This window comes from Verticiella alkaliphila (assembly GCF_018904615.1).
In the GTDB taxonomy this organism is placed as follows: domain Bacteria; phylum Pseudomonadota; class Gammaproteobacteria; order Burkholderiales; family Burkholderiaceae_B; genus Verticiella; species Verticiella alkaliphila.
In genome coordinates, this window is the sequence record NZ_JADCNH010000025.1 from 1 (window position 1) to 56,236 (window position 56,236).

The window sequence follows — 56,236 nt, forward strand, 5'->3', positions numbered from 1 at the left end:
GCACGTGAAGCGGATCAAGCCGGCGCTCTTCGCGCCCTATGATCTGTCGCGCGAGAACCATACCCGGCTGCTGTGGGACCTCGCACCTGCAGCGAATCAAGGCAGCGGGTCAGGCACAGGTCAAGCCAGCGGCCAGGGCGGCCTGCTCGCCCCCGTCACAGGCCTGGTGGGCGGCCTTCTTGGCCGTCGCTAACAGGAGCACACACATGCTGGAGCTGGAATTCCACCCCCCTGTTGCCGAGGCGCGCGAGAGCGCCTCACCGGCCTGGGAAGCTGCCACGCCTCTGGTCAGCCGGCTTCGGCTGGCCGAGGTCGTGGAGACGCTGGCGCGCTGCGCCGCGCTCTATGGGACGCTGCATGCGGAGGAAATGGGGCGGTTGCTCCATGTAAGCAGCACGGACGTCCGGCTGCTCACGCTCCTGGCCCATAGCGGCCCTCTGGGGGTGTCGAGACTGGCCGAGCTTGCGCCCGGCAGCCCGGGCGGCACAGACGCCGCCATCGAACGTCTGGTCGAATGCGGCTTCGTCACCCGTCAACGCGGGCACACGGACAGGCGCACCGTTCGTCTGCAGGCCGACGCGAGCCGCAGCGCGATGGTGACACGGCCCCCCACCGCCACGTTGCTCGCGCTGACGGCTGCCATGGAGGGCTTGCCGGCCGGCGTGCTGGAACAGGCATGCGATGTGTTGAGCCGGCTCGATGCGGCGCTCACCGCCCGGGTGCGCGACACGAACCGCTGAACGCGCACGTCGCTCAGACGGCGGGCGCGCCCGGCAACGCCGGAGGCGCGTCGGGCGAACGCGCCAGCGAGAGATACAGGCTCTCGAACCGGCGGGCCGTGGCCGGCCAGGTGAACTGGCCGGCCAGCCGGTAGCCCTCGCGGCTCAGTTGGGCACGCAGCGGCGCATCGTCCAGCAGCCGCTGCACCGCCCGGGCAAGCCGCCCGGCATCCGTCGGGTCGTCCAGCAGCAGCGCATGATGTCCGGCCGTGACGTGCGCGGCAAAGCCGCAGTGGCGAGGCCCGCTCATCACGACCGGCAGACGGTGTGCCATCGCCTCAAGCGGCACCATGCCGAAGGCGTCGCCGCGCGTCGGGAACAGGCACAGATCTGCGGCGCGATAAAAGATTTCCACATCGCGGCGTCCAGGCCAGACGTGCACGCGTGCCCCCTGCCCTGCCGCACTCGCCAATGTGCGCACCCGCGCGGCAGTCGCTTCGTCGCCCCCGGCCACCAGCACGTGCACGCGCTCCGGCAGCTGGGCCAGCGCCTCCAGCACGGCCTGCAATCCCTTGCGGATGGGGTCATTGGCGATCAGCACGGCATACACGCGGCCAGCCTCCAGGCCCAGCTCCACGCGAGCCTGTCCGCGATCGGGTGACGCCGGGGGCAGTGTGACCGCTGGGGGAATCACCACACTCGGCGAGATCCGTGGGTAGGCCGCAGCCACCTGTTGCGCAATGAGACTGGACGCCGACACCACGGCATGGCCCGGCCGGTCATGTACGCGCAAGGATTCGAGCGCCAGATACGCGAGCCAGCGCGGGCTCAGCCGGTCCAGGATGCCCCGGATCCAGCCGCGCCCCGTGTGGAACCGTGAATAGCGCACGGGCATCACGTGCACCACCTGCACATCGCCCACCCACAGGTTCTCGTGCGAATGCACCACGTCAAAGCCGCGCACCCGATGCGCGCATTGAAGTCCGAAGGCGATCAGGTTCACCCAGCGCGGCAGGCCGCGCCGCCGGGGCAGCACCGTGTGCGGCACTGCCAGCGGGCTGTCCCATTCCTGGCAGAACACATGGATGTCGTGACGCTGGGCCAACTCCGCGAATACGCGCTCGCCGTAGGCTTCCGCGCCGCCAAAGCGTGCGCCGAAGCGACGTGCGATGAAGGCAATCTTCAGACGCGGCGTGGGCACGCCTGCCGCGGGCGTGCGCAGGGCAGACGGCTCGCCGCCTGCGGCGGCCAGCGGCCGCACCACGGTCCGGTTCATCCCCGCGCTCCGCGACGATCCTCATAGGCCGTCATGAGCTTTTGCATCAGCGCAGGAAAGTGGGTGGTGCGCAGCACGGGCACGCGCGGCAAGGCCCACAGGTCGTCACCGGCATGCACGCGACCACGACGTGTGGTGGTGGCCGTGCGATAGCCGGCCGCCCGCGCCATGTCCACGTGCTCCGGGCCGTAATGCCCATACGGATAGCAGAAGGCTTCCACCGGTTGCTGCGCCACAGCCTCGAGCACGCCGCGGGCTTGCGTGATCTGGCGTTGCGCTTCCAGCGCCGCCGTGGCCGTGAGATCGGCATGATCCAGCGTGTGTGCGCCAACCTCCTGGCCGGCAGCCACCCAGGTCTGGATCTCGTCGGGCCGCATCAGCGGCGATGCGGGCACGCCTTTGGGAACATCCCAGAAATTCTCGCCGCCCGGATGCGCCGCCACCAAGTAGTTGGTGGCCGTGAACCCGGTCTCGCGCAGCACGGGCAAGGCGTGCTCGAGCACGTTGCGATAGCCGTCGTCGAAGGTGAGCCCGAACACCTTGCCTTCGCGTTCGCCGCGCAGATACGGATCGAGATCGCGCATGGAGAGCCCTTGCCAGCCGAGCCGACGCAGCCAGCGCATGTGCCGGGCGAAGCGCGCCGGATCGACCGACAGGCCGCGAAACGGCGTGCCGCGGGGCGCCGCCGGCGCGATCTGATGGTAGGTGAGGATGGACAGTGGGCGCACGGGGCGAGCCGCCATTGGGCAAAAGGTATCCAGACAAGACACGATTAGACGCCATGTCACGCCTGGGCACCAGCCCCCCTGTGGCGTGAGTGCAATACACTCGGACGTCGCTCACTTTTCCCGGATGCTGCGTGCCCACGATCGATGCCGCCCCCCGTCGCCACCGCCATGACGCCTGGCTGGCCGAGACGGTCCGACTCTCCGAGGCACGCTGGGGTCCATACGACGATGCCGAGGCCGTGCGCGCCTTGCGTCACGCCGGCCTGTCGCCCGACGCGGCGGTGCTTGAACGCCAGCGGATGATGGCGCAACGGGAAGGCCTGGACACGCTGGCCGCGCGTTGGCGCGACTACGCCGTGCTGCTCGTGCTGGGCGCGGGCGTGTTGGCGGTGCTCGCCGGCTGCGGCGCTGCCCTCGGCGCCCTGGGCGATGGCACCCGCCCGGTGAACCTCTTCTGGGCTCTGGGTGGGCTGCTCGGCGTGCACACCGTGACATTCGTCCTGTGGCTGGCGAGCCTCATGTGGCGGCGCCCGCTGGGCTCCTGGCTCAGCCGTGTCGTGGTTGGCCTGGCGAGTCGCCTGACGCGCCTGCCGCCGCTGGCGGCCGCGAGCGAACGGCTGGCGCAGCGGCCCTCGGCCGCCGCCTTGTTGCCGCACGCGCTGGTGGGCCTGCTTGCGCGTGCCGGCATCGCCCGGTGGCTGGCCGGCGTGGTCGGCAATCTCTGGTGGCTGCTGGCGCTGGTCTCCGCGCTGGTCACGCTGCTTGCCCTGCTTTCGACACGCCGATACGGGTTCGTCTGGGAGACCACCCTCCTCGCGCCGGACACGTTCGTCGCCCTGACCGAAGCGCTCGGCCGTCTGCCCGCGGCGCTGGGGTTCGCCGTGCCCGACGCCGCCGCAGTCCGCGCGAGTGGCGGCGCGGCCCCCCTCGATGCGCCCGTGCAGGTCCTGTGGTCGAACTGGCTGCTGGGCTGCGTCGTGGTCTACGGCATCCTGCCCCGACTGGCCGCCAGTGTGCTCAGCATGGGCATCGTCGTGTGGCGCCGGCGCCGACTGGGGCTGGACATGCGGCTGCCTGCCTACGCGGCGCTGCGCGAGCGGCTGAGTGCCACCAGCGCGCCCGTGGGCGTGTCCGACGCCGCACCCGATTCGCTCGAACACACAGGGGGCCGTGCCAGCGCCTATGCAGCGCCAGGCCAACACCATGCGCTCGCTCCTGGCTATGCCGCCCGCACGCAAGAGCCGCTCGCACGCGTGCTGGTGGGCGTGGAGTTGCCCGCAGACGCGCCCTGGCCGCCTGGGGTGGTACCCACCCGTGTGATCGACGCGGGCAACCTCGATGGCCGCGCCGCCCGGCATGCCGTACTCGAGCAGTTCGCTCGCCAGCCGCCAGCACGCGTCGTGGTGATGTGCGATGCGAGCCAGACGCCGGACCGCGGCACGGTCGGCCTCGTGGCCGAACTCGCCCGCGGCGCACGCGAATCGCGCGTCTGCCTCCTGCCCGGCACCAGCGCCGATCGGTTGAACGCCTGGCGTGAGCGACTCGTGTCTGCGGGGCTGGCATCCTCCACGCTGACGAGCGCGCCAGTCGACGCGCTGGCTTGGCTGGATGCTCCAGGTGAGGAGACGGCCACGTGAATGCTTTGCACCCCTCCGGCGGCGACGCCCCCTTGCGCGTGGCGGTGGTCGGCCACACCAACACCGGCAAGACCTCGCTCTTGCGCACGCTGGCACGGGATGCCGCGTTCGGCGAGGTGGCCGACAGCCCCAGCACGACACAGCATGTGGAAGCGGCCGCGCTCCTCGTCGATGGGCGTGCCGTGCTGGAGCTCTACGACACGCCCGGCCTGGAGGACGCCGTGGCGCTGCGCGACTACCTGGAGCGCCTGGGTGAGGACGGCCCGCGCACGGACGGGTTCGCGCGCATCGAACGGTTCCTGGGCACGCGCGAAGCGAGCCTGCGTTTCGAGCAGGAAGCCAAGGTGCTGCGCCAGGTGATCGCGAGCCATGCCGCGCTATATGTGATTGACGTGCGCGATCCGGTCCTCGAGAAGCATCGGGACGAACTTGCGCTACTCGCCGATTGCGCGCGGCCGGTGTTGCCCGTGCTCAATTTCGTGGCCGCGCCGCAGACGCGCATCCCCGCCTGGCGCGAGGCGCTGTCGCGACTGGGCCTGCACGCCGTGGTGAGCTTCGATACCGTGGCGCCGCCGGCGGACGGCGACGCTCAGCTTTTCGGCAAGCTCGCCACCCTGCTCGACGCGGAGGCGCCGCGCCTGCGGCGGCTCGTCGAGGATCGCGAGCGCCATCAGGCGCAGCGCCGCGAGGCCTCGATGCGCATCGTGGCCGAGATGTTGATCGACGTCGCGGCGCTACGCGTGACGAGCCCGCCGGACGACGCAGCCAGCCAGACGCATGAACGCCGGCTGCGTGATGCGGTACGCGCGCGGGAGGCACGCTGCGTGACGGAATTGCTGGCCCTCTATGGATTTCGTGCCAGCGACGTAAGCGAGCTCGCCTTGCCGGATTGGCAGGCCCGGCTCGAGCACGACCTCTTCAGTGCGGCAGCGCTGACCGAGATGGGCGTGGAAATGGGCAAAGGCGTGGCGGCGGGCGCTGCAGCCGGCGCGGCCGTCGATCTGGCCACCGGCGGATTGAGTCTGGGTGCGGGCACGCTGGTGGGCGCGGCGGTGGGGGGTCTCTGGCAGACGGCCGAGCGCTTCGGGGGCCGTTTGTTGGGCCAATTCCGCGGGATGCGCGAGCTCACGGTGGACGACGCCATCCTGCGGCTCCTGGCATTGCGCCAGCAATGGCTGATGACAGCGCTGGCGCGGCGCGGTCATGCCGCCCAGCAACCCCTGCAACGCGAAGCCGTGGCCGACGACCCGCTGCGCAAGGGCGCCCTGCCCGCGCCACTGCGCGAAGCGCGCAGTCATCCGGAATGGAGCGCCATCGGTGCGAACCATCAGGACACGGCGCGGCGGCAAGCCGTGATCACGGCGCTGGCCGGCCGGCTGGGCGAAAACGCACCGTCACCGAACTGAGCCGGCGAACGCACGCGGCGAGAGCCGTGCACGCAACGACAAAGGGCTGCGCACAGCGCAGCCCTTCGCCAATGCCAGCAAGCCGCGGGGCTCGCGCCCCGCCTCACCGGGCTCAGATCTCTTCGTAGAGCGGCAGCGTGAGGAATTCCTCGAACCCTTCCTGCGTGCTCATGCGTTCGAAGATTTCGGCCGCGCGGTCATAGGCCGCGCTGCCACCCACCGATTGCTTCACCTTGGCGAGCTCCTCGGGGATCAGCCCGCGCACGAGCTCGGCCGTCACCTTGCGCCCGTCCTCCAGCACGCCCTTGGGCGAGCGGATCCACTGCCACACCTGCGAGCGCGAGATCTCGGCGGTGGCGGCGTCTTCCATGAGATTGTGGATCGGCACGCAGCCATTGCCATCGAGCCACGAACCCAGGTAATGGATGCCCACATTGATGTTCATGCGCAAGCCGTTCTCAGTGATCGGCGCCTGCGGTTTGAAGTCCAGGAGATCGGCGGCCTTCGTATTGACGTCGGGGCGCTGCTTGTCGATCTGGTTCGGGCGATCGCCCAGCACCTTCACGAACTCCTTCATGGCGGTGTCGACCAGGCCCGGGTGAGCCACCCAGCCGCCGTCGTAGCCGTCGGTGGCATCGCGCTCCTTGTCCGAGCGGATCCCTTCCATCGCCACGGCGTTCTTCTCCGGATCGTTCTTGATCGGAATCAGCGCGCTCATGCCGCCGATGGCCGGCGCGTGGCGGTGGTGGCAGGTCTTCAGCAACAGCAGCGCATAGGCGCGCATGAAGGGCGAGGTCATCGTCACCTTGGCGCGGTCCGCGAGGCAGAAGTCCCGATCGGCCTTGAACTTCTTGATGCAGCTGAAGATGTAGTCCCATCGCCCGGCGTTCAGGCCCGCGCTGTGTTCGCGCAGCTCATAGAGGATTTCGTCCATCTCGAAGGCGGCGTTGATGGTCTCGACCAGCACGGTGGCCTTGATCGTGCCCTGCGGGATGCCCAGGGCGTCCTGGGTGTCCTTGAAGATCTCGTTCCACAGGCGTGCCTCGAGATGGCTTTCCATCTTGGGCAGGTAGAAGTACGGGCCCGAGCCGCGCGAGAGCAGCTCCTTGGCGTTGTGGAACATGTAGAGCGCGAAGTCGAAGATGCCGCCCGACACCCGCTTGCCATCGATGGTGACGTTCTTCTCGTCCAGGTGCCAGCCGCGCGGACGCACCAGCAGCGTCGCAACCTTGTCGTTGAGCTGGTAGGTCTTGCCGTTCTGCTCAAGCGAGATCGTGCGGCGGATGGCGTCCTGCAGATTGATCTGGCCCTGAATCTGGTTCTCCCAGTTCGGGCTGTTGGAATCCTCGAAGTCGGTCATGTAGCTATCCGCGCCGGAGTTCAGCGCGTTGATGACCATCTTGCGTTCGACCGGGCCGGTGATCTCCACGCGGCGGCATTGCAGATCGGCTGGCAGCGGCGCGATCTTCCAGTCACCTGCGCGCACCTCGGCCGTCTCGGCCAGGAAATTCGGACGCTCACCTGCGTCCAGACGCTTGGCGCGCGCCGCACGGGCGGCAAGCAACTCCTGGCGGCGGCCTTCGTACTTGCGATGCAGCTGGGCCACCAGCGCCAGCGCATCGGGCGTGAGCACCCGGCTCGCGAAGGCGTCCGTGACCGGTGCGGAGATCTGGATGCCGTCAGGCAGACGTTGGGACATGGTGTTCCTCCTGTGCTCGGGGCGGCGTGGCGCCCGCGGGTCGATGATGGATCCAGTGTATTTCATACGGATTCGTAGAAAAATACCCTGCACGTGTCATCATCTTTGCTCCAAAGTAAAAGATCAGCATCATGGACCGCTTCAAGCAGCTGGAGACCGTCGTGGCCGTTGCGACCCTGGGCAGCCTGTCTGCCGCTGCGCGCGCAGAAGGGGTCGCGCCGGCGCTGATTGGCCGGCGCATCGACGCCCTGGAGGCAAGGCTGGGAGTGAAGCTGCTGATGCGCACCACACGGCGCATCACGCTGACCCCGGAGGGCGAAAACTTCATCGACGAAGCCCGCAACATCCTGCGCGAACTCGAGGATGCCGAGGCCATGGTGGCCCAGGGCGGTGCCACCCCGACGGGGCATCTGCGCCTGACGGCCCCGGCAGGGTTTGGCAGGCGCCACGTGGCGCCCCTGTTGCCCGGCTTCCTCGCCGCCTATCCGGGGGTGTCGGCGTCGCTCGACCTGACGGATCGCCTGACCGATCTCGTGCGCGAACGATATGACTGCGCCGTACGGGTGGGCGATGTCGTGGACGCCAATCTCGTCGCCATTCATCTTGCGGAGAATCGACGCGTGGTCGTGGCTTCGCCCACGTACCTTGCGACACACGGTACGCCTCGCGCACCGGCCGACCTGCTGCAGCACAACTGCCTCACGCTGGGCGCGGGCAGCAGCCAGCATCGCGGCTGGCTGTTCCGTCAGGCTGGCGAGAACGTGGTCCAGCGGGTCAATGGCAATCTATCGTGCAGCGACGGTGCCGCGCTGCTCGATTGGGCACTTGCCGGGCTCGGACTGGCATGGCGGTCACTATGGGAGGTGCGCCAGGCGCTGGCCGACGGCGAGCTCGTCACGGTGCTGGACGATGTGGCGGCTCCGCCCAACGCCATCCATGCCCTCTTGCCGCAGCGAAAGCACCTGCCGCTGCGCGTGCGCGTGTTCGTGGATTACCTGCGTCAACACTACACCGATCCGCGCTACTGGGCGCAGGCGCAGGCTGCGGACTGATCCACAGGCCTGCACGGATCCGCCTGAGGTGCTCAACCCTTGCCCACCGCCGCAGCGGCAAACGCCGCCTGCAGTTCCTGCTGGCCCTGTGCGCGGCCTGCTTCGGGCACGGTGTCGGCCGAGCGATCGCTGATCGCGTCCCAGGACGCGATGACGCCTTCGGCGGCTTGCGGGCCCGCGCCCACGAACGCACCGGGCGTGAGCGTCACGTAAGCACGTTCGAAGTGCCCCGCCCCCGCGCACAGGATGGCGCGAGTCGGTGCATCATCCCGCACCAGCGCGAGCAGACCTTCGCTCACGGCCTCGGTCTTCAAGGCGGCCAGCGCCTGCTCGGGCATCAGGCCCTCGGTCATCTGCGTGGCCGCCGTGGGCGCGAGGCAGTTGACCTTGATGTCGTGCTTGGCGCCTTCGAGAGACAGCGTCTGCATGAAGCCGACCAGCGCCATCTTGGCCGCGCCGTAGTTGGCCTGGCCGAAGTTGCCGAAGAGTCCGCTCGAGGATGTGGTCATCACGATGCGGCCATGGTTCTGCTCGCGCATGATGTCCCACACCGCCTTGGTGCAGATCACCGAGCCCATCAGGTGCACGTCCATCACCAGACGGAAATCCGCGAGATCCATCTTGGCGAAGGTCTTGTCGCGCAGGATGCCGGCATTGTTGATCAGGATGTCGATGCGCCCCCACTGGGCCATGACATCCTTGACCATCGTGGCCACCTGCGCCTCGTCGGTGACGGAGGCACGCACAGCCATCGCCTGCCCGCCTGCGGCCTCCACTTCCCGGGCCACGGCGTCCGCGCCCTCGCCCAGATCCATCACCACGACACGCGCGCCATGCCGTGCCAGAAAGAGCGCGTGGCTGCGCCCCAGCCCGCCACCCGCGCCCGTCACGATCGCAACCTTGTCCTGCAGCGTCATCTCCGCCTGTCCTCTCTTGTTGTTTGTGCGCCGGCGCTTGAGCCGGACCGACACAAGCATACCCCCGACGGCGGTAGGCTCGCACGGCCCGCCGCATTCGCGAGGCGAGATCCCCAGCGCAGACGCTGATGGCCTCTGGCACCTGCCTCAAACCGCTGACTTGCCCACCACCCCAGCGCCTTGCCAAGCCTGCACCTGATCGGCGCCATACCCCAGCTCGCCCAGCACCGCGGCCACGTGCTCGCCCATGTGTGGCGCGGCCCGCGGCGGCGCCGTCGGCGTCCCGGTGAACCGCGCCGCCGAGCGCGGCAAGCGCACCCGGCCCAGCGTGCCCTGCGTCACCTCGGCCAGCGTGCCGTTGTGCAGCACCTGCGGATCGTTCACCACGTCGGCTCGGTCGTTGACCCGACCCGCCGGCGCGCCTGTGCCGCGCATGCGGGCAAGGCAGTCGATGGTGTTCATCGCGGCGGCGAGCGGCTCCAGGCGCTCGCGGATGAGCCCCGCATGCGCAAACCGCCCGCTCACGGAAGACACGCGCGGATCCTGGGCGAGCCCGGGGTCGCCAAAGCCCGTGCAGATGGCGGTGAATTCCGAGGCCTGCGGCCCGGACGCCACGACGTAGCCATCCGTGGTGCGCCAGGGCTTCTGGCTGATGCCGAACTCAGGCACGGCGGGCGGCGGTGCATCCACGAACACGTGGTTGTACATGGCATCCGGCCACTGGAACGACACGGCCGCGTCGAGCATGGACAACTCCACCCACTGTCCCTTGCCCGTGCGCTCACGCGCGAAGAGCGCGGCACAGATCGCCTGGCTCGCGGTGAGCGCCGTGAGCTTGTCGCAGACGGCGGCCGCCAGCACCTGGGGCTCGCCCGAGAGCGGGTTGGGATGCGACGCGCTGATGCCGGAGACGGCCTGGATCACCGCATCGTAGGCACGGTCTGCCGCATACGGACCGTCCTGCCCGAAGCCGGTGATCGACAGATAGACCAGCCGCGGATTGGCCGCGAGCAAGGTCTCATGGCCCAGGCCCAGGCGGTCCATCACGCCGGGCCGGAAGTTCTCCACGAGCACGTCCGCGCGCTCGGCGAGCTCGCGCACGATGCGCTGCGCATCGGGCTGCTTCAAGTCCAGCACCAGCGAACGCTTGCCCCGATTGGCCGCGATGAACATGGCCGAGACATCCGCCTTGCGCGGGCCGATGAGCCGCGAGGTGTCGCCCCCGGGGGATTCGATCTTGATGACGTCCGCGCCCTGATCCGCCAGCATGGCTGCAGCCAGCGGGCCGGACAGCACCGCCGACAGATCCAGCACCCGAACGCCTTCCAAAGGTCCTGCCATTACCTGCCTCCCGGATTCACCAGCCGCCCCGGCGCAGCCAGTCTTCGACGAGGTACAGACGATCCGCACCCCAGAACACCTCGCCATCGACGATGAACGTCGGCGTACCCCAGACACCGGCCTCGGCCGCCGCGTCCGTCTCGTCGCGCAACCGGACCTTGGCCGCGGGCTGCTGCACAGCGAGCGCGAGATCGCCGTGCGCCACGTCCCAGCCCACGTTGGCCGCCGCCTGCGCGACCTGTTCCGGCGTGTTGGGTGGCGTGGCCCGCGCGTGATGCCACTCGAAGATCTCCCACGCGAACCGCTTGGCGAGTGCGGGATCGTGGTCGTGAATCACCCAGAAGGCGCGGCACGCGTGCGCACTGATGAAGTTCGCGAGCCCGCCGGATTTCAAAGGCAGCCCGAACCAGCGCGCCATGCGCGGCACGTCGTGTCGATAGTAGTCGCCCTTGATCGGCACCTCCAGGAACGGCCGGGTCTGGCCCAGCCGTTCCTGCATGATGCCGCGCATGTAGAACGCGCGCCAGCGCACCTCACGCCCGTAGCGGGCGGCCAGCGCATCGACGCGCGAGGCCGCGAAGTAGCCAAAGGGCGAGAGAAAATCGAAGTAGAAATCCAGCGGCGCCGGCGCAGCGGCGGTCATTGGATCTTCGCCCCCGAGGCTTCGACGAGCTTCTTCCAGATCGGCACGTCGGCGTCATAACGTGCGCGGGTCTTCTGGGGCGAGCTGTCCAGCACCGGTTCGAAGCCGAGCGCGCGAATCCGCTGCTGCACGTCCGGATCGGCCAGCACCTTACGGGTCTCAGAAGCAAGACGATCCAGGATGGGCCGGGGCGTGCCGGCCGGCGCGATGAGCCCCGCCCAGCCAAAGACCTTGAAAGGTTCGTCCGTCAGGCCCTGCTCCACGAGGGTGGGCACGTCCGGCAACACGCTCATGCGACGCGGCCCTGTCACGCCGAGGAACTTCAGCTTGCCGCTCTGCACGTGCGGCGTCATGTTGACCGCGCTGCCGAACGCCACGTCCACGCGCCCGCCCAGCATGTCCTGCAGCATGGGCGCCTCGCCCTTGTAGCCCACGTGCGTCATCTGGCTCTTGAGCCGGTCATCCAGATAGGCCATGGCCACATGGCCGTATGAGCCCGGGCTGTAGGAGCCATAGGTGAGCTTGCCCGGATTGGCCTGCGCGTAGGCGGCGAACTGCGGGGCCGTCTGGAAGGGCTGCTCGGCCGTGGCGGCCAGCACGACGGCCGCGTCCACCAGCTGGTAGATGTACGCGATGTCCTTGCCGGGGTCATACGGGAGCTGGCTGTAGAGGAACTGGTTGGCGATCACCGCGTTGCTCAGGATGAGCGAGATGGTATAGCCATCGGGGGCAGCCTTCGCGACGGCATCCGTACCGATGATGGCCCCGGCACCGGGACGATTCTCCACCAGCATCGTCTGGCCCAGGGCCGGCGCCATCTTCTCGGCCAGCAGCCGGGCAAGGATGTCCGTGGCGCCGCCGGGCGGCAGGCCCACGATCACCCGGATGGGCTTGTTGGGGTAGGACTCGGCAGCGTGGACGGTGGGCAGGCCGATGGCGCAGAGCGCACCGGCAAGCAGACTGAGCGCCAGGCGACGTGTCTCGCGGGGGCGGGATGTCATGCTGAACATAGGTTGTCTCCGATCGTTTTTGAGCGCGCGAGTCTTGTTGCCCGCACTGCCTTCGATCGCCTCCCGTGGCGCCTGCGCCCTGGCCAACGTCAGCAGGGGTCGGGCAGCGGTGCCACGGGCACGTGTCGAATGCCCATGGTCGCGCCTGCCGCAGTGATGCACAAGCCACCTACAATGCATCACGCTGGTGTGGTGAATACAACAATGGAGACGTGCATGCAGGCCTCTGCCCTGGTTTTCTTCGCAGACGTGGTCGATGCCGGCAGCTTCTCGGGCGCCGCGCGCAAACTCGGACTGGACCGCTCCAACGTAAGCCGGCGCATCCAGGAGATGGAGCAGTCGCTCGCCTGTCAGCTTCTGCGGCGCAGCACGCGCTCGATGGAGCTCACCGAGGCAGGCGCCTTCTTCTACGAGCGTTGCTGCCTGGTACGCGCCGAGGTCAGCTTCGCCAAGGATTCGCTACTCGACATGACGGGCGCCGTGCGCGGTCGGCTAACCGTGAGCTGTCCGCCCATGCTGGGCCGCGAGGTGCTGGCGCCGCTGCTGGCCGAGTTCTGCCGACGCTATCCGCTGGTCGATCTGCGCCTGAAACTGCGCAACTACGTGGCCGATCTGATTCCGGCCAAGGTCGATGTGTGCCTCACCATCACGCACGCGCCGGCCCCGGACACCGTGGCAAGACGGCTGGCCAACGTGGCGTGGAAGCTCTGCGCGAGTCCGGACTATCTGGCCGTGCACGCGCTGGCCGACGACCCTGGCGCCATGAGCGCATTGGACTGGATCGATCAGCTCGAACACGACAGCGTGGAATTCGAGGGCCCGGCAGGCACCCAGCGCGTCAAGGTGCGCACGCGGCTCGCGTGTGCGGATCTGTCGCTGGTGCGGACCTCGCTGCTGCAAGGCCTGGGCGTGGGTGTGCTGCCCGACTACATCGCGGGCGCGGCGCTGCGGGATGGCAGCCTGGTCGAGGTGTGGCCGGACTACCGGCTGCTTGGCACGCCGGGCGGCGGCCTCTACGCCATCACCCTGCCCACGCGCTACATGCCCACCAAGGTCAAGGCCCTGGTGGACTTTCTTGTGCGGGCCTTCGCCGAAGGCCCGCCGCAACCCTGAATCAGACGGGCGCGAACACAGGCACGGGCGCGCCCTCGTTCTCGGTGGGCTGAAAGCGCACTTTCACGCGCTGCCCGATGCGCACGGTATCGAGGTCGCAGTCGACGATGTGAGTGAGCATCGTCACGCCTTCGTCCAGCGTCACATACGCCATGCAGAAGGGGTTCGGGCCCATCTTGCGCGTGATGCTGAAGGAATAGACGGTGCCCTCGCCCTTGGCATCGCGCCACTCGGTGTCGCCCAGGCAGAACGGGCACAGGGCGCGCGGGTACCAATGATGCTTGCCGCAGCTCTTGCAGGCCTTGACCAGCAGGCGGCCTTCGCGGGCGGCAGCCCAGAACGGCGTGCCGTCCGGCAGCTCGACGGGTGCGCGCAACGGCGTGGAAACGTAGGGAGTCGTCATGTCGTCACTCGCGTTCGAGAATCAGGGTGGCGCTGCCGTGGCGCGAGCCGAGCAGCCCGCCCGTGCCGTGGGCCAGGGCAATGTCGCAATTGGGCACTTGCACCGCTGGGTGCGCTTCGCCACGCAGCTGGCGCACGGCCTCGATCACCTTGGTGATGCCGCCACGGTTGGCCGGGTGGTTGTTGCACAGACCACCGCCATCGGTGTTGAAGGGGAGCTTGCCCACGCCGGAGATGAGGTTGCCATCCGACACGAAGCGGCCACCCTCACCCTTGGCGCAGAAGCCCAGGTCTTCGAGCTGCATGAGCACTGTGATGGTGAAGCTGTCGTAGATCGACGCGTACTTGATGTCGCGCGGCGTCACGCCGGCTTCGGCGAAGGCCGTCGGCCCGGATACACGCGCGCCGGAGTACGTGAGATCGACTTCGCCACCCAGGATGCCCTTGATGTGCTCGCCCGCGCCCAGGATCTTGACCTTGGGACGCGCGAGCTTGGCGGCGATCTCCGGACGGACGACGACCAGGGCGCCACCGCCGTCGGACACCACGCAGCAATCCAGGCGGTGCAGCGGATCGGAGATGAGCGGCGAATTGACGACGTCTTCCACCGTGACCACGTCGCGCAGCATCGCGTGCGGGTTGTGCTGGGCGTGGTGAGAGGCAGCCACCTTCACCCACGCGAGCTGCTCGGGCGTGGTGCCGTACTCGTGCATGTGGCGCATGGCGACCATGGCGTACATGTTCACGGTGACCGGGCTGAAGGGCGACTCGAACGGTGCGTCCGGCACGTTCGGGATCACCGCGCGCGGGGCCGTGCCGCTCGAGCCTTCCGAGCGCGGGCGGCCTGCCAGGGTGATCAGCGCCACGTTGCACTTGCCGGCGGCGATGGCTTCGGCGGCGTGAGCCACGTGCGCGATATAGGACGAGCCGCCCATGTCGGTGCTGTCCACGTGCCGCACGTTCAGGCCGAGGTAATCCACCATGTTGACCGGGCCCATGCCCGGCGCATCGCCCGCGCAGAAGTAACCGTCGACGTCCTGCAGGGTCAGCCCTGCGTCTTCCAGCGCGCCACGCGCGGATTCCGCGTGCAGCTGTGCCACGGACTTGTCCGGCGCCTTGCGCGTGGGGTGCTCGTACGCACCCACGATGTAGGCCTTTCCTTTGATGCTCATGGTGCCTTCCCTGTGGAGATCAGAATGGGGGCTCCGGCGTACCATGATTTCGAAGACAGCGTTCGAGCGCTCGGGTGGGCTCCTTGTCGCGGCATTCCGGGGCAACTAGGACGCTATGAGACAACAGGGAGGGAGGTCAAGGCAATAGCGCGGCGGGCGAAACGCTGCGCCGGCGCTCTGTCATTGCTGAACCATCCCCTCGCGAATGCGAAAGGCTGGGTGAGTCCTGCTCACACGGCCGGCCCCAACCAAAGCGACTCGTATCCGATCGGATACAATAACACTCATGAACACGATCCACCGCACCGACGTCTTTCGCGACTGGCTGACCAATCTCAAGGACTTGAAAGCCCGTGCTCGAATCATCGTTCGTATCCGCCAAGCAGAAGCGGGCAACTTTGGTGACGTCAAAGCCGTGGGCTACGGCGTGTCGGAAATGCGGATCGATATGGGCCCAGGCTACCGGGTCTATTTTGCTCGCGAGGGCCGTGTTGTCTACCTGTTGCTCAGCGGTGGCGACAAGTCGACGCAAAGCCGCGATATTGAGCGCGCCATCGCGCTCTGGAAGACCATCCTCAAGGAGTCGTCATGACGACCACCATCAAGATCGCACCTTTCGACGCCGCCGAGTACCTCGACAGCGAGGAAGCCATTGCGGCCTATCTGTCGGCAGCGCTGGAAGAAGACGACCCTTCGCTCTTTCTGACGGCGCTAGCCGATGTCGCCAGGGCACGGGGCATGACACAGATGGCGCAGCGCGCCGGCCTAGGGCGAGAAAGCCTGTACAAGGCGTTGGCTCCGGGCGCCAAACCTCGGTATGACACTGTCCTTAAGCTGGCCAAAGCGATGGGCGTCAAGCTGACCGTTCAAACGACAGGCTAAGGACGACAACGGCACCCACTTTTCCATGGCCTCACGGCCGGATGTGCTGAAGCGCGGCCGCGTCCTCCATGGTGCTGAGATCGCCCGGATCGCGCCCCTCGCACACCGCCTGGATGGCGCGGCGCAGAAGCTTGCCGGAACGCGTCTTGGGCAGCACGGGCACGAGCACCACACGCGCCGGCCGGGCGACGGGGCCGAGATCGGCCGCCACGCGGGCGAGGATTTCCGCGGTGAGGGCTTCGCCCTGCGTCGCATCCTCCAGGGGCCCAGCCGCGCGCGGCACCACGAAGGCGACCGCGACCTGGCCCTTGTCGGCATCGGCCACGCCCACCACTGCAGCCTCGGCCACCCCGGGGTGGCCGGTGATGGCTTCCTCGATCTCGCGCGAGCCCAGTCGGTGGCCCGCCACGTTGAGCACGTCGTCCGTGCGTCCGAGGATCGTGTAGTAGCCGTCGGCATCGCGCGTCGCCCAGTCGAAGGTGCTGTACACCTGGCGGCCCGGGATGCTCTGCCAGTAGGTGCTGACGAAGCGCGCGTCGTTGCCCCAGAGGGTCTGCAGGCAGCCTGGGGGCAACGGCCCTTCGATGCCGAGCACGCCCTTGCGTCCAGGCTCGGTCAGCGGCTCGCCCGTCACGTCATCGAATAGGCCGACGCGATAGCCGTACAGGGGCACGCCCGGGCTGCCCAGCTTGGCGGGCTGGTCTGGCTGCACGCCGCGTGCCAGCGTGAGGATGGGCCAGCCGGTCTCGGTCTGCCAGTAGTTGTCCGTGACGGGTACGCCCAGACTCTCGGCGACCCAGGCCGCGGTGGGCTCGTCCAACGGCTCGCCGGCCAGGAATAGCGTGCGCAGGCTGGAGAGGTCCGACGCCTTCAGGTGCGCCAGGTCGTGGCGCTTCAGGATGCGGATGGCTGTGGGCGAGGTGAACATGACGTTCACACGATGGCGCTCGACCAGGCGCCACCAGACCCCCGCATCGGGCTGGATGGGCAGGCCTTCGTACATGACGGTGGCCATGCCCGCCAGCAACGGCCCGTAGAGGATATAGCTATGCCCCACGACCCAGCCGATGTCGGAGGCGCAGAAGAACGTGTCCCCCGGCTTGCCGGCGAAGACGTGCGCCATGCTCGCGGCCAGTGCCACGGCGTAGCCGCCCGTGTCGCGCTGCACGCCCTTGGGCTTGCCGGTGGTGCCGCTGGTGTAGAGCACGTAGCCAGGATGGGTGGCAGGCACCCAGGCGCACAGCACCTCGGCCTGAGCGTGGCGCTCGCGCAGGCTCGTGTAATCATGATCGCGCCCGGCCACGCGTGCCGCGGGTGCGAGCCCCCGGTCCACGAGCAACACGGCATGGGGCTTGTGCTGCGCCTGCGCCAGCGCACCATCCAGCAGCGGCTTGTAGGGAATCACCTTGCCGCCGCGCGAGCCCGCATCGGCGCTCACGACGAGCGTCGGCCGCGCATCGTCGATGCGGCTGGCGAGACTGCCTGACGCGAAGCCGCCGAACACCACGCAATGGATCGCACCGATGCGGGCGCACGCCAGCATGGCAAAGGCCGCCTCGGGAATCATCGGTAGATAGATGAGCACCCGATCCCCCAACCCCACCCCGAGATCGAAGAAGATCGCCGCCATGCGCTGCACCTCGCGGTCCAGCTCGGCGTAGGTGTAGGTTTTTTCCTCGCCCGTCTCCGACGACACCCAGATCAGCGCCGGCTGATCTGCGCGCTCGGGCAGATGACGATCCACCGCGTTATGGCAGAGATTGGTCGTGCCATCCGGGAACCAGCGCACGAAGGGCGGCCGGCTCGCATCGCAGATGCGCGTGGGCGACTTCTGCCAGTCGATCCGGGCGGCCTCCTCGCGCCAGAACGCGTCCGGGTCCTGCAACGAGCGCTGGTAGAAAGCAGCGTAGTCGGCCATGCGCGTCTCCTCGGGTGCGCGGGGCTGCCATCCCGAGGTGAGGCGCGCCGCGGCGATTATCGTGTCAGGCCACGATAGTCCAGCCCGCCGCGGCTGCAAAGCTAGCCGTTGGTCGCACACCGCTCGCTGTCAGAGCGGCGGCAACCTCGCCACGAGCGTGGGCTTGACCACCTTGCCACCGCTGTTGCGCGGCAGCTCTGGCAGCACGAAGACCTGGCGCGGCACTTTGTAGCGGGCGAGCTCACGCCGGCACACCGCGATAAGCTCGGCTTCGTCCACGGGATGCTTGACCGTGATGAACGCCGCGACTTCCTCGTTGAACTCGCGCGAGGGCCAACCCACCACCGCCGCATCCGCCACGCCGGGTTGCGCGAGCAGCAAGGCCTCGATCTCCTGCGGGTAGATGTTCACGCCGCCACGGATGATCATGTCCTTCAGGCGCCCTTTCAGGTGCAGGAAGCCATCGGCATCGAGCAACCCAAGATCCCCCGGATAGAACCACCCGTCGCGAAAGGCTTCCTCGCTGGCGGCGGCATCGTTGAAGAAGCCGGGCACCATCCCAGGGCCACGATAGCGGATCCGACCGACCTCGCCCGCCAGCAACGCCTCGTGGGCATCGTTCACGATCTGCACTTCCACGGCGAAGACGGGCCGCCCCACCGACGCCGGATGACTCGCCTGATCCGCCGGATGCAGCACGGACACGCCGCCGCCTTCCGTGGAGCTGTAGTACTCGAGAAAGCCCGCGCACAGGCGCTCCCGGATCGCGACACGCTCTTCCGGGGCGAGCGCCGAGCCGGACGAGATCAGGGTCTGAAGCCCGCGCAGGCCGACGAGTTCGGCATCCGCGCAGGCCAGCAGTCGGCGTATCAGCGTGGGCACGAGAAAGGTAGCCGTCGCACCGCTCTCGGCGAGCTTGCGGGAAAGTTCTGCAGGCTCGTAGGGGGGTGAGAAGAGCACGACCCGCCCGCCCACGTACAGCGTCGACAGGCAGAAGGCGCGCCCGCCCCCGAAGTACAGCGGCGTCGCATTGAGATAGACGGTCTGCGCCTCGAAGCCCAATTCCGTCCAGTGCGTGATGAAGCGCTGCAGCATGCCGGCGTGCGACAGCATCGGGCCCTTGGGCCGACCGGTGGTGCCGGAAGACAGTGACATGACCAGGCCCCGGTCACCATCGCGCCCGGCGCCATCGGCGCAGTGTGCGCGAGCGCGGCATGCCAGGCGTCGTCCACCGGCACGCAGGCGGCACCCTCAAACGCGCCGCCCGCTTCCACCAGCACGACGCGCGCACCGAAGTGCGCGGCCACACGCTGCTTCTCGGCATCCAGCCAACGGCAATCGAGCGGCAGCACGACCGCCCCGAGCCGCGCCACGGCGTAGAGCATCACGACGTGCTCGATGGTGTCGCGCAGCGCCACACCCACCACGTCGCCCGGCGCATAGCCCAGGCTGGCGAGATGCCCGGCGCGGCGACCCACGGCATCCTCCAGCTGGGCATAGGTGAGCGATGTGTCGCCCTGCTCGATGGCGGTCTGCTGCCCGCGCATGCGGGCATGCACGGCGAGCATGTCCGCAAGGTTGGGCACCCGGGCCGTCATGCGCCCTCCCCGCCATCCAGGCCATAGATGCGCAGCACGTTGTCACGCAGGATCTTGCGACGCGCCTCGGGTCGCAGGCCGAGATCCTCGATCTCCTGGCGCGTGCGCTCGAAGCCCAGTACTGGGAAGTCCGTGCCGAAGATCACCTTGTCCTGGCCGAAGGTGTTGATGTAGTGCTTGAACGACTCCGGCCAGTACTTGGGGCTGTGGGCATCCGTGCCGATGTAAACGTTCGGGTGCTTCCACGCCATGGCGATCATCTCTTCCGTCCAGGGAATGCCGACGTGGATGCCGATGAGCTTGAGCTCGGGAAAATCGCACGCCACGGCATCCAGCGTGATCGGGCGGCCGACGCTGCGCAGACGATGGTTCGGGTCGTACAGCATCGATTGACCGACCTGCAGCTGCACGGGCACGTCGAGCTCGACGCACTTGGCGTAGAAGGGATACCACTTGGCGTGATCCGGGGCGAGCTCGAACCAGTGCGGGTAGAAGTGCGCCCCGATGAAGCCGTACTCGCGCACGCCCTTCTCGAGTTGACGCACGCCCGCCATGCCTTCGGTGGGGTCCAGGCCGGCCAGGCCGTAGAAGCGATCCGGATACTTGTTGACGGCTTCAGCCACCATCTCGTAGGGCACGTGGTACGAGGACTTATGCAGGATGGGCCCGACCTTGGCGGCGATGAGGAAGGATTTCTCGATGCCGGCAGCATCCATGCGGCGCAGCATTTCCTCGTGCGTGATGCCACGCAGCGTGTCGTCCTTGACCTTCATCTTGCCGCCGAAGAAGGCGTCGCGATTGGGCCGGATCTTCAAGGCTTCCGGGGTCCAGATGTTGACCACCGCGTCGATGGCGGCGATGTCGTGGGTGTGTGTCATGCAGTCTCCAGACAAGTCAGGGGGCCGGCGGCGTGCCGGCGAAGATGGCGTCGAGCAGGCCTTCGGCGGCCGAGAGCGGCAGGCGCAGGCCCGCCAGGCGGAGAAACTTCGCGCGCATGCCGGCCTCGTCCAACAGTGGCGTGGTCGAGCCCAGCGGCGAGTACTGGCCCGGGGTGCCGGGCTCGGCATAGGCCAGCACGCAACGGCCTTCGCGCTGCTTGCCGTCGGCCAGTGTCACGACGACCCGAGCACCGAAGCTGCGCGGATAGGCGGCCTCGAAAGCGGGATCGACCTGCAGATGCATGCCGGCGCCGAGCGCCTGCACACGCGCGGCCCTTGCCGCGTCGGTGCACGCGAGATTGACCATGTCGTACTGACCATGAACCAGTGCGCTCGCCACCGTCCACGGCAGGCTCATGAGCCGGTCGTAGAGTTCGCATTCGGGCCGTGGTGCGCCACCGAAACGGGTGGCAACCGCATAGGTGTGGACGTCGACCTGGCGGATGGCAGCCGCCTCCAGCGCGCCGCCGCCCAACAGGTCCAGCACGGCCTCGATCGCGGGATGGGCATGGCGGCAGGCAGGTAGCGGCTTGAAGGCCACCTGATCCAGCGTCGCCAAATCCCAATGCGCGGGATCGAGGCGGCCGGGGTCGCCCGCCAGCACCGCCAGCATGCCGGGGTCGGCTCCGCCTTCCAGCACCTGGTCTCCCGCTGACAACCCGGCGCGTGCCAGGGTGATGGATTCCAGCGCGCAGCGCGCGGCCAAGCCACCATGTAGCGGCACCGCCGATCCGTGCTCCGTGAGGCCGCGCAATGCGGCGAGCGGCAGGCTGAAGGCCGCGATGCCAAGGGCAGCCGCCAGCGTCACCTCGTCCAGTCCGAGCAGGCGCCCCACTGCCGCCGTGGCGCCGATGGCGCCGGTGGACGACGTGGGCGCCGTGCCCGCCAGCGTCTGCGCCGGGTGCGAGGCCGCAGCCAGGCGATTGGCGACCTCGTAGCCGACAGCGATCGCGGCGACGCACTCGTCGAGCGGCCGGCCATCGGCAGCAGCCCACACGGCCGGGATCACCGCCGTGCAGGGATGATTGCCGCCACCGCTGAAGCCGTCGTGCCATTGCAGCAAGGCGCCCAGCGTGCCCATCGCCACGGCGGCAGATGACGCGTCGAGGCCGTGGGCATGACCGGGGATGCGCACGTTGCCAGGGCGGGTCAGCACGAAGGCGCTCGCCGCTTCGGGCAGCGTGCTGCCCGCCAGCGTGCAGCCGAGGTAGTCCGCGAAACACCACGCGAGGCGGCGCTGCCGCGCGGCGGGCATGGCGGCCAGATCAGCCTGCCGGGCGAACGCCGCGATCTGCCGCGCCAGGGTGGGGGTGGGTGTCGCACCCACAGCCTGCCCGCTCACTGGCCCAGGCCCGCCGAGTCGATCACGGCTTTCCAGCGCTTGAGTTCGCTTGCGATCTTCTCGGTGTACTGCGCAGGCGTCGTGCCCTCGGGCTCCAGACCGTTGTCGCGATAGATCTTGGCGAGCTGCGGATCCTTCAGCACGGCGATGGCTTCGGTCGCCAGGCGATCGATGATGGGCTGTGGCGTGCCGGCCGGCGCCATGAGCCCGTACCAGGAATCCACGTTGAAGCCTGGGATCACCTCATTGACGGCCGGCACGTCCGGAAAGAGCGACGAGCGGTTCTCCGTGCTGACGGCCAACGCACGCATCTGGCCCGAGTGCACGAGCTGCGTCACGCCCGCGACGCCCACGAACGCCATGGCCAGATGGCCGCCGAGGATGTCCGTATTGATCTGCGACGACCCCTTGTACGGCACGTGCACGATGTCGATGCCGGTGGCCGAGGCCAGCATGTGCCCCGCCAGGTGGCTCGTGCTGCCCGGACCGACCGAGCCATACGTGAGCTTGCCCGGATTGGCGCGGGCGTATTCGATCAACTCGGGCAAGGTCTTGGCCGGCAGGTCTGGCCGCGTCACGAGCACGATGGTGCCGGACACGAGCTGGGTGATCGGCACGAAATCCTTGACGGGATCATACGGGGGCGGCGGCGTCATCGCCGGGGCGATGGCGTTCGGGCCGACGTGCGAGAGAAAGATCGTGTAGCCATCGGGTGCTGCGCGGGCCACGGCGGCCGCACCGATGGTGCCGTTCGCGCCGGCGCGGTTCTCCACCACCACGGGCTGACCGAGGCGCTCACCGAGCTTGTCCGCGAGCGGGCGTGCGAGCAGATCGGTCGGGCCACCCGGCGACCAGGGGTTGATGAGACGGATGGGCTTGGTCGGGTACTCGGCAGCCTGCGCCGGCGATGCGGTGATGACGGCGACGGCACACGTGGTGCCGATCAGGCGGGCCAGCGAAGGAAGGAACGGGCAGATCATGGGCAACTCCGGTGAACGATGGGACACGTCCATGGCGCGCGGCCCGCAGGCCATCGACACGCACGAGACGCGGGGGTCTCCTCTACCGATGGACCAGATGCCACCGCCAGGCGGCATCCGGCGACTTGCTCAGGGCAGCCCGTCGCGCAACACGTGACGCGCGATCAAGAGCCGCTGGACTTCAGACGAACCTTCGCCGACGCGGTAATGCCGCACGTCGCGGTACATGCGCTCGACGGGCGAGCCGCGCACGAGACCGGCACCGCCCAGGATCTGCACCGCACGATCGGCCACGCGGCCCACCATCTCCGAGCAGTACAGCTTGACCATGCTCGCGGACGGCCCCAGATCCTCGCCGTTGTCTGCGCGGCGCAGCGTGTCGTAAGCCATGGCCCGGGCGGCGAAGAGCTCGGTTGTCGAATCGGCGAGCATCCATTGGATGGCCTGGCGATCCGCGAGCGGGCGGCCGAAGGTGTGACGCTGACGCGCCCAGTCCGCCGCGATCTCGATGAGCCGGTGCGCCGCGCCGATGCACGAGGCCGACACGCTCATGCGTCCATTGGTGAGCGAGCCCATGGCGATCGCGAAGCCCTGCCCCACGTCGCCCAACACCGCGTCGTCGCCGACCACGCAATCCTCGAAGCGCAGTTCGGCCAACTCCACCGCGTCCGAGCCGATGGTGCGGTCCACGCGCGACACCACCATGCCGGGCGTGCCCTGCGGCACGAGAAACGCCGTGATGCCGCCACGCGCGCCCAGGGCCGGGTCGGTGACTGCGATGACCATGATGACGGCGGCCCGATGCGCGCCACTGATGTAGTGCTTGGTGCCGGACAGCACCCAGCCGCCATCACCCCGGCGCGCCCGGGTGCGGATCGCAGCGGCGTCCGAGCCGGCGTCCGGCTCGGTCAGGCCAAAGGATGCGGTGGCCGACCCATCGCATAGCCCTGGTAGCCAACGCTGCTGCTGCGCCGGCGTGCCGTGGCGGGCGATGGCGATGGGCGTGAGGCCGCTGGTCGCGTCGAGCACGAGCGTGAAGACGCGGTGGATGCGGCTGAACTCTTCGTTGGCCAGGCAATAGGTGGACAGATCCGTCTCGGCGCCGCCGAATGCGCTGGGCAGCCGCATGCCCAGATACCCCTGCTCGGCCAGCCACCCGCGCCACGCTGGCGGCGTCTCGCCAGCATCCAGTGCCTGAGCCACGGGCTCAAGGCGCTCCTGCGCGAAGCGCCGCATGGCCTGACGCACCTCCGCCAGATCGGGACGAATCTCTTGGGACATGCACGTCTCCTTGCCGCTACCGGCCAAGACCGCTATAATTCACTATGCGAATAATCAATTCACTCAATGAATAAAATGCTACGGACACGTGTTTGTCATGTCAATAGGTCAAACACCGGAGGCGTCTCATCCCGATGAAAGAAGACCGACTCTTCGTGACAGCGCTCGCTCGCGGCCTCGAGCTGCTGCGCTGCTTCACACCCGACCGCCCCGAGCTGGGGACGACGGAACTTGCCCGCCTGACCGGCCTGCCGCAGCCCACGGTCTGGCGGCTCTGCCATACCTTGCAGCAGCTGGGCTACCTGATACCCACGCGCGCGGGAGACCGGCTGCGCGCGGGCCCGGGCGTGCTCACGCTGGGCTCGGCGGCGGTCACCCACGGGGGCGTGGCCGAGTCTGCCTATCCGTTCATGAAGGCCATTGCCATGGAGTTCGATGCGTCGATCTCGCTGGCTGAGCGGCACCGCACGGAGATGGTCATCGTCCAGCGCGCCGAAGCTGCCAGCATCCGGCGGCTCATCCTGTACATCGGGTCCGCGGTGCCGCTCACGAGCACGTCGCTCGGGGGCGCCTATCTCGCGGCCGCGCCCGCGGCTGTACGCGCCGAGCTCACGGCCGAACTGCAGGCAGCCGAAGGGGCGGACCCCCAAGCCGTGGCCCGGGACATCGCCGAGGCCGTCGCCCAGTACGAGCAGCATGGCCACGTCCTGAACCTGGGTCGCACGCATCCCGACATCAACGCGGTAGCGGTGCCGATCGTCTCACGCGATGGCCGGCGCATCATGGCGCTCACCTGCGGCGCCAACCGCGCCCATACACCACCCGAGAAGCTCGCGGGCCCCATGGCGCAAGCCCTGCATGGCCTGGCGGCGCGCATCGCGCCGATGCTCGATGGTGACCCGATGGGACTGCGCGAGCGCCTGGACTAACACTCAAAGAAAACGCCCGCCAAGCGTGCGCGTGGCGGGCGAAACCGGGGCTTTCGCCCCGGCGACTGGCTTGGCCTTACGCGGCCTTGTGTTCGAACTGGGCTTCTTCCGTGGAGCCCGTGAGCGCCGTCGTCGAGGACTGGCCGCCTTCGATGGTCTGCGTGACGGCATCGAAGTAGCCCGTGCCCACTTCGCGCTGGTGCTTGACCGCGGTGAAACCTCGGTCGGCCGCGGCGAATTCCTTCTGCTGCAGTTCCACGAAGGCCGTCATGTTGTCGCGGGCATAGCCATAGGCCAGGTCGAACATGCCGTAGTTCAGGGCGTGGAAGCCCGCCAGCGTGATGAACTGGAACTTGTAGCCCATTGCGCCCAGCTCGCGCTGGAACTTGGCGATCGTCGCATCGTCCAGGTTCTTCTTCCAATTGAACGAGGGCGAGCAGTTGTAGGCGAGCAGCTTGCCCGGGAACTGCTTGTGGATGGCCTCGGCGAACTTGCGGGCGTAGTCGAGGTTCGGGGTGGCCGTCTCGCACCAGATCAGGTCGGCGTAAGGGGCGTAGGCCAGGCCGCGGGAGATGCCTTGCTCGATGCCGGCACGGGTGCGGAAGAAGCCTTCGACCGTACGCTCACCGGTGATGAACGGCTTGTCGTTGTCATCGATGTCGCTCGTGACCAGATCGGCCGCATCGGCATCGGTACGGGCGAGGATGATGGTAGGCACATTGGCCACGTCCGCCGCCAGACGGGCCGCGACGAGCTTGGAGACCGCATCCCGGGTGGGCACCAGCACCTTGCCGCCCATGTGGCCGCACTTCTTCACCGAGGCCAGCTGATCCTCAAAGTGCACGCCGGCAGCACCGGCGTCGATCATGGCCTTCATGAGCTCGTAGGCGTTGAGCACGCCACCGAAACCGGCTTCGGCATCGGCCACGATCGGCGCGAAGTAATCCAGGTAGCCCTCGTCGCCCGGCTGCTTGCCTTCCATCCACTGGATCTGGTCGCAACGCTGCAGCGCGTTGTTGATGCGGCGCACGACTTGCGGCACCGAGTTGACGGGGTACAGCGACTGGTCGGGGTACATTTCGCCGGCCAAGTTGGCATCACCCGCCACCTGCCAGCCAGACAGATAGATGGCCTTCAGGCCGGCCTTGACCTGCTGCATGGCCTGGTTGCCCGTGAGCGCGCCCAGCGAATTGACGAAGGGCTCGCTGTGCAGGGACTTCCAGAGACGCTCGGCGCCCCGGCGGGCCAGCGTGTGCTCAATGGCCACCGAGCCGCGCAGGCGGATGACTTCCTCTTCCGTGTACCCGCGCTTGATGCCGTTCCAGCGGGGGTTCTCGGCCCACTCGCGGCGCAGATTCTGGATTTCCTGTTCACGTGCAGACATGGCATGACTCCTTCGATAAGAGAGAAAACCGGTGGTGCCTGCTCCTCGGCATGAGGGGCGATGTCGTGGCGCCATGGAAAACAGTCTACGGAGATGTCGCACGGCATTCAAGGCTTATATCTTATATAAGACTATAAATTTTATCGTTAAATATCAAACACTTGTTAATTCAATTTTATGTTGTGAAAAGCTATTGCCATCTTGTGAAACGCCAAGGTGCTGCGCAGCAGCATGACCCCGGGGAAACCCTCGGGCAGGTGCGTGGTTCAATGGCACCCTGTCCACACTCCTTGCTTCTCACCGTGCCGCCCATGCGCACTGTCATGACATTCATCGCCGGCGTGCTGTTCCTCGCGAGCGTATTGACCTCGGTGCAGGGCTTGAACGACCGGCGCGCGCTGCGGCGTCTGCCTGACCCGCCCCCCTTCTCCAGCCTGCGCGTGATCCAGGGCGTGGCCGTGCAGACTGCGAGCCCGAGCCTGCGGTTTCGCGACCGGCTAGGCTCAGGGCACCTCACCGTCCAGACAGACGATGGCAGGCTCTGGCAGTTCTGGCACCCCGTGCTGCCGTCACACACCCGTCGCGTGTTCACGACTGCGCAGGATCGGCTCGTACAGGTCGCATATGGCCCCCCTGTGGCGCGGGCCGAGGATGGCAGCCCCATCTGGACGTTGTGGCAAGTGCAGCTCGAGGGCGCCCGATGGGTGGATTACAACGATCTCGCGGGCCAGCGCGCTGACCGCACCCGTAGCAGTCGGATCACACTGACCGCTGGCGCCGCGCTGCTGGCGGCCTCTCTGGTGCTGGGTATCCTGACGTGGCGCGGCGGGCAGGCGACGAAAAAGCCGCGTGGTACCCGTCGGACGCGACCGCGGGCTCGCCGCCGGGCGTGAGCGCCAGCGCCTCAGAGACCCAGAAACGTGAAGGGCTCGGCCGAGAGCGCATCCACGGCATCCTGTACCGTGGCGTACTGATCGAGCACGTACTGCGCCCAGGCGGCGATCGACAGCCCCGGAGCCTTGCCGTCGTACGCCGGGTACTCAGACTCGACCAGCCACAGCACATTGGCGACCAGACCCACCTCGTTCATGCCGTCAGTGGTGGAAATGTCGTAGCCGGTGGCAATCACCGAGCCGTAACGCGACGTGCAGGCCACCGAATTTGGCCCCGCCTGCCCATTGCGCGCCATGCCCCGCGGGAAGATCCAGAGATTCGTCCCGACGTCGGTCTTCCAGTCCATGGAGCGCGCCGTGACGACGTGCTCTCCCGCGCCGTGGAAGACGAGCCTCGTGCAGGCGTGCGCCGACAATGCCGTTGCCATCGCCATCACGCTTGCGCACACCACCGCCCAACGATGCCGAAGAACGCCCATGACCGCCTCTGTTCTCAATGGATGAGGTGGCAGGTTAACGCGGTTTGTCAGGCACGCAGACAGGTCCCAAAAAGAAAACGGGCCCCTGGGGCCCGTCCGTTAAGCAGTGCGTGCTCAGCCTGCCTTTTCTTTGATGACGGGCCAGGCCCGGCGCAGGTAATAGAGCATCGACCACACGGTGAGCACGGCGGCGACTTCGATGAGGCGCGTGCCCCACCAGGCGGTGTCGATACCGGCAATCGGGCGGCCATACAACAGGCAGGGAATCGCCGTCATCTGCGCCACCGTCTTGACCTTGCCGAGCCAGTTCACGGCCACGCTCGCCCGCGCGCCCAACTGGGCCATCCACTCGCGCAGCGCGGAAATCGCGATCTCGCGGCCAACGATGATGAGGGCGATGAAGGCATCCACCCGCCCTTCGGCAAGCAGGATGAGCAAGGCCGCGCAGACCATGAGCTTGTCGGCGACCGGGTCCAGGAAAGCCCCGAAGGAGGACATCTGGTTCCAGCGCCGGGCCAGGTAGCCGTCCAGCCAGTCCGTGACGGCGGCAAAGACGAAGGCGGCCGCGGCAATGGCATCGCGATGCACCGGCGAGACCGTGCCGTCCGGGAGGTAATACAGCGCGACGAGCAGCGGGATCATGAAGATCCGCAGCCAGGTCAGCACGATGGGCAGGTTCAGAGGCATAGGTCGTATGTTAATGCAGCGCCCGGTAGATGCGCTCGGCAAGTTCCAGAGACACCCCTTCCACGGTGGCGAGTTCCTCCACGCTGGCGGCGGCCACGCCGCGCAGGCCGCCGAAGCGGGACAGCATGCGCTGGCGGCGCTTGGGGCCGATGCCTTCGATCTCCTCCAGGCGGGACACGCCGCGCGCCTTGGCGCGCTTGGCCCGCATGCCGGTGATCGCGAAGCGGTGCGCTTCGTCGCGCACCTGGGCCACGAGCATGAGGGCAGCCGAATCCGGGCCCAGGGCCAGGGGTTCGCGGCCATCGGCGAAGACAAGCGTCTCCAGCCCCACCTTGCGCCCCTCGCCCTTGGCCACGCCTACCAGCACGCCAATGTCCAGCCCGAGCTCTTCAAAGACCTGACGAGCGATGGCAACCTGGCCCTTGCCCCCGTCGATGAGCACCACGCCGGGCAACGGGGCGTCGCCGCGCGCGGTCTTCTCGAAGCGCCGGGTCAGCACCTGGCGCATCGCTGCGTAGTCGTCGCCGCCCGTGATGTCCGTGATGTTGTAGCGACGGTACTCGCGGGACTGCATGGCATGGCTGTGATAGACCACGTTCGAGGCCTGGGTGGCCTCGCCCGCCGTGTGGCTGATGTCGAAGCACTCGATACGGAGCGCCGAGAGCGCCTCGTCGTCCATGTCCAGCCCCAGCTGCTCGGCGAGCGCACGGGTACGCGCCTGTTGCGAACCCACTTCGGAGAGCAGCCGGGTCAGCGCAAGCTGCGCATTCTGAGCGGCCTGCTCCAGCCACTGCCGGCGCAGGCCTTGTGGCTGATGCAGGATGCGCGTGCGCTGGCCGGCCTCGTTCACGAGCACAGCCGAGACCTCACTCTCGGCCGGCAGCGGGTGCGAGACCACGATGACAGGCGGGATCTGGCTCTCCAGGTAGTGCTGCGACAGGAACGCCTCCAGCACGGCGGGCGGCTCGTCCCCATCCACGTGCGTCGGGAAGATCGCCTTGTCGCCCAGGTGCCGCCCACCGCGCACCATGGCAAGGTTCACGCACACCCGGCCGCCTGCGATCGCCACGGCAACGAGGTCGGTGTCGCCCACGTCGGTCTCCATGGTCTGCTGCTGCAGCACCTTCGCGAGCGCCTGCATCTGGTCACGCAGCAAGCCCGCTTCCTCGAAGCGCAGATCCATCGAAGCCTGCAACATGCGCGCCTCGATGTCGTCCATCACCTCCTTGGTGTGCCCTTGCAGGAAGCGTGTCGCGCGCTTGACGTCATGGCCGTAGGCCTCTGGCGTGATGGCGTCTACACAGGGTGCCGAGCATCTGCCGATCTGGTGCAGCAGACAGGGGCGCGAGCGGTTGGCGAAGACGGTGTCCTCGCAGGTGCGCAGCTTGAAAACCTTCTGCAGGATCTGGATGCTCTCGCGTACCGCCCAGGCGTTGGGGTACGGGCCGAAGAACTGGTTGCGGCGGTCCGTCGCGCCCCGGTAATAGGCGATACGCGGGAAGGTATGCCCGGTGATCTTCAGGTAGGGATAGGATTTGTCGTCGCGAAAGAGGATGTTGTAGCGCGGCGAGAGCGACTTGATGAGGTTGTTCTCGAGCAGCAGCGCTTCGGCCTCGGATCGCGTGACCGTGACTTCCACCTTCGCCACGCGCGCCACCATGTGGGCGATGCGCGGGCTCGATGGCGTCTTCTGGAAATACGAGGAGACGCGCTTCTTGAGCTCGCGCGCCTTGCCGACATAGAGGACGGTGCCTTCGGCGTCGATGTGACGGTAGACCCCAGGCAGGTTGGGTAGCTGCGCCAGGAAGGCGCGCAGGTCGAAAGTCTCGGACATGTCGCTATTATCGCAAGCTCGAGACCCGACGGCGCCCTCGCCGGATACGGCGCTCAGCGGCTCAGTGCCGCCACCTCGTCGCGCGCGCGCTGGTAGCCCGTGTCCGCCTGCAGCGACGTCCAATCCAGCGCCGGCAAGCGCGGCGTGAGGCGCCGGATCCGAGCCACGGATGCCGGCTCGGGCGCTCGCGTGAGCCGCGCGAGAAGCTCATCGGCGAGGTCGGGCCGATTGCACACCAGCACCATGTCGCAGCCAGCATCCAGCGCCGCGTCGGCGCGAGCCAGGATGTCGCCCGCCACCGTGGCCCCTTCCATCGTGAGGTCATCCGAGAACACGACGCCGTCGTAGCCCAGGCGGGCGCGCAGGATCTCGCGCACCCAGATCGGCGAGAAGCCGGCAGGCTTGTCGTCCACCGCGGGATACACCACGTGCGCCGGCATGACCCCGCCGATCACGGCGTCTTCCAGCCACCCGTAGGGTGCCGCATCGTCCGCGAGCAAGGTGTCGAGATCCCGTTCGTCCACTGGCAACGCATGATGCGAATCGGCCTCGGCCCAGCCATGTCCGGGAAAGTGCTTGCCGCACGCGCCCATGCCAGCGAGCGACAGACCCTGGGCCAGGGCGCGCGCGAGTTGCGCCACGACGGCCGCATCGCGATGAAAGGCGCGCGTGCCGATGACGGCGCTGCGCCCATGATCCAGATCGAGCACCGGCGTAAAGCTGAAATCCACGCCGCAGGCGCGCAACTCGGCGGCCAGCACGTAACCCACGCGGCTCGCCGCGCGCAGCGCCGCGGGCGCGTCGCGATCCCACAGCTCGCCCAGCACCTGCATCGGCGGCAGCACGGTGAAGCCGTCCTCGCGAAAGCGCTGCACGCGTCCGCCCTCATGATCCACGGCGATCAGTAGAGGTTCTGCGCGGGCGGCATGGATGGCATCGGTGAGTGCGCTGAGCTGAGCGCGATCCGCAAAGTTGCGGGCGAAGAGGATCACGCCGCCCACCAGCGGATGGCGAAGGCGCTCGGCTTCGGCGTCGGTGAGGGTCAGGCCCGCGACGTCGACCATGACGCTGCCAGGCGCGAGAATGTCAGGGGAATGAGGCATAGGATGCACCAGGACAGAAGTGGCCGGCGCGCGCAGGATCAGCGGCGCTCGGCGATGACGTAGGCGGCGACGAGATCGGACTCGTCGGTCAGCGAGACATGAAAGGCGCCGTAGCGCTCGGCGCACCAGGCACGCAGCACCGGATCGACGATCGTGACGACAGGGCGGCCGGAGCGCTCGTTCAGAAACTGCACGGCACGCCAGTACATCGGCATGCGCATGCCCAGGCCGACGGCCTTCGAGAAGGCTTCCTTGGCCGCGAAGCGGGTGGCAAGAAAGCGCACGCCACGCAATTCGGCACGTGCGCGGCGGGCCGTGAAGCGGGCGAGTTCGTCGGGTGTCAGGATGCGCTGGGCGAAGCGATCGCCATGCCGCGCGAGGGCGGCGACCACCCGTTCGGTGCGCAGCAGATCCATGCCGATGCCGGCGATGGCAGACGCGCCCTGCCCTGCAGCCTCGGCCGGCGTCCCGTTCGCAGGCGCGCCTGAGCTCATGACCGCAATGCCGCGAGCCGGGCCTGCAACATGACCGCCTTCATGTCGCGCACCGCGCGCTCCCAGCCGTCGAACACGGCTTGGGCCACGATGGCGTGACCGATGTTGAGCTCCGCAATGCCGGTCAACGCGGCCACCGCTTGCACGTTCTCGTAATGCAGTCCGTGACCGGCGTTGACGCGAAGGCCGTGCTGCAAGCCTGCCGTCACGCCCGCACGGACACGAGCGAGCTCGGCCTGCGCTGTGCTCGCATCGGCGGCGTCGGCATAGGCTCCCGTGTGAATTTCGATCACCGTTGCGCCGGCGGCAGCGGCTGCCGCGATTTGCGCAGCATCGGGATCGATGAAGAGCGAGACCCGGATGCCCGCATCGTGCAGCCGGGCCACGGCTGAACGCACACGCTCGCGCTGGCCCAGCACGTCGAGCCCGCCTTCGGTCGTCAACTCGGCGCGCCGCTCCGGCACGAGGCAGACGTCGTGCGGCCGGACCTGGCACGCGATGTCCAGCATCTCATCCGTCAGGGCGCATTCCAGATTCATGCGCGTGATGAGCCGTTCGCGCAGGGCGAACACATCCGCATCCTGAATATGGCGACGGTCTTCACGAAGATGGAGGGTAATGAGATCCGCACCGGCAGCTTCAGCCAGTTGGGCTGCGCGCAGGGGATCGGGGTAGGCCGTGTGACGCTGCTGACGCAAGGTCGCAACGTGGTCGATGTTGACGCCGAGTTCGATCATGCGAGAAGTTTACTCGCAAGCGCACCGGTCGCGGAACACCGCAGTACGCCTTATACGCTTTAGGCTGGCGGGAGCGCGAGGCTCCCGCCCGGGCCGAAGCCCAGCCCGGCGTCTGTCCGCAGCTCCGACCCTGCGCCAAGCGAGGGGCCGCAGCAACGGACAGTCGGCGTCAGAAGACGAAGAAGTACAGCAACAGAATGATGGGAATCGGGATACCGATCAACCACAGCAAAATACCTTTCATGACACCAGCTCTCCTCGGGGGCGGCGAGGCCCCCGATCAATCAGATTCAATACACCGCATCTCAGCGGCGGCTCAGCACGCCCAGGATGTAGCCCACCAGACCGGCGACCGCGAGTGCGCCAATCGGGTTGCGCTCCACGCGAGCCGCGAGGTCACCCGTCACTTCCTTGAACTGGTCGCACGCTTGACCGTACAGGTCCTGAGCGGCGCCCTGCACCTGGCGGGCAACGCCCTCGCCACGGTGTTGGTCGTCACCCGTCAGCACGCCCGCAGCTTCCTGCACGCGGCCGACAGCCTTGTTCACGGTCCCTTCAACTCGGTCGCCGTTCATGATTTCTCCAGATATTGAGTTCAGACCTGACGGTCGTTGTGCCACGCTCAGCGCGTAGCGTCCTTGACGGCTTCTTTCGCGTCGCCATAGCCCTTTTGAGTCTTGCCTTCGGCCTGCTTGGCAACGCCCTTGGCTTGCTGGGACGTGCTGCCCGTGGCCTTGCCAACGCTTTCCTGCACCTTGCCGGCGGCGTCTTTCACGGCGCCCTTGACTTGATCCTTGTTCATGGCTTGACTCCAGTGGCACGGGTACATTCCCGTGCTTCTACCTGAGCAAACGCTGTGCCGGCCGGGCGGTATTTGCTCGTCGGTATCCGTACGAGGCTACTATCGACACCTCGCCCCTGGATGCTAGTGTCGGCCGTGGCGTCAGGCAGCCGTTGCGGTGCGCACGCCGAATCGCCGATGCACCAGGCGCGGCCGATTTGCGCGAAATTGACCGCATGTTTGTGCTTTTTGCCGATTTGACTCCAAGAGCCCTGCGCATGAATGCCGATCCACATCACATCGCCACTGTCGAGCAGCTCGACACCCTCTTCGGCCCCGTCGGGGAGGCCTCGATCCGCAAGGAGATCGATCACATCGCACCCGTGTACCAAGCGCTCATCCAGGCTTCGCCGTTTGCCGTGCTGGCAACAGCTGGGCCGCTGGGACTGGATGCCTCGCCCCGGGGAGATCCCGCCGGGTTCGTGGTGGTCGAGAACGAGAAGACGCTGCTGCTGCCCGAGCGCCGCGGCAACAACCGGGTGGACAGCCTGCGCAATCTCGTGGCTGACCCGCGCATGGCCCTGCTCTTTCTGATTCCGGGCGTGGGCGAGACGCTGCGCGTGAATGGCCGGGCCCGCATCAGCGTTGATCCTGCGCTGCTGGCGCGCTTCGCCGTGGCGCAAGCACTGCCCAAGTGCGTGCTCGTCATCGACGTCGAGACCGCCTACTTTCAATGTGCCCGCGCGATCCAGCGCTCCGGCCTGTGGACGCGCTCGGCGCCCGCGCCGGGCATCCTGCCCACGGCAGGCGCGGTGCTCCAGGCACTCACGCAAGGCAGCGTCGACGGCGCAAGCTACGACCGCGACTTGCCGCAGCGCCAACGCGACACGCTGTACTGACACCGGGCCCGCAGGAACGACAACGCCGCCCTGTCAGGCGGCGTTGCTTGCTGCACCGTTGATGCGACGTGATCAGTTCACGCTGATCTTCTTGTCGCGAATCACGCCACCCCAGGTGGTGATGTCGCCCTCGATGCGCTTGGCCATGCCGGCGGCATCTTCGTAGTTGGCGATGGCACCGGCCTTGAGCAGGCGATCCTGGATGGCGGCGTCGGCGAGGATCTCGCCAATGTCCTTGCTCACCCGGTCCGTGATGTCCTTGGGCGTGCCGGCAGGTGCGAGCAGACCGCCCCACGACACCGCCTCAAAGCCAGGGAAGCCCTGCTCCGCAATGGTCGGGACGTCCGGCAGCATCGCCACACGTTCCGGCGAGCCCACGGCGATGGCACGCAGCGCGCCACTCTGGATGTGCGGCAACGCAGCGACGAGGTCGGCATACATCATCGGCACCTGGCCGCCGAGCAGGTCGGTGATGGCCGGGGTCCCGCCGCCATAGGGCACGTGCTGCATGTCGAAGTCGCCCAGCTGCTTCAGGAGTTCCATCGTGAGATGGCCGAAGCTGCCCACGCCCGAACTCGTGTAGTTCAACTGACCGTTCTCGGCCTTGGCCTTGGCGATCAGCTCCTGCATGCTCTTCACATCGAGCACCTTGGGGTTGACCACCACCACGATCGGCAGCGAGTACACGGTGGCGACCGGGGCGAAATCCTTGGCCACGTCGTAGCGCGCGCTCGGATACAGCTGGGGTGCGAGCAACGTGGGGGTCGCAAGCATCATGTAGGTGTAGCCGTCGGCCGGCATCTTGGCCACGGCCGTGGCCGCGATGGCGCCAGACGCGCCAGCACGGTTCTCGACGACGACGGGCTGGCCCACGCGCTTGCTCAGCTCCTGGCCGATGATGCGCGAGGCCGTATCGGTGGGACCGCCCGGCGGGAAGGGCACGACCAGACGCAGGGCCTGATCGGGCCAAGTCTGGGCGTGAGCGAAGCCGGCCGTGGCGCACAGCGCCACCGCCACGGCCAGCAGCGTGCGGCGGGCGGGTTGAAACGCAAATACCATGATGTAAAGCCTCTTTCCTTGTGGGACGGATCGGCTGTCGGCGCCTACAGGACGCCGTCAGCCTTGAGCTGGTCGATGTCGGCATCGGTCATGCCCAACAGCGAGGCCAGCACCTGCCGCGTGTCTGCGGCCAGTTCGGGCGGTGCGCGCCGCACGGGCAAGCGCTCACCGTCGATGCGATACGGCGGGGTCATCACAGGCACCTCACGCGCCGCGTCGTAATCCGACGTGTTCGTGAAGAGCCCGGCCTTGTGTGCACGCTCGGACTGCAAGGCCTCGAGCAGTCCGAGCACCTCACCGCAGGGAATGCCGGCAGCATTCAGACGCGGCAGCAATTCGCTGCGCTGGCGGCGGATGAGTTCGGCATTGATCTGCTCGACCAGAAGTTCGCGGTGCTGCGAGCGCCCATTGTTGGTCTTGAAGCGCTCGTCGGCTGCCAGGTCCGGGCGGTCGATCACCTCGTTGCAGAAGCGGGCGAACTGCGCGTTGTTGCCCACGGTGATGACGAGCGGGCCGTCGGCAGCCTCGAAGACACCATAGGGGATGATGGAGGGATGGGCGTTGCCGTACTTGGGCGTATCCGCGCCGCGCAGCAGGGATTCCATGCCGTAGTAGGCCGTCATCTGCACGCCGGTGTCGAACAAGGCGGCTTCGACGTGCCGGCCCTGCCCCGTGCGCTGAGCATCAAAGAGCGCGGCCAGGATGCTCTGGGCCGCGAACATGCCGGTGGTCAGATCGACCACGGCAAGGCCGAACTTCAACGGCCCCTGCCCTGCATCGCCATTGATCGCCATGAGGCCGGACTCGCCCTGCACGACAAGGTCGTAGCCAGGGCGCGCTGCCTCGTCACCAGCACGGTTGTAGCCGGAGATCGAGCAATACACGAGCTTGGGGTTGAGTTCGCGCAGCACGTCGTAGCCCAGACCGAGCTTCTCGATGCCACCGTACTTGAAGTTCTGGATGACCACGTCGCTCTTGGCCGCGAGCTCACGGGCGATGCGCTGGCCCTCGGGCGTCTGCAGATCCAGGCCCACCGACAGCTTGTTGCGGTTGGCACTGTTGAAGTAGGCCGAGTTGTTCTGGCCCACGCGCAAGCCCCAGTCGCGCGTGTCATCGCCGCGACCGGGGTGCTCGATCTTGATGACTTCGGCGCCCAGGTCGGCCAGGGCCTGACCGCACATGGGGCCCGCCAGCACCCGCGACAAGTCCAGCACGCGCACACCCGTGAGCGGCAAACGAGGGGAAGTATCCGGCATGTGTCTCTGTCTCTTATCGAAGGAATGGGTCGCGCCGGCGGCGGCTGCCGGGGCTCCGGCAGCCAGCCATCCGTCAGGCGTCGGCCTGGGCGGACAGCGCCATGTAGCGCGCGAGGTGATGATCCTCGTCGCCGAACTGATGATCGATCATGACGAGGCGCTTGGCATAGTGCGGCAGCGGGAGCTCCCAGGTCATGCCGATGCCGCCATGCAACTGGATGGTTTCCTCGGCCACACGGATGCCGATCCGGCCAATAGTGTACTTGGCCGCCGACAGCGCCCGCTCACGCGCCAGACGCTCGCCCGACAGCGCTGCCGCCGCGTTGATCACGGCCGAGCGCGCCTGCTCGATTTCCAGGAGGAGATCGGCCATGCGGTGCTGCAGGGCCTGGAAGCTGCCGATCGGCACGCCGAACTGCTGACGCGTGCGCAGGTATTCGAGCGTTTCGCTGCGGGCCACGTCCATCGCGCCCAGCGCCTCGGCACACAGGGCGAGCACGCCCAGCCCAGTCAGCTGTTCGAGCACGGCGAAGCCCTCGCCTGCCGCACCCAGCAAGGCGTCGGCCTCAAGGCGCACGTCCGTGAAAGTGATCTCCGCCGAGCGGCCACCATCCACGTTGGCATGGCTGCGCCGGCTGACACCCTCGGCGTCACCACGCACCAGGAAGAGCGAGATACCCGTCTCGTCGCCTGCCTCGCCGGCGGTGCGGGCCGACACGAGCAGCAGATCCGCCTGGCCGCCATGCGCGACGACGGCCTTGGCACCGCGCAACATCCAGCCCTCGCCCGCCCGCTCAGCGCGCGTATCCAGCATCGTGAGGCTCGGCGCGTTGGCCGCCTCGTCGTGGGCGAAGGCCGCGATCACGGCGCCACCGATGAGCTCGCCGATGGCTTCCTTCTGGGCGTCCGTGCCCACCAGACCGATGGCGCGGCCCACCAGCAGCGCGCCCAGGAAGGGCTCGGGCACCAGGCCCTTGCCCAGGCTCTGGAACACGGTCACGATGTCGAAGCCCTCGCCCCCGAAGCCGCCGTCGGCCTCGGGAAAGAGCGCCCCCACCGTGCCAAGCTCTGCCAGGCGCGCCCACAGATCGCGGCTGAAGCCGGTCTCGTCATAGGCGATGGCGTTGCGGTGTTCCAGGGGATACTGATCCGCGATGAAGCGGTCCAGCGTGTCGGCGAGCATGCGCCGGTCGTCCGTAGGTTCGAAGTTCATCGAGCCGTCCTCACAAGCCGAGAATCATCTTGGCGATGATGTTCTTCTGGATTTCGTTGGAGCCGCCGAAGATCGACAGCTTGCGGTTGTTGAAGTACGCGGATGCAGCGCTCGCGGCTTCGGCCGGGCCCACGGGCTCGCCAGCGTAGTCTTCCTGCGACAGCGCTTCTTCCACGTAGGGCTGCGCATACGGGCCCATGGCGCGGCGCGTGAGCGAGAAGATCTCCTGGCGGATCTCCGTGCCGCGGATCTTGAGCATGGAACTCTCGGCGCCCGGCACGCCGCCGCCGGCCACTGCGGCGATCACGCGCAGGTTGGTGGTCTTCATGTTCTCCAGATCGATCGCCACGCGCGCCATGCGGGCGGCAAAGAGCGGATCCTCGATGAGCGGCTTGCCGTTGCGCTTGACGCTGCGCGCAATGCGCTTCAGGCGCTCGAAGCCCGCCACCGAGAAGCCCACGCCGGCGATGTTCGTGCGCTCGTAGGTGAGGAGGTACTTGGCGTACGTCCAGCCCTTGTTCTCTTCGCCTACGAGGTTCTGCACCGGCACGCGCACGTCGGTGAAGAACACTTCATTGACTTCATGCTCGCCATCGAGCGTGATGATCGGGCGCACTTCCACGCCCGGGGTGTTCATGTCCACGAGCAGGAAGCTGATGCCAGATTGCTTGCGCGCGTCCTTGTCGGTGCGCACGAGGCAGAAGATCATGTTGGCGTGATGGCCCAACGTGGTCCACGTCTTCTGGCCGTTCACGACGTAGTGATCACCATCGCGCACAGCGGTGGTCTTGACCGCGGCCAGGTCCGAGCCCGCGCCGGGTTCGGAATAGCCCTGGCACCACCAGTCGGAGCCATCCAGGATGCGCGGCAGCCAGTATTGCTTCTGGGCTTCGTTGCCGTACTTGATGAGCACCGGCCCGAGCATGTTCACGCCAAAAGGCACGATGCGCGGGGCACCGGCCAGCGCGCACTCGTTCTCGAAGATGAACTTCTGCACGGCGCCCCAGCCCGGGCCGCCGTGTTCCTGGGGCCAGTGGTTGGCCAGCCAGCCGCGCTCGTTGAGGATCGCGTGCCACTCGGTCATATCCTCGCGCGTCAGACGCAGGCCGCTCTTGACCTTGCGGGACAGGCGGGCGGGCAGTTTGTCGCGAAGGAAAGCCACCACCTCGCGGCGGAAGCCCTCCTCCTCGGGCGTGAAGGTCAGGTCCATGTGTCTGGGTTCCTGCCGGCGCGCGGCCGGCGTCAGATGTGGTCTTGCGCCGGCTCGGTCACGGCGCAACGAAGCCAGGGATTGTGCAGCGCCGCATGCCCATTGACAATCCCATGCAGAATTGACGCAATGTCAATCTCGTTTTGACAATGAGCGATAGCGGCAGGATCGCGTCCCGTGTCAGTACCACTGTCGAGCGGCAGAGAGCGCCGCGGCGGCCGTTACCGCTCACGCCGTCTTTCCACTCGGCATTGGGCTTGCTACAGTGCCCCATCCTCTGCCGGCGACACTTCCCATGAACGCTCTCGACCTCGATGTCCTCGAACATGCCCGTGCGTGGCTGCACGAAGGGCATCGCGTGCACCTGGTGACCGTCGTCCAGACCTGGGGCTCGGCGCCGCGACAGGCGGGCGCCCTGGTCGCCCTGAGAGGCGACGGACGCATCGCCGGGTCCGTCTCGGGCGGATGCGTGGAGGACGATCTCATCGACCGCGCGCGCCGGGGATTGCTGGCGCAGGCACCCGAGCGCATCACCTATGGCGTCACACGCGACGACGCCTCGCGCTTCGGCCTGCCCTGCGGCGGCACGCTGCGTCTGATCGCCGAGCCGCTGACCGATACGGGATGGATCGATGCCGTGCTGGATCACATCCAGGCGCACCGGGTGGTGCTGCGCATCCTGGATCTTGCCACCGGCGAGGCAAGCCTGCGCCCTGCCCTGCCCACGGACGGCCCGGACTTCGACGGACGGGTCTTTCGCGCGGTATACGGCCCGCGCTGGCGGCTCTTGTTGATCGGTGCGAACCAAACCGCCCAGGTGCTGGCCGGCATCGCCCAGACGCTGGACTTCCAGGTGCTGGTGTGCGATCCCCGTGAGGAGGTGACGGCGAGCTGGCAGGTGCCAGGCACCACGCTCATCACCGAGATGCCGGATGACACGGTGCTGGCCATCGGTACGGACGAGCGCACGGCGATCGTGGCGGTGACACACGACCCGAAACTCGATGACATGGCGTTGCTCGAGGCGCTCAAGTCCCCCGCGTTCTACGTGGGTGCGTTGGGCTCGCGCGCCAACCAGGCCAAGCGCCGTGAGCGGCTGCGTCTCTTCGATCTGACAGACGAGCAGATCGACCGCCTGCACGGCCCCGTGGGCCTGCCGATCGCCAGCCGCACGCCGGCCGAGATCGCCGTGGCGATCGCGGCGGAGCTGGTGTGGGTGCGCAATACGTTGGGCGCGCAGGAGACGGCGGCGTGCCCTGTACCGGCGCGGACGACGCCAGCGGCCTAGGGACCAGTCTACGCAGGCGGACGCAAGGCCGCATCCGCGCACGTCGCGTGCAAGGATGCGGCCTGCCGCGGTGGTCTGGGCCGAGCGCCTCGGCACTCAGCCCTACCTCGCCTCAAGCCTTGTTCAGGCTGGCGAAGTTCTCGCCCTTGGCCACGAGCGATTCCAGCAGCGGCGACGGCTTCCAGAAGCGGCTGTCTTCCTTGGCGAATTCGCGGATGTCCGCGAGCACCTTGTCCAGCCCGACCTGATCGGCATACTGCATCGGGCCACCGCGCCAGCGCGGAAAGCCGTAGCCGTGCACGAAGGTCACGTCCACGTCCAGCGGACGCAGGGCGATGCCCTCGTGAACCACGTTGGCGCCTTCGTTGATCATCGCGGCCATGTAGCGGCGCACGATCTCGTCGTCACTGAACGCACGCGGCGTGACGCCGGCACGCTCGCGTTCGGCGTCGATGATGGCCTCGACTTCCGGATCCGGCTGACCCACGCGGGCGCCCTGCGGGTACAGGTAGTAGCCGCGCTGCGTCTTCTGGCCGAACCAGCCGCGTTCGCAGATGCGATCGGCGATCTGCACATAGCGGGCGTTGGGATCCCGCGTGGCGGCGCGGCGCTTGCGCGTGGCCCAGCCGATGTCGCCACCGGCCAGGTCCGACACCTGGAACGGGCCCATCGGGAAGCCGAACTCGCGCAGGGCCTTGTCGATCTGGTAGGGCGAGGCGCCGTCTTCCATCATGTAATCCGCGGCCTGGCGGTAGACGGCCAGGATGCGATTGCCGATGAAGCCATCGCACACCTTGGCGCGCACCGGCACCTTGCGCAGCTTCTTGGCGAGTTCGAAGGCCGTGGCCACGACGTCCTTGGAGACCTTGGCCGGCACGACGATCTCGAGCAGCTTCATGATGTTGGCGGGCGAGAAGAAGTGCAGGCCGACCACGTCTTCAGGGCGCGAGATGCTGCCGGCGATCTCGTCGATGTCCAGGTAGGACGTGTTCGTGCCGATGACCGCACCCGGCTTCAACACCCGGTCGAGCTCGGCAAAGACGCCCTTCTTCACGCCCATTTCCTCGAACACGGCTTCGATGACCAGGTCCACGTCCTTCAGCGAATCGTAGGACGTGCTGGCCGAGAAGCGCGCGAGGATCGCGGCCTTGCGCTCGGCATCCATGCGGCCCTTGGCGATGAGGCCGTCGTAGACCTTCTCGACATTGGCGCGGCCACGGGCCACGGCTTCGTCGTCACGCTCGATCATGACGACCGGCAGGCCCGCATCCAGCACCGCCACGCTGATGCCAGCGCCCATGGTGCCACCACCGATCACACCGACCTTCTCGAAGGCGCGCGGCTTGGCTTCGCGCGTCTCGGGCGACTTGGCGGATTCGCGCTCGGCGAAGAACGCGTGCACCAGACCCGCGCGTTGCGGGCTGTCCAGGCATTCCAGGAAGAAGCTGCGCTCGGTGCGCATGCCTTCGTCGAACGGCTGGTCCACCGCGGCCTGCACGGCATCGACCACGCGCGAGGGCGAGATGAGACCCCGCAGCTTGGCGACCTTCTGGCGAGCCGCGTCGATGGCGGCCTGGGCGGCGGCCTTGTCGGCCAGGCCCTGTGCGTCGCGCGTCGGGCGCACGGGCGCGTTGGCGTCGATGAGTTCGTTGGCATACGCCACGCCGGCGGCGGCGGCATCGCTGCCGTCAGCCACGCGATCGATCACGCCGGCGGCCTGGGCGGCCTTCGGGGTGAGGTGACGGCCGCTCAGGATCACGTCCAGGGCGAATTCCGCGCCCGTCAGGCGCGGCAGGCGCTGCGTGCCGCCCGAGCCAGGCAGCAGGCCCAGGGCCACTTCCGGCAAGCCGAGCTTCGCGCCTTCGATGGCCACACGGTAATGTGCCGACAAAGCGACTTCCAGGCCGCCGCCGAGCGCGGCGCCGGCGATGGCCGCCACCACGGGCTTGGTACTGGCCTCGATGCGGGCGCAGACTTCCGGCAGCGGGGGCGGCAGCGGCGTCTTGCCAAACTCACGGATATCGGCGCCCGCGATGAAATTCGCACCCTGCCCGACGAGCACCACCGCCTTGACCGCGTCATCAGCCGCGGCGGCGTCCATGGCCGCGATCAAGCCCGCGCGCACCTTGACGTTCAGCGCGTTGACGGGCGGATAGTCGATGGTCACGAGCAACACGCGATCCTGTCGCGTCCAGCGAACCACGTCCGCCGATTCCGTTTGAGTCATAGTCTTCGTTCTCCAGTGGCATGCCCGCGTGAGGCGGGCCTACGTTAACCGATCATTGTGATGCGACAGGTATTGCTTGACAATGCCATTGTCAATTGACAAACCGTCAATCCAAGATTGACAATCGCCGCCCATGGACCCCAATGCCCTCATGCTATTCGTCGAGATCCTCGACGCTGGCAATCTGAGCGAAGCCGCGCGCCGTCTCAAGATGAGCCGCGCGAACGTCAGCTATCGGCTCAACCAGTTCGAACGCGAGATCGGGCAGCAGCTCTTGCGACGCACCACGCGGCGCATCGAGCCCACCGAGATCGGCGAAAAGCTCTACGAACACGGCCTGGCGATCCGCAATGAATTGCTCTCGGCCACCGAATCCGTGGCCACGCTGGGGCAAAGCCTGCAGGGGCGCATCCGGTTGAGCGTACCCACGGGTTATGGCCAGTTCGTGATGGCCGACTGGCTGGTCGAATTCAAGCGCGAGTACCCCGGCATCACACTGGATGTCATGTTCGAGAACCGCGTGGCGGATCTGTTGCAGGGCGAAGTCGATATTGCCGTGCGCGTGATGTCCGATCCGCCGCAGAACCTGGTGGCGCGAGACATGGGACCCGTACGCTACGTGGCCTGCGCCTCGGCCGCCTTCGCGCGCGAGCACAGCGTGCCCACGCGACTGGATCAGTTGCGCACGGTGCCGCTCATCACCTCGGCCGTCGTCGGTCGACAGCTGCGCGTGGCGGGCTATCGCGGCGAGGAGCGCCAGGAGGTGCTGCTGGAGCCCTCCGTGATTTCCGAGAATTTCGTGTTCCTGCGCCGCTCGATCCTCGCCGGCCTGGGCGTGGGCATCGTGCCGGACTACGTCACCGAGGAAGACGTGCGGCGCGGCGAGGCCGTGACGCTCTTCGACGACTGGCGCCTCAGCATCTACGGCACGCACATGTACATGCTCTACATGCCCAATCAGCACCAGACCCGCGCGGCGTCGGCCTTCATCGACTTCATCCTGACACGGGCTCGCGGGCTGGCCGACGCCTGAGCCGGCTGGCGACTAGCCACGCAGGTCTGCCGGCACATCCACGTCCCGCAGGACACCGGGCGCGTCCACGGCGAACGTATAGACCGTCTCTTTTGCAAGCACAGGCCGTGCGCCCACATCGCGCTGCAATTGCGCGAGCGCGGGCAGGAGCGTCCAGGCAAAGCCCACGGGATGACCTCGTTGCCCTTGGTACACGGGCGCCGCCGCCCGATGCGTGGCCAACGCACGCGCCACCTGCGCGATGATGTCCGGTGGCACCCACGGCATGTCGCCCAGCGCCACCAGGACACCGGCGGGTTGTGATCTCGCCAATGCGGGTTCCGAGGTGCCGTGCATGTCGGGCGCGGCGCTGGCTGCCCCCGCTTGCGCCAGCAGATGCCGCGCCGCCACGGCCAGGCTCGCCCCCATGCCCTCGGCCGTTGCTGGCGCCATCAGCACCGTGCAGCCCAGGCCGCGCAGCAACGCAGCCCGCGCCGGCCGATCCGGTGGCACCACCGCCAGCACCTGGGGCAGCACGCGCAACAGGGTCTCGGCCGATGCCGCGAGCACGGCTCGGCCGTCGGGCAAGCTCGCCAGCAGCTTGTCGGCCCCCTGGGTTTGCGCCGCATATCGACTGCCGGAACCGCCGGCCAGCAAGATGCCATGGACGGATCGATCCAGCGCGTCAACCTCTCTCATCGGGAGCCCCTAGCCATGCGTGAAGTCGCAGTGTAAGGGCCCGGCCAGTGTCTTTGGCCTCAGACGAAGAAGTTCCACTCTGTCTGATCGAGCGCCATGCCCTTGCCTTCTGCCGTGGCCAGGAAGGCGCCGGCCATGTCGGCCACGCTGCCGCCGTCGGCAAGCTCCTTCACCCAGTACGCCTTGCCGAGGGCATCCGACGCGCGGCCGAGCAGACCTTCGTAGAAAGCTTCCACGGTGATGCCACGGGCATCGGCCGTGTCGGTATCGAGCACCAGGTCGGCTTCGGCCGAGTACAGGAACTGCAGCGCGATCTCACCGGCGGACATGCCGTCGGCGTGCTGGTGCGCCCAGTACTGGATGCCATCGACTTCGGCCTGGCGGCTGAGCACCTGGTCGTACAGGCCCGCGATCCAGCCGAGGCTCGTGTCGGCTTCGATCTGCACCGTCTTGTCCGAGAACGCGATGCTTTCCACATTGATGAGCACGTGGACAGCCTGCGGGTCGCTCAGCGCGCGCACCGTCGTGATCGCGAAGTCGCGCGTGATGACGACCTCGTCGCTGGCGAGGTCGTAACGCACCACGTCCTCGTCAGCGCCGCCGTGGAACAGGCTCGCGGCTGCCGTCGTGTCTGCGATGCTGGCCACGCGGGCGGAGGCGCTGTCTGCCGCACCGCTGCCGAAGCTGGCGACAATGGTGTCGTTGCCGCCGCCGGTCATCACGGTGGCCTGGCCCGTGCCCAGACGCACCGTCTGCTCGCCGCTGTCGCCCCACACGCTTTGCGTGTCGGCGCCGGCCAGCAGATCGATGTGGCCGATCAGGGCAAAGAATTCGACACCATTGCCTTCGAACTTCAGCGGGGCTGACAGGCCGGTCGCATCGACCACCAGGGCGGTGAGCACGCCGCCGCCGGTCGTGGCCGTGCTGTTGATCACCAGGCGCTCGTTGCCACTCGTCGGCGCCGTCGTCGGTGCGATCGTTTGTACCAGCAAAGGCGAGGACGCATCCAGCCCGGAGACGAATGACGTGCCGCCGCCCATCAGGGCATTCTGGTCGCCCGAGCCCGCGTCGGTATGCGCTTTGATTTCGCGAATGAGCTCCGCGAGCGACTGCGCGCCCGAGGTGGTACCCGACGGGCCGGAGACCGTGAGGCCGAAGCCCGCTGGCACCTGCGCCTGCAGCAGCGCAGTGCCGCCGTCGCTCACCAGCGAGACCTTCGCCGGCTCTGCACCGGGGCGGCCTGGCTGCACGACCGGAATCGCAATGGTGTGCGTGGGCGTGCCGTCCGGCGAGGTGCCGGGCGTGATTACGGGCGTGACCACACCGGGCCCCACCGGCGGCGTGGTGGCCGTCGAGGCGGTGTAGCTCACCGTGACGGGTTCGATCTCCACGCCGTCCGACACCGTGATCTGCACCGACGCGGTGCCCGCGGCCGACGCCTTGAACACGCCCGTTGCCAGCCAGGCATTCACAGCCTGGGCCGTCCCTTGGTAGGTGAAGACGCCAGTCTCGGATGCGACGCCGTCCAGGCCACTCAGCACGCCGTTGACGGCGGTAACCGTCACCGTGAGGAGCACATTGTCGCCATCGGCATCCGAGACGGTGAGCGCGGGCAGTTTCACCGTGGCACCCACGGTCACGGCAACGGCGGCCGACGGCACGCCACTCACCACTGGCGCATGGGCCTGCGGCCTCACCTCATCGGTCACCTCGGAACGCGCGATCTCGAGCACCCCGCTCAGATCCCGGTAGCGCACCTCCACGAGCACCATCTGCCCCAGGAAATCCTCGTTCACCAGCAGCGTGCTGCTCGTCGCGCCGTCGACGGGAAAGCCGTTGGCCCACCACAGGTACGTGATCGTGTCGACATCGATGCCGTCCGCATCGGCCAGGCCGGAAATGTCAGCCGTCAAGGTCTGGCCTAACAAGGGCGCACCCGTGATCACCACGTGGCCGGTGCCGTTGGGAATGTCGTATGCCGGCCTCACAGCGTAGGCGAGCGCGCCGGTATCGGCGCTCTCCACGAGCACCGTGGCCTGGTTCATCGCGTCCACCGAAAACTGATAAGCCGGGGCGCTGACGCCCGCTGGCAGCGTGAACGAGTTGCCCGTCTTCCACGCGTCGTCAGCCCCGACGTACATCACGGTGAGCTTGATCGGTACGCCGACGGCTAAGCTATCGACAGCTATCAGGTAATACGTGGTCTCGAGCTCCGGCTGATAGTAGGCAGCGACAATCGACCGGACTGCATAATCTTGAGGCACGGCGATGGTCGCCACATCGAGAGTGCCAGACGACAGGTCGTAGGTCGCGCTGAACAGGGTATCGAAAACGTCATCCTGAGGAACGGCAGTTCCGGACGCGACCAGCACGCCGTTCTGGGCGACGACGACGTCCTCGACGTGATACGTAGCGCCCTGATGCTGCTGGGGCAGCACCATGGTCACCGGATGCGATTCATTGAAGTGGCCTTGCGAATCCGGCACCAGCGCGACCAGCCCGGTGTGCGCCGGCGAGTACGATCCCTGGTGGAACGTGACGATCGGCGAGCCGGCGGCATCGTGCAGGACATTCGGATCGCGTATCGACAGACCCGTTCCACTCACCGCCCACTTCGAGTTCCACTCGACGTTGGTGGGATACTCGACGATCTGCATCCGGGCGACATGCGCGTACGCATAGCCCGCTGCGGTCCAGTCCAGGACAGTGGCCAGCGTCAAGCCACCATCCGGCCCATACGCCAAGACCATCTCCACGGTCCTGTCGGTCACGGGAAGACCGGACACTACCGTGAAATGCTCGTACACCCACGTGTCGTCTACGAGTCGAGCTACACCAACGGACTCGACCCCGTTGAGAAGCACGCTCAGCGCGGCGACGGCGATTTCCCCCGAACCACTCACGGCAATGTCCACATCGCGAAGTGACACCCAAGGGAGATCCTCGGGATCCCCGAGATCGCTCAAGTTCAATTGAGCCCGGGGTTGCCATGCGGCTTCCTCCCAACGCTCAATGAGGACGTGTTGTTCATCGGAACTGATGTGACTCCGATACAGGCTGCCGTCGCCGCCCACCACGACCTCGACGTCGAAGCCCCCATCCTGCGGTCCCGGCATTACCACCATGTCCAACGTACGCATTTGCTGCCTCCTGAGCGAGCCTGGCGTGCCCTGTGCCGCCCCTGGCTCCGATCCTGGTCGACTCACGCGGTTGGCACGACGGCAGCAACGCATGAGAGCCCGCACTGCGCCGGCACAGGAGGCATGCGCGACGCGCGAATGCCCGTGTCCGGCGGTGCAGGCGTTGAGGTCGCCATGCTACGAATCGGGGGCTTTTCGCAATATCCCTGAAACCAGGTATTTCTGTATGAATCAGCAAATTTCTGACTATCATGACTAGGTTTCCTTGGCGCGCCGGCCTACCATGACGCGCCCGCTGCGCCCGGTCACACGGCCGCCTGCACGCGGCGAGAGACACGCCACGAGATCCCGATGACCGCGCCCTTGCTCCCAGCCCTCGACATGCCCCTGCCAGCGCCGGCACTGATCATCGAGGACGAGCCACTGTTGCAGCAGCGGCTCAGCCGGATCCTGATCGGTCTGGGCTATGACGCCGCGTCCGTGATCGCGGCCGGCGCGCTTGGCGAGGCACGCGCCCGCTTGGCAATGCAGTCGATGGGCCTGGCGCTGGTCGATCTGATGCTGCCCGACGGCAGCGGTTTGACCCTGATCGAGGAGATGCGTGCGGCGAATCCGGGCTTGGGCATCCTGGTGATCTCGGCCTGGAGCACAGAAGCCGTCATTCTCAGCGCCTTGCGCGCAGGCGCCACGGGCTACGTGCTGAAGGAGCGCGACGACATCGAAGTGAGCATGTCGATCCGCAGCGTGCTGCGCGGCGGCGCGCCGATCGACCCGTTCATCGCGCGGCGCATCCTCGAACTGTTACCCGCCGGCGCACAGCCGCCGGCGCTACCGCAGGCCGCGGCGTTGAGCGAACGCGAAGCGCAGATCCTGCAACTCGTCGCCGTCGGACTCACCAATCGCGAGATCGCCGAACAGCTCTTCCTGTCGCGCTACACCGTGGAAAGCCACATCAAGCACATCTATCGCAAGCTGGCGGTGTCCACCCGTACCATGGCTGTCAACACCGCGCGCAGACACGGGGTCATCGAGTGAGGCAGCCTGTGACCTGGCGTTGGGCGGCCAGGGTTGCCCCGCCTCGGGTCGTGGCATGTGGCGCTCTATGGGTGGCCCTGCTGTGGACATGGCTGCTGGCCGCACCGGCAGGCGCCACGGCCCTGCCCGAGACGCCCGCCTGCGCCCCGCGTATCCTGAAGGCTCAGGCGGCGCCAGAGCTCGCCGCTGACGCGGCGCGGCCTGCCGAGGGCTGGGTGACGGTGCGCCTGCCAGATCACTGGGCGCATCGCTGGCCCGATCACCAAGGCGCGGTTTGGTACCGCATCGACTGGACACGCGACTGCGACGGCTTCATCGGGCCGCCGGCGCATGTCGGCCTCAGCATTGCCGGCATCAGCATGGCGGGCGAGGTCTACAGCAATGACGAGGTGCTCTGGCGCGACGTGTCGCTGGCCGAGCCCTTGTCCATGAGCTGGAACATGCCGCGGTGGTGGTTGCTGCCCGAGAGCACGCTTCGCGAGGGGGTGAACACGATATGGGTGCGCTCGATTGGCTCCGTCGACCTCATGCCGGGGCTGGGCAACCTGCACTTGGGCCCCGTGGCTCAGGTTGAGGCGATACATGCCGAGCATGTATGGCGTCAGAGGACGGTCTACTACATCTCCCTGGGGCTGTCCGGCGCGCTCGGCGGGGTCTTCCTGGTGGTGTGGTGTCTGCGACGGCGCGAAACGGCATTCGGCTGGTATGCCGCCACCTCGCTGTGCTGGGTCGTGTATGTGCTCACCATGCTCGCCACCACCCCCTGGCCCATGGCCGACACAGTGTCGTTCTCGCGGCTGAACAACGTCGCCTTCGTGCTCTATGTGGTGAGCTTTTGCCGCTTCACCTGGGGGTTTGGCGCACAGCGCCTGCCGCGCGCGCAGCGTCTGCTGTGGCTCGCAGCTGCCACGGGCGTGATGATCTCCCTCTTTGCGCCGCGCTGGGCGGTGGCCGCGGTGTGGATCGTGTTTTCCCTGACTTTCCTGGTCAATTGTGCGCAATTCCCCTTTCACGCCTGGCGCACCCGCCATCCGCAGCACGCCCTGCTCGCCGCCTGCTGCCTGACCTTCTGTCTTGTGGGCGCCCACGACATGCTCATGCTGCTGGACGGCTGGCGCGCACACGACATGTGGGGCGCCGTGACGAGCCTCGTGACGGCCATCGTCATGGCGTTCCTGCTGGGTGGGCGCTTGGTCGTCTATATGCAGCGCGTCGAGGGCTTCAACCGGGAACTGGAGCATCGGGTGAATCTGGCCCGGGCCGAGCTGGCCACGGTGCTCGAGCGCGAACACCGGCAGGCGCTCACGCATGCCACGCTACAGCAGCGCCTGCAGATCGTGCATGACCTGCACGATGGCCTGGGCGGCAGCCTCGTGCGCGGCATGGCCTTGATGGAGCAGACCGCCGTGCCGGTGTCTCACGATCGCATGCTCTCGCTGCTGAAAGTGCTGCGGGACGACTTGCGTCAGGTGATCGACCAGGGATCGAGCGCAGGAGCCACCGTGCCGGCCACCCCAGCGCAATGGGCCGCGCCGTTGCGACATCGCTTCACGCGGCTCTTCGATGAGCTGGACATCCGCATTTCCTGGGTGATCGCACCCGCTTGGCGCGCGGTGCCCACGGCGCTGCTGTGCTTGGGCATGACGCGCCTGGTGGAAGAAGCGTTGTCGAACGTCATCAAGCACAGCCGCGCGCGGAACGTCGCCGTGACTCTCACGCAGGCAGCAGACGGCGCGCTGGAGCTCGTGATCGAGGACGACGGCGCGGGGTTCGACGTGCAAGCCGTGCGTAGCGCGGGCTTGAGCGTGGGCATGCGCAGCATGACGGCCCGCGCCGAGCGGATGAATGGCACGTTACAGGTGGATTCCGGGCCGGGCGGCACGCGCGTGCGCGTGGTGGTGCCGATGGTCGCGTTGGCCACCGGGACTGCGATGGCTCAGACGCGCGAGATCACGCCGGTGGGCTGAGCGACAGGAGCCGACCTGACATCGGCCCCTGTCGTCTTGGGCATCAGACGAAGAAATTCCACTCCGTCTGATCGAGCGCGGTGCCCTGCCCTTCGGCCGTCGCCAGGAAGGCCCCGGCCACGTCCGCGAGGCTGGCGCCTTTGGCAAGTTCATTCGCCCAGTACGCCTTGCCCGCTGCATCCGATGCACGACCGAGCAGGCCTTCGTAGAAGGCTTCCACGGTGATGCCGCGGGCTGTGGCGGTATCGGTGTTGAGCACCCGGTCGGCTTCGGCCGAACGCAGGAACTGCAGCGCGATCTCGCCCGCGGACATGCCGTCGGCGTGCTGGTGCGCCCAGTACTGAATTCCGTCGACCTCGGCCTGGCGGCCCAGGACTTGGTCGTAGAGACCGGCGATCCAGCCGAGGCTCACGTCGTTTTCGACTTTGACCGTCTTGTCCGAGAACGCGATGCTTTCTACGTTGATGAGCACATGAACGGCATCGGGATCGCTCAGCGCGCGCACGGTGGTAATGGCGAAGTCGCGCGTGATGACGACCTGGCCACTGGCGAGATCGTAACGCACCACGTCCTCGTCAGCGCCGCCGTGGAACAGGCTCGCGGCTGCCGTCGTGTCTGCGATGCTGGCCACGCGGGCGGAGGCGCTGTCTGCCGCACCGCTGCCGAAGCTGGCGACAATGGTGTCGTTGCCGCCGCCGGTCATCACGGTGGCCTGGCCCGTGCCCAGACGCACCGTCTGCTCGCCGCTGTCGCCCCACACGCTTTGCGTGTCGGCGCCGGCCAGCAGATCGATGTGGCCGATCAGGGCGAAGAATTCGACCCCATTGCCTTCGAGGTTCAGCGGCGCCGGCAGGCTGCTCGCATCGATCACCAGCGCGGTCGGCACGCCGCCGTCGGTCGTGGCCGTGCTGTTGATCACCAGACGCTCGTTGCCACTCGTGGGCACCGCCGTCGGCACGATCGTCTGCACCAGCAAGGGCGAAGACGCATCCAGCCCGGACAGGAAGGACGTGCCGCCGCCCGTCAGGGCATTCTGGTCGCCCGAGCCGGCCTCGGTATGCGCCTTGATCTCGCGAATGAGTTCCGCGAGCGACTGCGCACCGGAGGTGACGCCCGAAGGGCCCGACACCGTGAGCCCGAAGCCGGCCGGCACCTGCGCCTCCAGCATCGTCTTGCCACCCGTGGTCACCAGCGGAATGTCCGCCAACGGGCTGTTGCCGTTCGAATCCGGCCGTCCTGGTTGCACCACCGGGATCGTGACCGTGTGCGTGGGCGTGCCGTCCGGCGAGGTGCCGGGGGCGACGACGACGGGCACGCCGTCAACGAGCGGCGGCGTGCCGGGCGGAGTCTCGGGATCGGTTCCAGGTTGAGGATCGGGATCAGGACCCGGTTCCAGATCAGGCAAGCCGGCCACGGGGGCTGTGGTCAGCCCGTCGACACGCTCAAGCGTGCCGCGCGAGTCGGTAAACGTCACCACCACGCTGATGACCTGCCCGACCTCGGCAGCCGTCAGCGTAAAGCTGCTCGACGTGGCCCCCCCGATGTCGGTATCCCCCGCCCGCCACTGGTATTGAAAGTCGCCCAGACCATCCTCGTCCGCCACCGCAGAGACATCCGCTGTGAGCGTCTCACCCACTTGCAGGACACCATCGATCACCACGTTGCCCGTGGCGTTGGGTGCGAAGTACGCCAGACCGGTGAAGTAATGCAGTTCACCTTCGCGCCCGTTGTGGGACACGATGAAAGCGTCGTTGTTATCGTCCACGCTGAACGAGAAGCCGCTCGGCTCGAATCCGAAGGGCAGGGAAAAGCTATTGCCCGCTCGGAACTCGCCTGACGCCTGGGTATAGACCACGGTCACCGTCGCGAACGGACCCGGCCCCTCATTCATGAGCAGCAGATACGTCGTCTCGCGCTCGGGATGGTAGTAGACACCGACCACGGCGGAAGCGCCTGGCTCGCTGAACGGCAGGCTACCGCCCGCGGATTGCGCGGTGGCGAGGACGTAGCTCGCCGTCACCGGCGTGGCGCCTACTGCCTCGTCCCAGACGCTGCCCACGGCCAGGATCACGCCATCGCCCCCCCACGTCACCATCGGGAAGTGTTGCGCGCCCAGCTCGCCTTGGGCGGGTGCCATCACGAGCGGCGACGAGAGATCGGTCAGGCGGCCCTGCGTTGACATCGCCAGCAGCAGGCCCGTGCCCTCCTGCTCGACAGCCAGGACGGGAGCACCCTGCTTATCCAGCAACAATTGCACATTGCGCAGCTCGGCCGTACCGGGGCCGATCGGCGTGGCCTCAAACACATCTCCATGGCCGGTGAACTGGTAGTACTTGGCGTCGAACATGCCTTCGGACGCCCGTGCAGCGACGACGTGGACCGTGCCGTCCGCAGCGACCGCCAGCGTCACGTCCTCGATGCGCTCCCCCTGCGTGGGATCGATGGTATCGATCACGCGGTACTGCCATCCCGCACTCCCGTGCGTGGCCACAGCGACCTGCTGCGCTCCGCCAACCACGTTCGACACCATGACGATCGCGAGCCCACCGTCCGCGGTGACCGCCATCTCGATCTGCTGGATGTCCACCAGATTAGGTGACAGCTGGTAGTTCTCGACGTTGAACGGGCCGCCCCAGTAGGGCCCGCCTGCCCACTGATAGACGTCCAAGCCACCCGTCAGCATGTTTCGATAGGCCACGTAGAAGTTGCCGTCGGCGCCCAGCACCACGTCGGCATCCTGATACGTGTTACCCGTGACCCCAGGCACAACGCCAGTGTCGAATTCGCTCATGTCACTGTCTCCGCCAAGTCTGGACGACCCTATGCCGCCCCTCGCGACCCGGCTCGTGGGCTTGCCCACGACTCCGAGACATTACAGAACATGTGGACACATTTAACAACGTCAGCTCTCATGGCCTCACATAAAAACAACGATATGTTACAGATACGGTAATGGAGGAGTTTTCAGCGTCGTCGCGGGCAGCCTTCTGCATGGCATATCCTCTGCATGGCATATCCTTTGCATGGCGCCAGCCACGTCGAGCTTGGGCGCGACCCGGAGCGCCCATGTCAGCCGTGAACACCTGGATCACCGAATACGGATACGCCGCCGTTATGGGCGGGACGGTCCTGGAAGGCGAAAGCGTGGCCATTGTGGCGGGCATTGCGGCGCGGCACGGCCTCATGAATGGGGTCCTGGTGATCCTGCTCGCCGCGCTGGGCGGGATGATCGGCGACCTCATCATGTTCTCGATCGGGCGCCGATATGGCGATGCGGCGCTGAATCGATTCGGCGCGAAGCGGCGCGCGGCCCTGGCACGGGCGCAGGCGCTGGTGGCGCGACACCCGGCCAAGGCCGTCGTGGGCGTGCGCTTCGCGTATGGATTACGGCTGGTGGGCCCCGTGGTGATCGGCGCGAGCGGCGTGCCCTGGTCACGCTTCCTGGTCTTCAATGCAATCGGCGCGCTCGTGTGGGCGACGATCATGGTGGGGATCGGCTACGGCGCGGGCGAGATCCTGCATCGGTTCGTCGCCCACCATCATCACCATCTGGGCGTCTGGCTGGCGATCGGCGTGACGGGCGCCGTGATTGCCTTCATCGCCAGCCACCGCTGGCTGCGGCACGCGCGCAGCGGCGAGGCCTGAGCGGCTGCCGCTGCCCCCCCCCTTAGATCATCACGTACCCACCCGACGCACCCACTGTCTGGCCCGTGATGAAGAGTGCACGGTCCGACGCCAGGAAGGCGACGATGCCGGCCACGTCCTCCGGGCGAGACAGCCGCCCTGCCCCCTTGGATACGGGATACAGGCTCAGCATCTTGCCCAGGAGCTCGTTGTTCTGCGGCGTGGCATCCACGTGCAGCGGGCCGTCCTTGATCCCTTCGTGCGAGACGGCACCGAGCGCCACGGCGTTCACCGTGATGGCGTGGCGACCATGCTCGCGAGCGAGCGCCTTGCCAAAGCCTGCGATGGCGGCTTTCGCACCGGAATAGACGGCGAAGTTGGCTTCGCCGATGCGGCCGGCTTCCGAGATGATGTTGACGATGCGCCCGTGCTTGCGCTCGACCATGCCCGGCAGCACGGCCTGGCAGCAATACATCGTGCCGTACAGATTGAGGTTGATCACCTTGGTCCAGTCTTCCACCGGCATGTCGAGAAAGGACGGCGTGCGCCCGCCCTTCTCGCGGCGCTCCGGCAGGATCCCGGCGTTGTTCACAAGGATCTGCACGGGCGCGCCGAAGTGGCTCGCGGCGCGCTCGACCATGGCCTTGACCGCCTCGATTTTGGTGATGTCTGCCGGTGCGGCCAGCGCCGAGCCCCCGGCGGCCTCGATCTCGCGCGCGACGGCCTCGGCGCGCTCGGCAAAGAGATCGTTCACGACGACGCGCGCGCCCTCTTGCGCGAGCTCCAGGCAGATGCGGCGTCCGACGCCCTGGCCGCCGCCGGTGACGAGCGCGACTTGTTGGTCCAATCCGAGTTTCATGTCTGTCTCCTGGTTTGCAATGCGATGTGTGCCCGGCGCGCGCGTCAGCGGCCCACGAACACGGGTTTGCGTTTCTCGACGAAGGCACGCATGCCTTCCTTGCGGTCTTCGCTGTCGATGAGCATGGCGGCGGCGTAGCGCTCGTACTCCAGGCCGCTGTCCAGATCCGTCTGCATGCCGCGATTGACGGCGCGCTTGGCAAAGCGCACCGCGAGCGGCGGCATCTCGGCGATCTGGTCAGCCAGCGCGAGCACGGTCGTCAACAGTTCGCCCCCGGGCACCACCTGGGTGACGAGACCATGGCTGAGCGCCTGCGCCGCGTTGATCTTGGCTGCCGTGAACATCAGGGCCTTGGCGCGGGCTTCGCCGATGAGACGCGGCAGCCGCTGCGTGCCGCCCGCGGCCGGGATCACGCCCAGACGCAACTCGGGCAGGCCGAACTCGGCATGCTCGGCGGCCACGCGCAGGTCGCAGCACATGGCGAGCTCGAGGCCCCCACCCAACGCAACGCCATTGATCGCGGCAAGGGTGGGCTTCTCGAACTCCTCGATGTTGCGAAAGAGATCATGCGTGGCCTTTTGCGCCACGAAGAACGCGGCCCCGGCGATCCGATCACCCAGGCCGAATCGGCCGCCACGCGCAGAGCCGTGACGTGCCCGAGGACGGCCGCGCATCTCACTGACGGAACCGCGCTCACGTTGCGCTGTCGCATCCGGATCGTCTCTCATCTGCCATCATGGTCCTGCTTCTCAGCTTCGTCCTGCTCTCGCTCGTCGTGTCGTTCCTGTGTTCGATACTCGAGGCTGCCCTGCTGTCGCTCACCCCCAGCTTCATCGCCCAGCAACGTGAAACCCGGCCAAGACTGCACGATGCGCTTGCGCGGTTGAAGGCCAACCCTGATCGTCCGCTCGCAGCCATCCTTACCCTGAATACGGTGGCGCATACGGCGGGCGCCACCGGCGTCGGCGCCCAAGTCTCGCTGCTCTATGGCGAGACCTACATTGGCGTAGCCTCCGCGGTGATGACCCTCCTCATCCTTGTCCTCTCGGAGATCATCCCCAAGACCATTGGCGCCAAATACTGGCGCGGTCTGGCCCCGTGGCTCGCGCCGCTGCTGGGCGGCATGATCTTCCTGCTGCGCCCCTTCGTCTGGCTGTCAGAGCAGATCACCTCGCGATTCGCGGTGAGCGGCCACCTGGTGGACCTGCGCACCGAGATCATCGCCTCGCTCGGCTGGGGGTACAGGAAAAAGCCCTCGATGCGGATGAGTCCCGCGTCATCTCCAGCATCCTGAGCCTGCACCAGATCCCGGTACACACTGTGATGACACCGCGTCCCGTCTGCATGACGGTCACACCGGACACCACCGTGGA

Annotated in this window: 50 protein-coding genes and 3 pseudogenes (1 of these 53 cut by a window edge); 18 read left to right on the top strand and 35 right to left on the bottom strand. The window is 67.4% G+C overall.

Features of this window, described 5'->3' with window-relative positions; all coding sequences use genetic code 11:
- Both IMZ29_RS23485 and IMZ29_RS15355 read left to right on the top strand, forming a co-directional pair.
- Positions 1–76 (top strand): annotated as a pseudogene (locus tag IMZ29_RS23485) (M61 family metallopeptidase); the annotation flags it as partial.
- A 130-nt stretch (positions 77–206) separates the two neighbouring features.
- Entirely contained in the window at positions 207–740 is a 534-nt protein-coding gene (locus IMZ29_RS15355) for a MarR family transcriptional regulator (RefSeq protein WP_216185687.1), read from the top strand.
- A gap of 13 nt (positions 741–753) precedes the next feature.
- Here IMZ29_RS15355 and IMZ29_RS15360 read toward each other — a convergent pair whose 3' ends face one another.
- Both IMZ29_RS15360 and IMZ29_RS15365 read right to left on the bottom strand, forming a co-directional pair.
- Positions 754–1,995 (bottom strand): glycosyltransferase family 4 protein, encoded by a 1,242-nt coding sequence (locus IMZ29_RS15360; RefSeq protein WP_216185689.1) that lies wholly within the window; start codon positions 1,993–1,995, stop codon positions 754–756.
- The gene (locus tag IMZ29_RS15365; protein WP_216185691.1) at positions 1,992–2,738 is read right to left on the bottom strand and encodes a polysaccharide deacetylase family protein; all 747 of its coding nucleotides are present in this window, start codon (positions 2,736–2,738) and stop codon (positions 1,992–1,994) included. The genes IMZ29_RS15360 and IMZ29_RS15365 overlap by 4 nt, the downstream gene beginning before the upstream one ends.
- 116 nt (positions 2,739–2,854) lie before the next feature.
- On the opposite strand from IMZ29_RS15365, the gene IMZ29_RS15370 reads away from it, so the two are divergent.
- The gene (locus tag IMZ29_RS15370) at positions 2,855–4,360 is read left to right on the top strand and encodes a DUF2868 domain-containing protein (protein ID WP_216185693.1); all 1,506 of its coding nucleotides are present in this window, start codon (positions 2,855–2,857) and stop codon (positions 4,358–4,360) included.
- Positions 4,357–5,766: a GTPase/DUF3482 domain-containing protein gene (locus tag IMZ29_RS15375; protein WP_371820301.1), complete on the top strand. Its 1,410-nt coding sequence runs from the start codon at positions 4,357–4,359 to the stop codon at positions 5,764–5,766. Before IMZ29_RS15370 ends, IMZ29_RS15375 begins: the two co-directional genes overlap by 4 nt.
- Before the next feature lie 112 nt (positions 5,767–5,878).
- Here the strand turns inward: IMZ29_RS15375 and aceB are convergent, their stop codons facing one another.
- The gene (aceB, locus tag IMZ29_RS15380) at positions 5,879–7,465 is read right to left on the bottom strand and encodes a malate synthase A (RefSeq protein WP_216185695.1); all 1,587 of its coding nucleotides are present in this window, start codon (positions 7,463–7,465) and stop codon (positions 5,879–5,881) included.
- A gap of 131 nt (positions 7,466–7,596) precedes the next feature.
- Between aceB and IMZ29_RS15385 the strand changes: the two genes are divergently transcribed.
- Positions 7,597–8,517, top strand: a complete 921-nt coding sequence (locus tag IMZ29_RS15385; RefSeq protein ID WP_216185697.1) for a LysR family transcriptional regulator — start codon at positions 7,597–7,599, stop codon at positions 8,515–8,517.
- 32 nt (positions 8,518–8,549) lie between these two features.
- Here IMZ29_RS15385 and IMZ29_RS15390 read toward each other — a convergent pair whose 3' ends face one another.
- From IMZ29_RS15390 to IMZ29_RS15405, 4 genes are all read right to left on the bottom strand, one after another.
- Positions 8,550–9,434: an SDR family NAD(P)-dependent oxidoreductase gene (locus IMZ29_RS15390; RefSeq protein ID WP_216185699.1), complete on the bottom strand. Its 885-nt coding sequence runs from the start codon at positions 9,432–9,434 to the stop codon at positions 8,550–8,552.
- 147 nt (positions 9,435–9,581) lie between these two features.
- Positions 9,582–10,775, bottom strand: coding sequence for a CaiB/BaiF CoA transferase family protein (locus IMZ29_RS15395; RefSeq protein ID WP_216185701.1), 1,194 nt, complete (start codon positions 10,773–10,775; stop codon positions 9,582–9,584).
- A gap of 16 nt (positions 10,776–10,791) precedes the next feature.
- Positions 10,792–11,418 (bottom strand): 2-hydroxychromene-2-carboxylate isomerase, encoded by a 627-nt coding sequence (locus IMZ29_RS15400; protein ID WP_216185703.1) that lies wholly within the window; start codon positions 11,416–11,418, stop codon positions 10,792–10,794.
- Entirely contained in the window at positions 11,415–12,428 is a 1,014-nt protein-coding gene (locus IMZ29_RS15405; RefSeq protein ID WP_216185705.1) for a Bug family tripartite tricarboxylate transporter substrate binding protein, read from the bottom strand. Before IMZ29_RS15405 ends, IMZ29_RS15400 begins: the two co-directional genes overlap by 4 nt.
- 216 nt (positions 12,429–12,644) lie before the next feature.
- On the opposite strand from IMZ29_RS15405, the gene IMZ29_RS15410 reads away from it, so the two are divergent.
- Complete coding sequence (locus tag IMZ29_RS15410; protein ID WP_216185707.1) at positions 12,645–13,541, top strand: LysR family transcriptional regulator; 897 nt, start codon at positions 12,645–12,647, stop codon at positions 13,539–13,541.
- 1 nt (position 13,542) lies between these two features.
- Here the strand turns inward: IMZ29_RS15410 and IMZ29_RS15415 are convergent, their stop codons facing one another.
- Positions 13,543–13,944, bottom strand: coding sequence for a Zn-ribbon domain-containing OB-fold protein (locus IMZ29_RS15415; protein WP_216185708.1), 402 nt, complete (start codon positions 13,942–13,944; stop codon positions 13,543–13,545).
- Positions 13,945–13,948: 4 nt separating this feature from the next.
- Positions 13,949–15,115: a thiolase family protein gene (locus IMZ29_RS15420; protein ID WP_216185710.1), complete on the bottom strand. Its 1,167-nt coding sequence runs from the start codon at positions 15,113–15,115 to the stop codon at positions 13,949–13,951.
- A 286-nt stretch (positions 15,116–15,401) separates the two neighbouring features.
- Between IMZ29_RS15420 and IMZ29_RS15425 the strand changes: the two genes are divergently transcribed.
- Both IMZ29_RS15425 and IMZ29_RS15430 read left to right on the top strand, forming a co-directional pair.
- Positions 15,402–15,707, top strand: a complete 306-nt coding sequence (locus IMZ29_RS15425) for a type II toxin-antitoxin system RelE/ParE family toxin (protein WP_216185712.1) — start codon at positions 15,402–15,404, stop codon at positions 15,705–15,707.
- Complete coding sequence (locus tag IMZ29_RS15430; RefSeq protein WP_216185714.1) at positions 15,704–15,997, top strand: addiction module antidote protein; 294 nt, start codon at positions 15,704–15,706, stop codon at positions 15,995–15,997. Before IMZ29_RS15425 ends, IMZ29_RS15430 begins: the two co-directional genes overlap by 4 nt.
- A gap of 31 nt (positions 15,998–16,028) precedes the next feature.
- Here IMZ29_RS15430 and IMZ29_RS15435 read toward each other — a convergent pair whose 3' ends face one another.
- From IMZ29_RS15435 to IMZ29_RS15465, 7 genes and pseudogenes are all read right to left on the bottom strand, one after another.
- On the bottom strand, positions 16,029–17,915 hold the full coding sequence (locus tag IMZ29_RS15435; RefSeq protein WP_216185717.1) for a propionate--CoA ligase: 1,887 nt from the start codon (positions 17,913–17,915) through the stop codon (positions 16,029–16,031).
- A 129-nt stretch (positions 17,916–18,044) separates the two neighbouring features.
- A complete protein-coding gene (locus tag IMZ29_RS15440; RefSeq protein ID WP_216185719.1) occupies positions 18,045–19,070 on the bottom strand; it encodes a class I adenylate-forming enzyme family protein in 1,026 nt (341 codons plus the stop codon).
- 155 nt (positions 19,071–19,225) lie between these two features.
- Positions 19,226–19,513: pseudogene (locus IMZ29_RS23345) on the bottom strand (AMP-binding protein); the annotation flags it as partial.
- Complete coding sequence (locus tag IMZ29_RS15450) at positions 19,510–20,391, bottom strand: amidohydrolase family protein (protein ID WP_216185721.1); 882 nt, start codon at positions 20,389–20,391, stop codon at positions 19,510–19,512. The gene IMZ29_RS15450 and the pseudogene IMZ29_RS23345, both read right to left, overlap by 4 nt.
- 16 nt (positions 20,392–20,407) lie before the next feature.
- A complete protein-coding gene (locus tag IMZ29_RS15455; RefSeq protein WP_216185723.1) occupies positions 20,408–21,793 on the bottom strand; it encodes an MmgE/PrpD family protein in 1,386 nt (461 codons plus the stop codon).
- The gene (locus tag IMZ29_RS15460; RefSeq protein ID WP_216185725.1) at positions 21,790–22,773 is read right to left on the bottom strand and encodes a Bug family tripartite tricarboxylate transporter substrate binding protein; all 984 of its coding nucleotides are present in this window, start codon (positions 22,771–22,773) and stop codon (positions 21,790–21,792) included. Before IMZ29_RS15460 ends, IMZ29_RS15455 begins: the two co-directional genes overlap by 4 nt.
- Before the next feature lie 129 nt (positions 22,774–22,902).
- Positions 22,903–24,054: an acyl-CoA dehydrogenase family protein gene (locus IMZ29_RS15465; RefSeq protein WP_216185727.1), complete on the bottom strand. Its 1,152-nt coding sequence runs from the start codon at positions 24,052–24,054 to the stop codon at positions 22,903–22,905.
- A 134-nt stretch (positions 24,055–24,188) separates the two neighbouring features.
- Here IMZ29_RS15465 and IMZ29_RS15470 point away from each other — a divergent pair, with 134 nt between their 5' ends.
- Positions 24,189–24,983 (top strand): IclR family transcriptional regulator, encoded by a 795-nt coding sequence (locus IMZ29_RS15470; RefSeq protein WP_216185729.1) that lies wholly within the window; start codon positions 24,189–24,191, stop codon positions 24,981–24,983.
- Positions 24,984–25,059: 76 nt separating this feature from the next.
- Here the strand turns inward: IMZ29_RS15470 and aceA are convergent, their stop codons facing one another.
- Positions 25,060–26,367, bottom strand: coding sequence for an isocitrate lyase (aceA, locus tag IMZ29_RS15475; protein ID WP_216185731.1), 1,308 nt, complete (start codon positions 26,365–26,367; stop codon positions 25,060–25,062).
- 323 nt (positions 26,368–26,690) lie between these two features.
- On the opposite strand from aceA, the gene IMZ29_RS15480 reads away from it, so the two are divergent.
- Complete coding sequence (locus IMZ29_RS15480; RefSeq protein WP_216185733.1) at positions 26,691–27,260, top strand: hypothetical protein; 570 nt, start codon at positions 26,691–26,693, stop codon at positions 27,258–27,260.
- A 26-nt stretch (positions 27,261–27,286) separates the two neighbouring features.
- On the opposite strand, the pseudogene IMZ29_RS15485 reads toward IMZ29_RS15480, so the two are convergent.
- The 8 genes and pseudogenes from IMZ29_RS15485 to IMZ29_RS15520 form a co-directional block, all read right to left on the bottom strand.
- Positions 27,287–27,739: pseudogene (locus IMZ29_RS15485) on the bottom strand (linear amide C-N hydrolase); the annotation flags it as partial.
- 114 nt (positions 27,740–27,853) lie between these two features.
- Positions 27,854–28,426, bottom strand: a complete 573-nt coding sequence (gene pgsA / locus IMZ29_RS15490; protein ID WP_216185736.1) for a CDP-diacylglycerol--glycerol-3-phosphate 3-phosphatidyltransferase — start codon at positions 28,424–28,426, stop codon at positions 27,854–27,856.
- A 10-nt stretch (positions 28,427–28,436) separates the two neighbouring features.
- Complete coding sequence (gene uvrC, locus IMZ29_RS15495) at positions 28,437–30,260, bottom strand: excinuclease ABC subunit UvrC (protein ID WP_216185738.1); 1,824 nt, start codon at positions 30,258–30,260, stop codon at positions 28,437–28,439.
- 53 nt (positions 30,261–30,313) lie between these two features.
- Positions 30,314–31,363 carry a beta-N-acetylhexosaminidase gene (nagZ, locus tag IMZ29_RS15500; RefSeq protein WP_216185740.1) on the bottom strand — a complete coding sequence of 350 codons (1,050 nt, stop codon included), beginning with the start codon at positions 31,361–31,363 and terminating at the stop codon, positions 30,314–30,316.
- A 38-nt stretch (positions 31,364–31,401) separates the two neighbouring features.
- Positions 31,402–31,857, bottom strand: a complete 456-nt coding sequence (acpS, locus tag IMZ29_RS15505; RefSeq protein WP_216185742.1) for a holo-ACP synthase — start codon at positions 31,855–31,857, stop codon at positions 31,402–31,404.
- Positions 31,854–32,594, bottom strand: a complete 741-nt coding sequence (gene pdxJ, locus IMZ29_RS15510) for a pyridoxine 5'-phosphate synthase (RefSeq protein ID WP_216185744.1) — start codon at positions 32,592–32,594, stop codon at positions 31,854–31,856. Before pdxJ ends, acpS begins: the two co-directional genes overlap by 4 nt.
- A 305-nt stretch (positions 32,595–32,899) precedes the next feature.
- Entirely contained in the window at positions 32,900–33,169 is a 270-nt protein-coding gene (locus IMZ29_RS15515; protein WP_216185746.1) for a CsbD family protein, read from the bottom strand.
- Positions 33,170–33,216: 47 nt separating this feature from the next.
- A complete protein-coding gene (locus IMZ29_RS15520) occupies positions 33,217–33,396 on the bottom strand; it encodes a CsbD family protein (RefSeq protein ID WP_216185748.1) in 180 nt (59 codons plus the stop codon).
- A 257-nt stretch (positions 33,397–33,653) separates the two neighbouring features.
- On the opposite strand from IMZ29_RS15520, the gene IMZ29_RS15525 reads away from it, so the two are divergent.
- A complete protein-coding gene (locus IMZ29_RS15525; RefSeq protein WP_216185750.1) occupies positions 33,654–34,274 on the top strand; it encodes a pyridoxamine 5'-phosphate oxidase family protein in 621 nt (206 codons plus the stop codon).
- 72 nt (positions 34,275–34,346) lie between these two features.
- Here IMZ29_RS15525 and IMZ29_RS15530 read toward each other — a convergent pair whose 3' ends face one another.
- The 4 genes from IMZ29_RS15530 to IMZ29_RS15545 form a co-directional block, all read right to left on the bottom strand.
- Positions 34,347–35,333: a Bug family tripartite tricarboxylate transporter substrate binding protein gene (locus IMZ29_RS15530; protein ID WP_216185752.1), complete on the bottom strand. Its 987-nt coding sequence runs from the start codon at positions 35,331–35,333 to the stop codon at positions 34,347–34,349.
- Between the two features lie 44 nt (positions 35,334–35,377).
- Complete coding sequence (locus IMZ29_RS15535; RefSeq protein ID WP_216185753.1) at positions 35,378–36,589, bottom strand: CaiB/BaiF CoA transferase family protein; 1,212 nt, start codon at positions 36,587–36,589, stop codon at positions 35,378–35,380.
- A 73-nt stretch (positions 36,590–36,662) separates the two neighbouring features.
- Complete coding sequence (locus IMZ29_RS15540) at positions 36,663–37,802, bottom strand: acyl-CoA dehydrogenase family protein (RefSeq protein WP_216185755.1); 1,140 nt, start codon at positions 37,800–37,802, stop codon at positions 36,663–36,665.
- Positions 37,803–37,812: 10 nt separating this feature from the next.
- Positions 37,813–39,012: an acyl-CoA dehydrogenase family protein gene (locus IMZ29_RS15545; RefSeq protein ID WP_216185757.1), complete on the bottom strand. Its 1,200-nt coding sequence runs from the start codon at positions 39,010–39,012 to the stop codon at positions 37,813–37,815.
- Between the two features lie 295 nt (positions 39,013–39,307).
- On the opposite strand from IMZ29_RS15545, the gene IMZ29_RS15550 reads away from it, so the two are divergent.
- Positions 39,308–40,300 carry an XdhC family protein gene (locus IMZ29_RS15550; RefSeq protein ID WP_216185759.1) on the top strand — a complete coding sequence of 331 codons (993 nt, stop codon included), beginning with the start codon at positions 39,308–39,310 and terminating at the stop codon, positions 40,298–40,300.
- A gap of 112 nt (positions 40,301–40,412) precedes the next feature.
- On the opposite strand, the gene IMZ29_RS15555 is transcribed toward IMZ29_RS15550, so the two are convergent.
- The gene (locus IMZ29_RS15555; RefSeq protein ID WP_216185761.1) at positions 40,413–42,527 is read right to left on the bottom strand and encodes a 3-hydroxyacyl-CoA dehydrogenase NAD-binding domain-containing protein; all 2,115 of its coding nucleotides are present in this window, start codon (positions 42,525–42,527) and stop codon (positions 40,413–40,415) included.
- Between the two features lie 133 nt (positions 42,528–42,660).
- Between IMZ29_RS15555 and IMZ29_RS15560 the strand changes: the two genes are divergently transcribed.
- Entirely contained in the window at positions 42,661–43,560 is a 900-nt protein-coding gene (locus IMZ29_RS15560) for a LysR family transcriptional regulator (protein ID WP_216185763.1), read from the top strand.
- A 12-nt stretch (positions 43,561–43,572) separates the two neighbouring features.
- Here IMZ29_RS15560 and IMZ29_RS15565 read toward each other — a convergent pair whose 3' ends face one another.
- Positions 43,573–44,238 carry a nucleotidyltransferase family protein gene (locus tag IMZ29_RS15565; RefSeq protein WP_216185765.1) on the bottom strand — a complete coding sequence of 222 codons (666 nt, stop codon included), beginning with the start codon at positions 44,236–44,238 and terminating at the stop codon, positions 43,573–43,575.
- Positions 44,239–44,297: 59 nt separating this feature from the next.
- Positions 44,298–47,378, bottom strand: a complete 3,081-nt coding sequence (locus tag IMZ29_RS15570; RefSeq protein ID WP_216185767.1) for a DUF4214 domain-containing protein — start codon at positions 47,376–47,378, stop codon at positions 44,298–44,300.
- Between the two features lie 351 nt (positions 47,379–47,729).
- On the opposite strand from IMZ29_RS15570, the gene IMZ29_RS15575 reads away from it, so the two are divergent.
- Positions 47,730–48,413 carry a response regulator transcription factor gene (locus IMZ29_RS15575; protein ID WP_216185769.1) on the top strand — a complete coding sequence of 228 codons (684 nt, stop codon included), beginning with the start codon at positions 47,730–47,732 and terminating at the stop codon, positions 48,411–48,413.
- 71 nt (positions 48,414–48,484) lie between these two features.
- Complete coding sequence (locus IMZ29_RS15580) at positions 48,485–50,380, top strand: sensor histidine kinase (RefSeq protein ID WP_371820302.1); 1,896 nt, start codon at positions 48,485–48,487, stop codon at positions 50,378–50,380.
- A gap of 43 nt (positions 50,381–50,423) precedes the next feature.
- Here IMZ29_RS15580 and IMZ29_RS15585 read toward each other — a convergent pair whose 3' ends face one another.
- Positions 50,424–53,171, bottom strand: a complete 2,748-nt coding sequence (locus tag IMZ29_RS15585) for a DUF4214 domain-containing protein (protein ID WP_216185771.1) — start codon at positions 53,169–53,171, stop codon at positions 50,424–50,426.
- 284 nt (positions 53,172–53,455) lie between these two features.
- On the opposite strand from IMZ29_RS15585, the gene IMZ29_RS15590 reads away from it, so the two are divergent.
- The gene (locus IMZ29_RS15590) at positions 53,456–54,025 is read left to right on the top strand and encodes a DedA family protein (protein WP_216185773.1); all 570 of its coding nucleotides are present in this window, start codon (positions 53,456–53,458) and stop codon (positions 54,023–54,025) included.
- A 22-nt stretch (positions 54,026–54,047) separates the two neighbouring features.
- Here the strand turns inward: IMZ29_RS15590 and IMZ29_RS15595 are convergent, their stop codons facing one another.
- On the bottom strand, positions 54,048–54,863 hold the full coding sequence (locus IMZ29_RS15595) for an SDR family NAD(P)-dependent oxidoreductase (protein ID WP_216185774.1): 816 nt from the start codon (positions 54,861–54,863) through the stop codon (positions 54,048–54,050).
- 44 nt (positions 54,864–54,907) lie between these two features.
- Positions 54,908–55,591 carry an enoyl-CoA hydratase/isomerase family protein gene (locus IMZ29_RS15600; protein WP_253207168.1) on the bottom strand — a complete coding sequence of 228 codons (684 nt, stop codon included), beginning with the start codon at positions 55,589–55,591 and terminating at the stop codon, positions 54,908–54,910.
- Between the two features lie 8 nt (positions 55,592–55,599).
- Here IMZ29_RS15600 and IMZ29_RS15605 point away from each other — a divergent pair, with 8 nt between their 5' ends.
- Positions 55,600–56,157: a DUF21 domain-containing protein gene (locus IMZ29_RS15605; protein ID WP_216185776.1), complete on the top strand. Its 558-nt coding sequence runs from the start codon at positions 55,600–55,602 to the stop codon at positions 56,155–56,157.
- Between the two features lie 11 nt (positions 56,158–56,168).
- On the top strand, positions 56,169–56,236 hold the 5' portion of the coding sequence (locus IMZ29_RS15610; protein ID WP_371820303.1) for a CBS domain-containing protein. It continues 376 nt past the right edge of the window; only the first 68 of its 444 coding nucleotides appear in the window; its start codon is at positions 56,169–56,171; the stop codon falls past the right edge of the window.

Excerpts from the sequence above, each read along its gene's own strand:
- IMZ29_RS15355 (WP_216185687.1), top strand. The coding sequence starts at position 207 with ATGCTGGAGCTGGAATTCCACCCCCCTGTTGCCGAGGCGCGCGAGAGC.
- IMZ29_RS15360 (WP_216185689.1), bottom strand. The coding sequence starts at position 1,995 with ATGAACCGGACCGTGGTGCGGCCGCTGGCCGCCGCAGGCGGCGAGCCG.
- IMZ29_RS15365 (WP_216185691.1), bottom strand. The coding sequence starts at position 2,738 with ATGGCGGCTCGCCCCGTGCGCCCACTGTCCATCCTCACCTACCATCAG.
- aceB (WP_216185695.1), bottom strand. The coding sequence starts at position 7,465 with ATGTCCCAACGTCTGCCTGACGGCATCCAGATCTCCGCACCGGTCACG.
- IMZ29_RS15385 (WP_216185697.1), top strand. The coding sequence starts at position 7,597 with ATGGACCGCTTCAAGCAGCTGGAGACCGTCGTGGCCGTTGCGACCCTG.
- IMZ29_RS15390 (WP_216185699.1), bottom strand. The coding sequence starts at position 9,434 with ATGACGCTGCAGGACAAGGTTGCGATCGTGACGGGCGCGGGTGGCGGG.
- IMZ29_RS15395 (WP_216185701.1), bottom strand. The coding sequence starts at position 10,775 with ATGGCAGGACCTTTGGAAGGCGTTCGGGTGCTGGATCTGTCGGCGGTG.
- IMZ29_RS15400 (WP_216185703.1), bottom strand. The coding sequence starts at position 11,418 with ATGACCGCCGCTGCGCCGGCGCCGCTGGATTTCTACTTCGATTTTCTC.
- IMZ29_RS15405 (WP_216185705.1), bottom strand. The coding sequence starts at position 12,428 with ATGTTCAGCATGACATCCCGCCCCCGCGAGACACGTCGCCTGGCGCTC.
- IMZ29_RS15410 (WP_216185707.1), top strand. The coding sequence starts at position 12,645 with ATGCAGGCCTCTGCCCTGGTTTTCTTCGCAGACGTGGTCGATGCCGGC.
- IMZ29_RS15415 (WP_216185708.1), bottom strand. The coding sequence starts at position 13,944 with ATGACGACTCCCTACGTTTCCACGCCGTTGCGCGCACCCGTCGAGCTG.
- IMZ29_RS15420 (WP_216185710.1), bottom strand. The coding sequence starts at position 15,115 with ATGAGCATCAAAGGAAAGGCCTACATCGTGGGTGCGTACGAGCACCCC.
- IMZ29_RS15425 (WP_216185712.1), top strand. The coding sequence starts at position 15,402 with ATGAACACGATCCACCGCACCGACGTCTTTCGCGACTGGCTGACCAAT.
- IMZ29_RS15430 (WP_216185714.1), top strand. The coding sequence starts at position 15,704 with ATGACGACCACCATCAAGATCGCACCTTTCGACGCCGCCGAGTACCTC.
- IMZ29_RS15435 (WP_216185717.1), bottom strand. The coding sequence starts at position 17,915 with ATGGCCGACTACGCTGCTTTCTACCAGCGCTCGTTGCAGGACCCGGAC.
- IMZ29_RS15440 (WP_216185719.1), bottom strand. The coding sequence starts at position 19,070 with ATGTCACTGTCTTCCGGCACCACCGGTCGGCCCAAGGGCCCGATGCTG.
- IMZ29_RS15450 (WP_216185721.1), bottom strand. The coding sequence starts at position 20,391 with ATGACACACACCCACGACATCGCCGCCATCGACGCGGTGGTCAACATC.
- IMZ29_RS15460 (WP_216185725.1), bottom strand. The coding sequence starts at position 22,773 with ATGATCTGCCCGTTCCTTCCTTCGCTGGCCCGCCTGATCGGCACCACG.
- IMZ29_RS15465 (WP_216185727.1), bottom strand. The coding sequence starts at position 24,054 with ATGTCCCAAGAGATTCGTCCCGATCTGGCGGAGGTGCGTCAGGCCATG.
- IMZ29_RS15470 (WP_216185729.1), top strand. The coding sequence starts at position 24,189 with ATGAAAGAAGACCGACTCTTCGTGACAGCGCTCGCTCGCGGCCTCGAG.
- aceA (WP_216185731.1), bottom strand. The coding sequence starts at position 26,367 with ATGTCTGCACGTGAACAGGAAATCCAGAATCTGCGCCGCGAGTGGGCC.
- IMZ29_RS15480 (WP_216185733.1), top strand. The coding sequence starts at position 26,691 with ATGACATTCATCGCCGGCGTGCTGTTCCTCGCGAGCGTATTGACCTCG.
- pgsA (WP_216185736.1), bottom strand. The coding sequence starts at position 28,426 with ATGCCTCTGAACCTGCCCATCGTGCTGACCTGGCTGCGGATCTTCATG.
- uvrC (WP_216185738.1), bottom strand. The coding sequence starts at position 30,260 with ATGTCCGAGACTTTCGACCTGCGCGCCTTCCTGGCGCAGCTACCCAAC.
- nagZ (WP_216185740.1), bottom strand. The coding sequence starts at position 31,363 with ATGCCTCATTCCCCTGACATTCTCGCGCCTGGCAGCGTCATGGTCGAC.
- acpS (WP_216185742.1), bottom strand. The coding sequence starts at position 31,857 with ATGAGCTCAGGCGCGCCTGCGAACGGGACGCCGGCCGAGGCTGCAGGG.
- pdxJ (WP_216185744.1), bottom strand. The coding sequence starts at position 32,594 with ATGATCGAACTCGGCGTCAACATCGACCACGTTGCGACCTTGCGTCAG.
- IMZ29_RS15515 (WP_216185746.1), bottom strand. The coding sequence starts at position 33,169 with ATGAACGGCGACCGAGTTGAAGGGACCGTGAACAAGGCTGTCGGCCGC.
- IMZ29_RS15520 (WP_216185748.1), bottom strand. The coding sequence starts at position 33,396 with ATGAACAAGGATCAAGTCAAGGGCGCCGTGAAAGACGCCGCCGGCAAG.
- IMZ29_RS15525 (WP_216185750.1), top strand. The coding sequence starts at position 33,654 with ATGAATGCCGATCCACATCACATCGCCACTGTCGAGCAGCTCGACACC.
- IMZ29_RS15530 (WP_216185752.1), bottom strand. The coding sequence starts at position 35,333 with ATGGTATTTGCGTTTCAACCCGCCCGCCGCACGCTGCTGGCCGTGGCG.
- IMZ29_RS15535 (WP_216185753.1), bottom strand. The coding sequence starts at position 36,589 with ATGCCGGATACTTCCCCTCGTTTGCCGCTCACGGGTGTGCGCGTGCTG.
- IMZ29_RS15540 (WP_216185755.1), bottom strand. The coding sequence starts at position 37,802 with ATGAACTTCGAACCTACGGACGACCGGCGCATGCTCGCCGACACGCTG.
- IMZ29_RS15545 (WP_216185757.1), bottom strand. The coding sequence starts at position 39,012 with ATGGACCTGACCTTCACGCCCGAGGAGGAGGGCTTCCGCCGCGAGGTG.
- IMZ29_RS15550 (WP_216185759.1), top strand. The coding sequence starts at position 39,308 with ATGAACGCTCTCGACCTCGATGTCCTCGAACATGCCCGTGCGTGGCTG.
- IMZ29_RS15555 (WP_216185761.1), bottom strand. The coding sequence starts at position 42,527 with ATGACTCAAACGGAATCGGCGGACGTGGTTCGCTGGACGCGACAGGAT.
- IMZ29_RS15560 (WP_216185763.1), top strand. The coding sequence starts at position 42,661 with ATGGACCCCAATGCCCTCATGCTATTCGTCGAGATCCTCGACGCTGGC.
- IMZ29_RS15565 (WP_216185765.1), bottom strand. The coding sequence starts at position 44,238 with ATGAGAGAGGTTGACGCGCTGGATCGATCCGTCCATGGCATCTTGCTG.
- IMZ29_RS15570 (WP_216185767.1), bottom strand. The coding sequence starts at position 47,378 with ATGCGTACGTTGGACATGGTGGTAATGCCGGGACCGCAGGATGGGGGC.
- IMZ29_RS15575 (WP_216185769.1), top strand. The coding sequence starts at position 47,730 with ATGACCGCGCCCTTGCTCCCAGCCCTCGACATGCCCCTGCCAGCGCCG.
- IMZ29_RS15585 (WP_216185771.1), bottom strand. The coding sequence starts at position 53,171 with ATGAGCGAATTCGACACTGGCGTTGTGCCTGGGGTCACGGGTAACACG.
- IMZ29_RS15595 (WP_216185774.1), bottom strand. The coding sequence starts at position 54,863 with ATGAAACTCGGATTGGACCAACAAGTCGCGCTCGTCACCGGCGGCGGC.
- IMZ29_RS15600 (WP_253207168.1), bottom strand. The coding sequence starts at position 55,591 with ATGAGAGACGATCCGGATGCGACAGCGCAACGTGAGCGCGGTTCCGTC.
- IMZ29_RS15605 (WP_216185776.1), top strand. The coding sequence starts at position 55,600 with ATGGTCCTGCTTCTCAGCTTCGTCCTGCTCTCGCTCGTCGTGTCGTTC.